The organism is Halopseudomonas sp. MFKK-1, from assembly GCF_027474385.1.
Lineage (GTDB): Bacteria > Pseudomonadota > Gammaproteobacteria > Pseudomonadales > Pseudomonadaceae > Halopseudomonas > Halopseudomonas aestusnigri.
Map to the genome: position 1 here is coordinate 57,672 of NZ_CP114836.1, position 57,377 is coordinate 115,048.

Here is a 57,377-nt window from a genome sequence, read left to right on the forward strand (position 1 = left end):
GGGCACGATACTGGCCAGACCGGCGAGCATCCCGATCAGCAGCGCCAGATCCAGACCGACCAGCCAGAGGCCAAGCCAGTAGATAACGCCCAGACAGGTCATAACCAGCAACTGGCCGCGAATGAACGCGCCGAGCACCTCGTCGCACTCTCCCAGCAGCTTGACGATCAGCGGCTCCTGACGACGGGGCAACATCTCCCGGCACCGGGCGACGATCACATCCCAGTCGCGCAGCAGGTAAAACCCGACGACCGGAATCATCACCAGATTGGCCGTCCAGGTGACCAGCGCCATGGTCGAACGGGTGGCCTGCGCAATTACCGTAGCCAGCACGCCACCGGTTTTGCCGAGATTGTCGGCAAGACTCTCGCGCACGCTATCGAGCCTGAAGTCAGAGACCTGCACACCAAGCCGTGCTTCAACCCAGGGCAAGGCGGCGCTGTGAAACCAGTCGATCATCGCTGGCACATTCGAGCGCAGGGTGGCGATCTGGTGCCCCAGCAGGGGAATCAGTATCAGCAGCGCCGCGATCAATATGCCCGTCACCACAGCAAAGACCACAACTACGCCGAGGGTGCGGGACAACCCGCGCGCTTCCAGTCGATCAACCAGCGGGTCACCCAGGTAAGCCAGCAGCATGCCAATCAGAAAAGGCGCCAGAATGGGCTGCAGAAAATAGATCAGTGCCAGCAGCGCCGCGAGGCCAGCGGCCCAGTACCAGCGATAGTCCGAGGTCATGGTGTCGTCCTTAAAAGCCTCTGGATAGGCCGCCCAAGCGCGACCTGCGCTCAGCGCCAGCGATAATACAGGGTATCGCCCTGCTCTGCCGCCTCCGCTGAAGACGGCGCCGTTTCAGCCAGCGACTCGGTCGGCGCCGTTTCGACCTCGGGAGCATCAACCTCGACAAGGCGCTGGTCCAGCATCAACATGCGCTCAAGCTGGGCACGGTCGCCGGCAAAGTCGACGCGGAAACGTACCTGATCGTCCTGCACCGACAACAGACTTGGCAGCGTCTCCATGCCCAACTGCTGCAAGGTGCGCTGCAGATCGGCAAAGGCATCAATACTGTTGATGCCGCTGACCTCCAGCACCCAGCCCGCTACCGGCGCAGCGCTGGATACGCCACCCACCGCATACTGCTGGTGTACCTCGGCGGCTACTGCCCGCATCAGCTCGTCGGCCACGGCCAGCGGATCCGGATTCTCAGCCTTGCCGGTCAGCTTGCGATCATTGAGCCAGAAGGTCCAGCTCAGCGCCCAGCTGTCGTCCTCCCGAGCGACTGTCAGCGCCAGCACGCCCTCGCTGGCGTAACGCTGGCTGGCCTCTGCCAGCACCGCCTGATCGGCATCAAGCACATCCTGTTCGCTGACACCGGCACGATCCTGCAGATCGGCCAGTGGTTGAGTCAGCACCACGCCCCGATACCGGGCCGCAGTCTGCAATGCCTGCCCCATTTCGCCTGAGGCAGCCAAAAAATCCTGACTGTAAGCGTCGCCTTCTACCGCCCAGACCAGTATGCCGGGCCGATTGCGACCCAGTACCGGCACCTTCGCCTTGCCCAGCGCGTCGCGCAGCAGAAGCGGGTCAAACTCGACACGCAGCGCCCCATCCTCACCCAGCGAGCCAATCTGTCTGGTCACCTGGCCAGGCTGCGCCAGAATCTCGGCCAGCGGGCCGCTGTCGACTTTGGCGTTTGCACCGGCAAGCCGCTCCAGCATCACCTGCGCGGCCACCTGCAATTGGGCAGCCTGATCAGCCTCTGCGCGCGGCGGCACATCAACCTGGTACAAGGATTCAACGACTGCAGCCTGCGACAGCAGGGGCAGACAGAGAGAGAAAAGGCCAATACAGGCGTTGCGCAACAGAGGCATGAACACTTCCGTCAGGGTAGCTGGGCGTTCTCACAGCCATGACGCTGCGAAGGTTTTGACCCGCTACATTAAACAAGCCTTGCAGGCGCGGCAACCGGCTTGCCGCAGGCCAGCGCCGCGCAAGGCACGCAGCACGTCGGCAGACCGCGTTCGGCATGGCTCTGCCGGGCATGACTTGGTAGACTATGCCGCTATTCGAAAGCGCCTGCCCGCACAGCAACCAAGGCGTGTCGAGACCTATCCTTTTTTTCACAGTTCGAGATCCGCTCATGAGCAGCCAGACGCCTTCCAAACCCTCGATCAGCTACAAAGACGCCGGTGTGGACATCGCCGCCGGTAACGCCCTGGTCGACCGTATCAAGCACGTTGCCAAGCGCACCGCGCGTCCGGAAGTAATGGGCGGCCTGGGTGGTTTCGGCGCCCTGTGTGAAATTCCCGAAGGCTACCGCCAGCCGGTACTGGTTTCCGGCACAGACGGCGTCGGCACCAAGCTGCGTCTGGCCATGGACCTGAACATGCATGACCAGATCGGCATCGACCTGGTTGCCATGTGCGTCAATGACCTGGTGGTCTGTGGCGCCGAGCCGCTGTTCTTCCTCGACTACTACGCCACCGGCAAGTTGAACGTGGACGTTGCCGCCCAGGTTGTAACCGGCATCGGCGCCGGCTGCGAACTCGCCGGCTGTGCTCTGGTTGGCGGCGAAACCGCCGAGATGCCCGGCATGTACGAAGGCGAAGACTACGATCTGGCCGGTTTCTGCGTTGGTGTGGTCGAAAAGGCCGACATCATCGACGGCAGCAAGGTCATCGACGGCGACACCCTGATCGCCCTGCCGTCTTCCGGCCCGCACTCCAACGGTTACTCGCTGATCCGCAAGATCATCGAAGTCGCCGGTATCGACATCCACAGCACCCAGCTCGACGGCAAGCCACTGAGCGAACTGCTGATGGCGCCGACCCGCATCTACGTCAAGGCCCTGCTGCAACTGATCAAGCAGACTGGCGCCGTGAAAGCCATGGCCCACATCACCGGTGGTGGCCTGCTGGAGAACATTCCGCGCGTTCTGCCGGAAGGCTCGCAAGCAATCATTGATCTGGCCAGCTGGCAGCGTCCGGCCGTGTTCAACTGGCTGCAGGAGCAGGGCAATGTTGACGAAACCGAAATGCACCGCGTGCTGAACTGCGGCGTGGGCATGGTCATCTGTGTGGCTGCGGAACAGGCCCAAGCCGCTCTGCAAAGCCTGCGCGACGCTGGCGAGCAGCCCTGGGTGATTGGCCGTATCGCCAGCGGCGCGGACGGCGCCGAAGCGGTTGTTCTGCAGCACGGCAACTAATATCGTGCGCAGCCGTATTGTTGTCCTGATCTCCGGGTCAGGCACCAACCTGCAGGCACTGATCGACGATCTCGCCGGCGCCGACGCGCCAGCCGAGATCGTTGCAGTCATTTCCAACAAGGCCGAGGCCTATGGACTGGTACGCGCCAGCAACGCCGGCATCCAGACCCGTGCCCTCGACCACCGCGAGTTTGCCGATCGGGCAGCCTTTGATCGGGCGCTGATCGCTGAAATTGACGCCTTTCAGCCGGATCTGGTGCTGCTCGCCGGCTTCATGCGCATTCTCACTGCCGACTTTGTGACACATTACCGTGGCAGGCTGCTCAACATTCACCCCTCGCTACTGCCCCGCCACAAGGGCCTGCAGACCCATCAGCGGGCACTGGATGCGGGTGATGAAGAGCACGGGGCCAGTATTCATTTCGTCACCGAAGAACTTGATGGCGGTCCGGTAGTCATACAGGGACGCGTAACCGTTCATCCTGACGACGATGCCGCCAGTCTGGCGTCCCGCGTACAGGTAAAGGAACACGCTTTGTACCCGCTCGCGGCGCGCTGGTTTGCAACCGGGCGCCTGCGCCTGGAAGGGGATCAGGCATGCCTCGATGGCACGCCCATTCCGCCCAGCGGGTTAAGACTGGAAGACATCGAATCCGGCAGATGAGAAAAGACCAGATGCATGCCAACACGACTATTAAAAAGATAACGCACAATCGATTCATCAAGCCCCTCGCGGCCCTGCTCCTCGGCTTGAGTGCCAGTGCCGCCGGCGCTATCGAGCTGCAGCCGTTCAGCGCCAGCTACGCCGCCGACATGAAAAACATTCCGGTCAACGGCGAAGCCATTCACAGCCTGCAAGCCAATGATGACGGCAGCTGGAACCTGTCTTTCAGTGCCAGCATGTTTGTTGCCCGGCTGACCGAGCAAAGCACGCTGCGGGTAGCCGACGACCGGATTCAACCACTGACGTATCACTACGAGCGTCGCGGCCTGGGCCGGGGCAAGGAAATCCTGCAGCACTTCGACTGGCCCCAGGCGCAGGTGACCGGCACCTACAAGGGTGAATCGTTCAGCCTGCCAACCGAACCCGGCCTGCTCGACAAGACTACCTACCAGCTTGCGCTGCAGGCGGATCTGGCCGCCGGCAAGACAGACATGACCTACCGCGTAGTCGACGGCGATGAAGTGGAAGAATACGCGTTCCGAGTGGTTGGCGAAGAACGGGTCACCACCAAAGCCGGACAGTTTGATGCGGTAGAGGTTGAACGGGTACGCGAGCCCGACGCCCGCCGCGAAACCACTCTGTGGTTTGCCAAGGACTGGAACTACCTGCTGGTGCGCCTGAGCCAGATCGAAACCGACGGCCAGCACTATCAGATCATGCTCAAGGAAGCGACCGTCAACGGCCAGACCGTGACCGGCATACCGGTGAGCCACAAGTAACAAGGCGACGCCTGATCGGCGGACACCTGTGTTGGCCTGATGCCGCTCTGATGGACACGCCTTCGGCTTAGTCCACCCTAAGCTAGGGCGCCAGCCCGCAGGGCGAACCAAGCGCAGCGTGTCCGCCGTTGTCCCGCCAGCCCGCTCGACCTCTGTGAAAAATCAAAAAAAACCGCGACAGCGCAAGCTGCCGCGGCTTTTTTAATCAGCTCGATCAGGCCTTGGTGAAGCGACCACCAGCTTCGGCCAGCTTGACCAGACCGGCAGCGGGCTTCCAGAACTCGCCACGCTCGGCTTCCAGCGCGCGGATTTCGGCCAGCACCTTGTCCAGACCCAGGCTGTCGGCGTACGCCATCGGACCTACGCGGTCAGCCGGGAAGCCGTAACCAAAGCGGTAAACGCGGTCGATGTCTTCAGCGGATTCGGCGAAGCCTTCGTCCAGAATGCGCGCACCTTCGTTGACCAGCGCCAGGATGCAACGGGTCACGATTTCCTCGGCAGATACGTCACGGGCGGTGTAGCCGGCTTCTTCAGCCACTTCACGGGCCATCATGTCGGTTTCCGGATCGTGGATCGCCTGACGGCTGCCTGCTTCGTACTTGTAGAAGCCGTGGCCGCTCTTCTGACCGAAACGCTCCATTTCACACAGCTTGTTGTCCAGCCACACGATCGGCTCGCCGCGACCGATGCCGGCCAGCTGACGGGAACGCCAGCCCAGGTCAACACCCACGACGTCGTACATGCGGTAGGGGCCCATCGCCATGCCGAAGCCCTGCAGCGCCTGGTCGACTTCCCACGGGGTGGAACCTTCCAGTACCACTTCGCGGGACTGGCGGGAGTATTTTTCCAGCATGCGGTTGCCGATAAAGCCGTGGCAGTTGCCGGCCAGGACTGCTTCCTTGCCGATCTTCTTGCCAACAGCCAGGCAGGCGTCCATGACGTCCTGGGCAGTAGCCTTGCCACGAACGACTTCCAGCAGCTTCATGATGTGCGCCGGGCTGAAGAAGTGCAGACCCAGAACCTGGGTCGGACGCTGGGTCGCGGACGCGATTTCGTCGATATCCAGATAGGAGGTGTTGGTGGCCAGAATCGCGGACGGCTTAACCGCCTTGTCCAGCTCGGCGAAGATCTTTTTCTTCAGATCCATGTTTTCATAGACGGCTTCAACCACCAGGTCCATGTCGGCCAGATCTGCGTAGTCCTGGGTGGTGCTGATACGGGCAACACGCGCCTGCGCTTCGGCATCGTCAAAACGCTCCTGGGCAACCGAGCGCTTGTAGACCGCGGCGATCTCGACCAGGCCCTTCTCCAGCATCTCGCCATTGACGTCCAGCCAGGTGACCGGGTAACCGGCGTTGACGAAGTTCATCACGATGCCGCGACCCATGGTGCCAGCGCCGATAACGCCAACTTTCTTGATATCTTCAAACGCAGCCATGTCAGCTACCTCCGGATAATGTGAGCAAGATGAAGTGCAAAGACTGTTCGGTGTGCAAAGGCGGCCCACCGGCCGTTCTGCGGGGACCGATACAGTACGCAAATTGCGTCCGGATTGGACCCCCGCCAAACTGATAAAACTTATTCACGGCATGAATAAGACAACGACAGTGCTCAGAGTGAGGGCAGCGCCTCACCGACCGTCCATTCGGCGGCAGCACGCCGGGCCGTCTTGAGCTGGCTGGCACTCAGTTCCTCGGCCATCACGTCACGCGCCTCCCGCGCTCCCTCAAGCCCCTGCCCGGCACTGAGTGCAAACAGCATGTAGGCCATCGCATTGTTGGTACGAATGCCCTCGCCGTTCATATACATGATGGCCAGATTGAACATGGCGCTTGCCTCACCCTGACTGGCGGCAGCGGTGTACCACTTGATCGCCTCGCCGTTATCCTCGCGGGTGCCTTCGCCTTCGTCGTACATGATCGCCAGGTTGTACTGGGCATTACGCTCGCCCTGCTCAGCCGCGGCCGTGTACCACTTGATCGCTGCCTGATTGTCCTCGGCGGTACCTTCCCCTTCGTCGTACATCAGCGCCAGGTTGTACTGGGCCTTGGCATGCCCCTGCTCGGCGGCAAAGGTATACCAGTTGATGGCCTCGGCATCGTCCACCTTGGTGCCTTCACCCTCGTCGTACATCAGCGCCAGGTTGTACTGGGCATCCGTGTGCCCCTGCTCGGCGGCCTTGCGGTACCACCCGATAGCACGCCGATCATCCACCGGCACGCCTTCGCCCTCGTCGTACATGATCGCCAGGTTGTATTGCGCGGCGGCATCACCCTGCTCGGCCGCAGCGGTGTACCAGCGAATGGCCTCGCGGTCATCCAGCGGCACACCCTCGCCCAGGTCGTACAGCAGCGCCAGGTTGTACTGGGCATCGGCGTGGCCCTGCTGAGCCGCCATCAGGTAATACTCGGCGGCCTTGCTGTCATTGACCGGCACACCTTCACCCTCGTCGTACATGAGTGCCAGATTGTATTGCGCGTCAGCGTGGCCCTGCTCTGCCGCGCGCAGGTACCACTCAATGGCGGCGAGGTCATCCACCGGCACACCCTCGCCCTCGTCGTACATCAGCGCCAGGTTGAACTGGGCAGCCGCGTTACCCTGCTCGGCGGCCAGGGTGTAGTACTCGATGGCCTTGAGGTCATCCAGTTCGACGCCCTCACCCATGTCGTACATGTAGGCTACGGAGAACTGGGCCTCGGCATCCCCCTGGGCAGCCGCTTCGCTGTAGAGCTCGAAGGCCTTGGCGTAGTCCTGCTCGACACCGTCACCATCGTAGAAACGCTGCGCCAGTTCCCGCTGGGCTTGGGCATCACCGTTGAGCGCCTGATTGATCCACTGGGTGATCTGGGTACGCAGGTCGCCCTTCTTGTCGTACTCGGTAACCGCCTGCAACGGCGCGGAGAGCAAGGCACCGGTCAGACCCAGCGCAAGCAGTGAGGTAGCTTTCATTGATTAACCATCCCTGTGACTGTGAGGGGGCCGCGCAGCACGCGGAGCGTCGGCAAATGATACCCAAGTAAGCGCCGATGCCCACCCCGAACAGGCGAAATCGTGCGCCAGTCAGGCCTCGCCGACCAACTGACGCACATAGTCATCAGCGCCGGGCCCGGCCTGCACTTCGACCTCCCAGGCCTTGAGCGGGCGACCATCGTCCGATAATACCTCCGCTCCCCGAATGGGCAGACCGCTCGCCTTTTCCAGCAGCAGCATGCGGTCACCCTTGCCGTTGGGGCGCCACTTCTCGCCCCACTGCATCAGGCCAATAATGATCGGATAGAGGTCCATGCCAGCGGGCGTCAGGCGGTACTCGAACGAGCGCCCGTCAGCCGCCGATGGCACTTTCTGCAGCACGCCCGCCTCGGTGAGCTTTTTCAACCGGGCGCTGAGCACGCTGCTGGAGATGTCCAGCTGGCGCTGGAAAGCATCGAAGGTACGCATGCCATGAAAGGCATTGCGTAGAATAAGCAGCGACCACCACTCGCCGATGATCTCGGCGGTTTTCACAACACTGCAGTCGATGTGGGTGGTCGGCATAGCAACGTCCTGACAGGGACGCCGCCCGGCACAATGCCAGGCGGCAATCCGATTACAGCATCGACACCAGACGGGCGCGAATGATGTCTTCGGCCTGCTTCATGATGCGTTCGATCAGGTCTTCACAGCTCGGAATGTCATGAATCAGGCCGGCCACCATACCGCAGGACCAGGCGCCCAGATCCATCTCACCGTTCTGCATGATGCGTGGATAGACACCGGCAACTTCATCGATGATATCGGCGAAGGTCAGCTTGTCGCCCAGTGCCTTCTCTTTCTCGACGATACGCTCAACAGCCGCGTTGTTGAGAACGCGCTCGGTGTTGCGCAGCGGGCGCATGACCAGACGGGTGTCCAGCTCGGAAGCCGCGACAATCGCCTGCTTGACGTTCTCGTGAACCGGCGCTTCCTTGGTGGCGATGAACCGGGTACCCATGTTCATGCCTTCAGCGCCCAGCGCCATGGCCGAAACCAGCGAGCGGCCGTCAGCCATACCGCCGGAAGCAACAAACGGGATTTCCAGCTCGTCGGCAGCGCGCGGCAGCAGGATCATGTTCGGGATATCGTCTTCACCCGGGTGACCGCCACACTCGAAGCCGTCAACCGAGACCGCATCGCAGCCGATGGACTGGGCTTTGAGCGAGTGGCGAACCGAGGTGCACTTGTGAATGACCTTGATGCCTGCGTCTTTCAGCAGCGGCATGTATTCCTGCGGGCTGCGGCCTGCGGTTTCAACGATCTTGACGCCGCCCTTGACGATGGCATCGATGTAGCCCGGGTAGTCCGGCGCATTGACGGTCGGCAGGAAGGTCAGGTTGACGGCGAACGGCTTGCTGGTCAGTTCCCGGCATTTGGCGATTTCGTTGGCCAGATCGGCCGGGGTCTTCTGGGTCAGACCAGTAATGGTACCCAGACCGCCAGCGTTGGAAACGGCAGCCGCCAGTTCGGCAAAACCTACCCAGTGCATGCCGCCCTGGAGGATCGGGTGCTGAATGCCGAACAGTTCTGTAATACGTGTTTTCACTTTATTCTCGCCTCTTGCTGGGACATGACGGGTCGGTCGCGCCGACCAGTGATTTAGCTTCGGATCCAGAAGCTAAATCCTTCACCAGCAAAAAGCAAGGCACCTCCTGCCCAACGGCAGACCTGAAATATCAGCCAACAAACCGGGTGAATAAAGCACCGCGATTACAGACCGAACCCGCTATGGGCATGGCAGTACATGCGCTGCCGCTCCCCTGCCACCCGGTTGCCGTTACCGCAACGCTCCCCCAGCCAGGCCTTCGCGCCCTTGCGACAGGTGCGGTAGTCAATCGAGCCGCGGCGATAGTTGCTGCAGAAGCTGGCCGTATCGATCAGGCTGTTGCGATAGCTGTAGGCGGTTTGCCAGCGGCTGCGCCGACCACGGGCATCCTCCCAGTAGAAGGTGGCAGTCCCCGTGCCGTTCAGACCACGCTGACGCGGCTGTTCAATGCGTCGCGGCTGTGATTGCGCATACTGGCGAACATGACTCGACTCCATCACATTCACCAGCGGCCGGGGCACATAGTTGTCGTCATTGAAGGACGTCTGGCGCCCGCCGGGTGCCTCGGCCCGGACGACCGGGGCAACCTGCTGCCCCGCAGCGGTCTGCGAGTCTGCCAGCGGCGGCGTCTCGGCGGGGGCCTGTTTGGCAGGAGCCTCCTCGGGAGTATGAGTTACCGACACCTGCGCAGGCACCAGCGAAAGCGCGGCGACAAGCTGGTCACGCGCAGCGGGCAGCCAGTCCGGGCGGCCAACATGCACCAGCAACAATACCACCCCAATCCAGAACAGCCGGCTCGCCACCCGGCCAATCGACGCGCCCGCCCCGCCCGAACGACGCGGACGATCCTCCTGATCTGCTCGCATGCAACGCTCCCTGTTCTCTCACTGCTCATCCCGAGCCGGCCTGTTTACCGTTTATTCATGCTAGCGCCCGAGTACAGTGCTGCAGGCACCAGCCATCGCAGACGTGATCCAGCGCAAACCTGCGGCGCCAATCAGCCATTAAACACCGGCCAGCGCTCGACGACCTGTCCGCCGCGCACCGCCAGCAGATCCCCAAATTGCAACAGTACCGCTTCGCTCTGGCGAGGACGCAGGAATACCAGCTCATCAAGCTGCGGCGCCGTATTGGTGGATGCCAGCAACAACTGCTGATTGGAGCTGCTGCCATAAAGTGCACTCGGCGCCAAACCGCCAGGCGAGACCGGGTCGGCCAGCCAGTTGCCACCGTAGACAAACATCGCCTCACGGCCCCGACCAGACAGACGAGACAGCAGCCGGGGCAAGCGACCAAGCCCGGGCAGGCTCAGCGAAGGCGCACGTTTGAGCACCGGCGTAGCGATAAACAGCGCCGGCAAGTGATCGGCCAGACTCGGCAGATCAAAATGCGCAGGCTTGAGCAGCCCGCTGCCGAGCGCCAGCTCGTTGCTGAGCTGCTCCTGATCGTGCAGTCGATAGGTAGGGCTGCCTGCGGTGTTCAACGTCAGCGGCGGCTGACCGTCCGCTGCCAACGCCTGAGCCCACAGATCCGGCGCCTCCCGCTGCACCTGCTCCACCCGCGCCTGATAGGTCGCCATCGCCTGCGCCAGCAACCGGGCCGGCGATCCGAACAGGCGCGGCACCATCGCCACATGTGGCTCGTACCCCATAAAACCGGTAAAGGCCAGGTGCTGCGGGTACTGTTCGATCGTCCGCAAAATCTCACGCAACATCCTTGCACCGGCCTCCCCTTCCGGAATGCCGCCACGATGCAGACCTACATCCAGCTCGAGATTCACGTTCAGACGAATCCCGCGCCGCTGCGCCAGCGCCAGATACTGCTGCAGCCGCTCAGACGAATCGATCAGCCATTGCAGTTGCCGCTGTGGATCAAACCCGCCCTGATGCAGCTGATAGAAACGTTCGGCCAGCGCCGCCGGCAGCGGCTTGCCAAGCAGGATGTCGGCATCCGGCCAGTGCCGGGCGTCGAGATTGAGAAAGGGTTGGTGAAACGACATTAACCGCCGGGTACCCGCTCGCCGGGCAATATAATCAAGCAGTTGGAACGACGGCAGCGACTTTTCCACCAGCCGCAACGCCTTGCCGGCCTGCGCGGCAAAGGCCACCGCCTGATCAATGTTATGATCCAGCCGATCCAGATCGACGATCAGCCGCGGCAGCAGCTCACCCTCCGCCTGCAGCGCCGCCTGCAGCCTGCTGAAATAGGCATCATGCGTACTCATGGCAGCACCAGCAGCTTGCGTAAATGGGCGTTGAGCATACGACCTTGCGGATCCAGACGCTCACGGACTCGCCTCGCGTCATCCCAACGCGGATACAGCTCGGCCAGTCGCACCGCATCCAGCGAATGCAGCTTGCCCCAGTGGGGACGCCCGCCGTACTTCCAGAAAATCGGCTCCACCAGGTTGAACAGTGGGCGGTAATCCGTGCAGACATGCTGGTGAATCGAGATGGACGCGCTGTCACGCCCGTAGAACGGCGAGAGCCAGGCCTCATCTGCCGCCACCGTGCGGTACTCCAGCGGAAACAACGTACGCAAGGATGAACGCTTGACCGTCGCCAGCACCTCTTCCACGCATTCCAGTCCGCGTGCCAACGGCAGCTCGTATTCCATTTCATTAAAGCGCGACGCCCGCGGGCTGGGGAAAATCTGGTAGGAGCGCCCGACTCGGCGCACCTCCGAGTGCAGCGCGGTCAACAGCCGCTGCATCAACGCATCTGCGCCTGCCACGCCATGGGCAATCCGTGAGGTGATATCGAGCACCCTGTCGACGGGCAGATTGAAACGGGGCTTTGCAGTCGGCGGCTCGGTTGACTCGTTCAGCACCTTCACGACAGCCCTGTCGGTGCGGAAAAACGCCCAAAACTCGGCGTGGCGGTTATCCCGCGCAAGCCCCTCAAAACAGCTCAGCACCTCAGTCAGCGGCAGCAGGTACTCACGCTCGGCCAGGTGATAACTGGAGCGGTTTTGCAGAGTAATCCGGGTGATCACGCCCAGCGCACCAAGCGAGGTTGCGCCCGCCTGCAGAATGTCCGCATTGTGCGAGGAGTCAGCGTCGATCACCTCACCGCTCGGCGTCACCAGCCGCAATCCACGCACCAGTGCAGAGAACGCCCCCAGGCCCAACCCGGTACCGTGGGTAGAGGTGCCGCACGCCCCTGCCAACGACTGCGCATCAATATCGCCCTGATTGATCAGCCCCTGCCCGAGCGGCCAGAGCAAAGAGCCCAATTCATGCAACGGCGTGCCCGCCATCGCGGTGGCGGTCAGACGTTCAGCGTTGTGGGAGACCAGCCCGTTCAGATGCTCAAGGGAAACCAGATTCCCTGCCGTTTTGCACAGCGCACTGAACGAATGCCCCGCCCCGGTCACCCGAACCTCACCGCTCGAGCTCTGCAACAGCGCAACCAGCTGGTCCTCGCTGCCCGGACGCCACCAGCGAGCAGGCACCGACTGCTGCGATCCGGACCAGTTGCGCCACGCTTGCGGCATCCCCGCAGACTCCGTCATACCGCCTCCTTATCATTGGCCCCGGCCTGGGACCGGGAGACGCAGTACACTGCTGCGTCAGCTCGATCATTACGCGAGATGGAGCCAGGAACAAGGGGGCAAGGAAGGCAGAAAAAGGCGGGCAGCGCGGTGAATTACGATCAGTGAAAAGGCTGGCAGGCTGTCACAAGCTGTTCACCGCTCAAGCCGGTTGTGGCCCCAAGCGAGCAAAAGTCCAACTGGTCTGCAGCATAAAGATGCCCAGCGGCACGAAACGGAGATACGCCAACAGCGCATTGTCAGGCAATTCAGTGGCGTCCTCCCGACATCAGGCGCTTTCAGCGTCCATACTCTTCACAAACCGGAACATGTCATCGACATCGCCTTGTTGATCAGCCGGGGGCGGAATCTGGTTTGGGTCTGGATTAAACTTGTTGAAAAACTCAACAATCTTGAAACCACACCTATTTACATAGAAATGAATGTTCCGCTTCTCAAAATATGGGGTGACAGTTTCCCAAGACTTGGTATTTGGATACGCTTTTTCGATTGCTTTCCAGGCTTGCAGCCCTAGCCCACGGCTCTGCCGGCTGGTGGAAATGAAAAAAAACGACAATGCGTTTTGATTGCTTATTTCATCTATCACCACCACTGCACCACCGACACGCTGATCGTCAGCCACGATCCAATATGTAGCAGCCCCGGTAGCAGCGATAGCCTGCTCTATGTCCGCATCAGAAGGGATCGGTTCTTCAAGTGGCTCACCTGAGTCTGCTTCAGCAGCGATTCGGAACGAATCCTGAAGCGCCGCTTTGAACTCGCTTACCGAACCTGCATCAGCCCTCTGGAGTTTGACCATCCCGGAATAATCTCGCTCGTTCAAATAGGTACGCTCCAGCAAAATCGCTCGGGCAGCCAAGCAGGCTCAGTTAGGCAGTGCCTGAACTGCTTGCGCGCCCACATACGCCTGGTATTCAGCCGCGCCAAGGGGCAGTGGACTAACACGACCGTTTATCGCTCGCCTATCCTGGTCCCCGCGCTGCCGCGCAAAATACCAGAGGCATCCTCCAGCCGGCCAATGGCGGCGATCTTGCCGGTGCCGGCAAACTGCGCGGCAGCCTTGGCCTTCGGCAACATCGAGCCCGCCGGCAGGCTGATGCCGTCGAGGTCAGCTACGCTCAGCGCACTCACCCGCCGGGCCTGCGGAGTACCAAAATCGCGATAGATCGCATCAACATCGGTCAGCAAAAGCAGTGCATCGGCGTCTATCTGCTCTGCAAGCAATGCACTGGCCGCGTCCTTGTCAATCACCGCCTCCACGCCAACAAGGCTGCCGTCGGGTCGGCGCACCACCGGAATACCACCGCCGCCCGCACAGATGACAATCACCTCGTTGCGCAGCAGGATTTTCAGCACCGACAGGTCGGGAATCTCAAGCGGCGCCGGCGACGGAACCACGCGGCGCCACTTGTCACCATCCTGCGCAATCGACCAGTTGGCAGCCGCCGCCCTGCGCTCGGCCTCGGCTTTGTCGTATACCGGCCCGACAAACTTGGTAGGCTTTTGAAATGCCGGGTCAGCCAGATCCACCACCACCTGGGTCAGCAGCGTCGCGACCGGCTTCTGATGGTCGATGGCATTTTCCAGCTCCTGCTCGATCATGTAGCCGATCATGCCTTCGGTCTCGGCGCCCAGCACATCCAGCGGGTCGGCACCATCGGGGCGGTAGGCTGCGCCCTGCAGGGCCAGCAGGCCAACCTGCGGCCCATTGCCATGGGTAATCACCAGTTGATGCCCCTCACTGACCAGTTCCGCCAGCGCGGCAGCAGCCGTGCTCACATTGGCCCGCTGAGTTTCGGCAGTCATGGCCTCCCCGCGCTTGAGCAGGGCATTGCCACCCAGGGCAACGACGATCAGCATGCTAGCCTCCGAGGGTGGCGACCAGCACCGCCTTGATGGTGTGCATTCGGTTTTCCGCCTGATCGAACACGATGGATGCCGGGCTCTCGAACACCTCCTCCGTCACCTCCATGCAATCGAGACCGAATTCGCGCTGGATCTCAGCCCCGACAGTGGTTTCCGCGTTATGAAAGGCGGGCAGGCAATGCATAAAGCAGGCGCGCGGATTACCGGTCTTCTCCATCACCTCGCGGGTGACCTGATAGGGCTTGAGCAGCTTGATACGTTCTGCCCACTTCTCCTTGGCCTCGCCCATGGAGACCCAGACATCGGTATAGACAAAATCCACACCCCGCACCGCCTCGTCCACACTTTCGGTCAGGGTCACCCGCGCGCCTGTCTGCTCCGCTATCTCCCGGGCCTCACGCTGAATACTCTCCTGCGGCCAGCAGGCACGCGGGGCGCAGAGACGCACATCCATGCCCATCTTGGCGCCACCGATCAGCAGGCTGTCGCCCATGTTGTTGCCCGCGTCACCGAGAAAGGCATAGGCAACCTGATGCAACGGCTTGTCGACATGCTCCTGCATGCTCAGAAAGTCAGCCAGAATCTGGGTCGGGTGAAACTCGTCAGTCAGCCCGTTATACACCGGCACGCCGGCATAGGCGGCCAGCGTCTCCACCACCTCCTGACCAAAACCCCGGTATTCGATGGCGTCGTAGACTCGACCGAGCACGCGCGCGGTGTCCTTGACCGTTTCCTTGTGGCCGATATGGTTCCCGGACGGCCCAAGGTAGGTCACTCTGGCGCCCTGATCGTAGGCGGCCACTTCAAAACCGACGCGGGTTCGGGTGGAGCTTTTCTCAAAGATAAGCGCAATATCCTTGCCCTGCAGAACCGGGCGCTCGGTGCCGGCATACTTTGCCGCCTTGAGATCGGCCGCCAGTTTGAGCAGAAAGGCGATTTCTTTCGGCGTGTAGTCGCGCAGCGTCAGAAAGCTGCGATTTTTCAGATTGAATGCCATGGTCTGTGGTCTCCTGTCCTGTTCAAACCGGGTCGCGCGCCGTTGGGCAGCTCATGCAGTGGCCGCCACCCCGGCCGCGCCCGAGTTCGGCCCCCGGAATCTCCAGCACCTCAATGCCGGCGGCCTTCAGTTCGGCGTTGGTATCGTCATTGCGGTCATAGGCGATGACGACGCCGGGGCGCAGCGCCACCACGTTATTACCATCGTTCCATTGCTCACGGGCCCGCTCCTCCTCGGTGTCACCGCCGGTGGGCACGACATGCAGCTTGCTGAAGCCAAGCACCTCGGCCACGATCTCGAAGATCGGCCGCGGATCCATACGAAAATCCAGCGCCCCCAGGGCGTCTCCCGGGCGAATGTCGTAACACACCAGCTCATCCGCGACTTCCTTGAAGGTGGTCACCACGTCGCCGCCGCACAGGGTGAATACCGTGTCCAGGTGCATGGCCGAGCGGGATTTGGGGATGCGGAACGCCAGCACGCGCTCGACCACCTCCCCGGCGAACAGGGCCTGCGCCAGCTGGCCGACAGCCTGGGGCGAGGAACGCTCACCCATGCCAACCAGCACGGTCTTGTTGCCAACCGGCATGATGTCGCCCCCTTCGAGGGTCGCCAGCCCGTGATCGACCGTCGGATCGCCCCAGTGAATTTTGGTACGGCCGGCAAAGTTCGGGTGGAACTTGTAAATGGCCGTATTCAGCAGCGTCTCAGGGCGGCGGGCATTCCAGAACATCGGGTTGACCACCACACCGTCGTAGATCCAGGCGCTGTTGTCCCGGGTAAAGAGCGCGTTCGGCAGCGGCGGCAACACAAATCCCTGATGGCCGATGTAACTGCCGAACAGCCCCGCGGGCTCAAAGGGCAGCTCCTCAACGGTCAGGCCGCCAAGCAGGTGCCTGGCCAGCAGCTCGCTCGGAATCTCTTTCATCCAGCTGACCAGCTCGGATTTTGCGCCCACCCCGACCTGATTGGCGGTAATCCGGTGATCCAGCACCCAACTGCGCGCCTCGGGGTTATCGAGGGTTTCGGCCAGCAGGGTATTGACGTCCAGCACCTCCACGCCCTCGTCGCGCATCACCCGGGTAAATACATCGTGATCCTTCTGCGCCTGCTTTACCCAAAAGACGTCATCAAACAGCAACTCCTGGCAATTGCCGGGGGTGAGACGCCGATGCGCCAGCCCCGGCCGGCAAACAACCACCTGACGCAAACGCCCTGTTTCGGAGTAAACGCCCAGCTCTTGAACAGACATATCCTTTCTCCCTATTGCATTGGCCAAGCGCTCACAGCAGAACGGAAATGCTCAGAACGGCAGTGATAAACAGCACCAGAATGACCAGCAGCGGCCAGACGAAAGCCAGCCAGCGGTCGTAGGACACCCGGCCGATGGCCAGCCCGCCAACCACCACCGCAAAGGTCGGGTTGATGAAGTTCACCAGGCCGTTGGCCGACTGATAGGCAGTGACCACAAGGTCACGTCCGACCCCGGCGAAATCAGCCAGAGGGGCGAGAATCGGCATGGAGAGCACAGCCAGCCCCGAGGACGACGGCACCAGAAAACTCATTGCCGCCTCGATCCAGAACATCAGATTGATAAAGGCCAAGCCGCCCACGCCGTCCAGCGCCTGTGCTGCGCTGTGCAGCATGGTGTCAGCGATCAGGCCGTTTTCCATGATCACCACAATCCCGCGCGCCAACCCGACAACCAGTGCCACACCCAGCAACTCTCTGGCACCGTCGACAAAGTGACTGGTCAGACCCTTCTCGCCCAGGCGCGCAATCACGCCGATCACGATTGCAGACCCGAGGAACAGCGCGCCCATCTGCGCCATCCACCAGCCCTGGGATGAAACGCCCCAGATCATCACCGCGAAGGTCAGCGCAAACAGCACCAGCACCACCGACTGAATGCCAGTCAGGTGATCACTATGCTCCTCCTCAGCCTGACGCTTGAGGAAAAAGGCCTTGTGCTCCTCAAGCTGCTTGGCCACCGCCGACCTGGACGGGTCCTGTTTGACGCGATGGGCATACACCATCACGTAGGCGATGCAGATCACCAGCCCGCCGAGCAGAATCACGAACCGGGGAATAATCCCGTCGGTAAACGGAATACCCGCCGCATTGGCCGCAATCACCGTCGCGAACGGGTTGATTGTCGAGCCAAGCACACCAATACCGGCCCCGATCAGAATGATCGCCACACCGGTAACCGAGTCATACCCCGCCGCCATCATCACGGGTATCAGCAAGGCATAGAACGCCAGCGTCTCCTCGGCCATGCCATAGGTCGTACCACCAATGGCAAACAGGCTCATGAGTATCGGGATCATCCAGATCTCGTGGCCCTTCAGATGCACCATCGCCGACCGGATGCCCGTATCAATGGCACCCGTAGCATTGACCACACCGAGAAACCCACCCAGAAACAGCACAAACAGCGCCACATCAATCGCGTTGGCCGCATAACTGTCCGGATCATAGAAACCCGCACCGGGCGCCAGCATCACCTCAACCAGACCCTGCGGGTTGGGCTCAACTTCATGGTAAGTCCCGGCAACCGCCACCTCGCGCCCCACCGCCTCGTTCATCTCGCGGTCAAACTTGCCCGCCGGCATGATCCAGGTGAGACCGGCCATCAGAATGATCAGCAGGAAAAGAATCGAATACGCGGTAGGGAAGCGGGAGGCCATATCCTGGCCCTTGTCTTTCTCACGATCAGGTGCGCTGTCCATTGGACACCTCCAGAGGAATGAAGCCTTATCCGTGTTCACCCCTGCAAAGACGCACAGGCAAGGGCAACTCCATCTACAAAACCTGTGAAACAGTCAGCCATCTGCATGGCGATGTGCTTGAACGTATCACCACCAAGACAAACCTTAGTTGATACAAATCATTTCGTGAGGAGTATTACAAATCCGGAGTTACAGGACATGCAGCGGTTTATGGCGCTCCGAGGCTCGGGAGTGGGAGCGGCAGCAGCGGGACGGGACGGAAAACAACATATTGATGCAGACATGCGTGCACTGCGACTCGCAACGAACTCGATGCAACGAAATCTGCGTTGACTGGATTGATTACCGAGTATGCAGGCGGGAATTTCGGCGCTGCGGAGGATGGCGGGTTTGAGATTGCTCGCCTCGCCTGTCAGGTGGTACCGGCGAACAAGCTGAGCTCTCAGGGTTGTAGGTCGTTGCTTGGCTGGCTGAGACAGATGGATTATTCAGCGCTTTGCGACTCGCCCCAAGGCCAGGCCAGTACTCGGGTCGTCGTCGCTGCGCTCCGACGTTCCTTCGCCAGCGTTGCTGGCTCCGGTCGAACCGTTAGGGTTCTCGTCCGTCTGTTCACCGCACAAACGAAAAAGCCCCAGCTTGCGCCAAGGTCCTTCGTTGTCTGGTAGGGGGGGATTACTCGGCGCTTTGCGCCTCGCCCTCGGCTGAACCAGCCTCGGGCCGTCGTCGCTGCGCTCCGACGTTCCTGCGCCAGCGGTGCTGGCTCCGGTCGAACCGTGAGGGTTCTCGTCCGTCTGTTCACCGCATAAACGAAAAAGCCCCAGCTTAGGCCAAGGTCCTTCGTTGTCTGGTAGGGGGGGGATTACTCGGCGCTTTGCGCCTCGCCCTCGGCTGGACCAGCCTCGGGCCGTCGTCGCTGCGCTCCGACGTTCCTTCGCCAGCGTTGCTGGCTCCGGTCGAACCGTGAGGGTTCTCGTCCGTCTGTTCACCGCACAAACAAAAAAGCCCCAGCTTGCGCTGGGGCTTTTTTGTTTGTCTGGCGGAGAGAGAGGGACCCTACGCCAAAGCTAGCTAACACATTGTTTTCCTTGATTTTCAATCACTTGAAATCTATGTTGGGTACAATTACTGGGTACAATGAGACCGAAAGATGGCAGGAAATCTAGTTCGCAAGGGAAACACTTGGCACGTTAGGCTAGCCATACCTGAAAATGTACAACACGCATTCGGCTTCAGGAAAGTTCTTACCAGAAGCCTCGGCACTAGCAACAAGGGGCAAGCGGAACTGCTTAAGGCAAAGTACCTGCTTGAGTGGAAAGCACTGATCAAGCAAGCCAAGCAAGGCGCTCCTTTACCCAATGACTGGGCAGAACAAATAACGGACGTTTGGCAGCAGCTTGACGATGACGTAGCAAGCCACGCTAAATCACTAATCGGCCTAGGAGAATATGAAGAACGAGACATAGAAGTCGATCCTGTTTGGTTTCAGCACCCTGAATTAGCAGAGTTTTCTAACTTATTAGCCGAGATGAATGATTACATCAACGGCGAGGACAGCTCTTTAGAAGAAGAGCTCGAATACAAAAGAGAGCTTGCAAACGCCTTCAAGGAAGCCACTCCTAAGCTGTTCGAAAGACGATTCAAGGACCGCTCTCCCGACGAGGAAGCACAGCTCCAAATGGCGATAGACTCCCCTCAAAACTTCACAGTCAAGCATCCTATAACAAACCGCCTAATATCCAGCTGGCGAGAATTTCTTCAAACACAGTTAGACAATGAAAGAACAATAGACAGCCACATCTCCAGAGCCAATAAAATTGCAAACTACTTAACAGAGAAGAAAATAGATTTGAGCTTCGACTCAGTTCACAGCTTCATAAACAACTCAGGGCTAAGCAAAAAAACCATAACCAATTACCTCTGGTCAGGCCGCGATTTATGGAACTGGGCCATGACTTACAACACGGCATTCAAGAAGCGGCAAAAAGGCAATCAAAACCCGTTCTCTGGCCATAAGCTACCAAGAAACAGGGCAGCCCAGGGAAAATCTTGGAAAGCCTTCAGCAGGAACGAGATTGAGCAGATATACGCAGCGACTTTAGAAAAAGGAAAAACAGAGCTTTCGAACTTGATAAAGATTGCCGCATACACTGGCATGCGAATAGAGGAGATAGGCCGAGTACAAGATAGCGACATCACCTACATTGACCAACAACCTTATTCAATCCATATACCTGAAGCAAAATCACAGGCTGGGATTAGAGACGTCCCCATACATCCAAAAATTGGAAAACTTATTGAATCCTTGCTTCAAAAATCTGAGGACTCGTATCTAATCAAAGGCAAGCCGAACAAGTACAATCAGCGCCTTAGCTATCTTTCCAAACAGTTTGGCAGAATCAAAAAGGAGCTAGGCTTCTCCGATGAGCATGTCTTCCACTCGATTAGGAAGACCACCGCAACCCAGCTTCAACAGGCTGGAGTAGACGCCCTAACGCTTCCCGCCATCTTGGGACATGAGGTTGGGCTAATCACCTATGACATATATTCCAACGGCCCATCTATGGAGCAAAAGCATGATGCAATTCGGAAGCTAGAGTTCACTTTCAAAGGATTATGAGAGCAAATCCCAACAGGAAACAACCGCACTAATAAATCACAGGACAGCTAGATTCACCACGCCAACGCACTCACACAAGCCATATACATAGGGACTAGCAGCTATCACGCACCGGGAAAAATATAGAAACTTCCGATGTGGTATAGGAAGAGATTGATTGATATTATATGATCTGCTTCAGCCTGAGAGAACAGGAAGGAAATTGTGTCAGAATCATCAGAAGAAAAGACAAAAAGAAAGCTATCTGCACTCATCCTCAACTATACATGGGTTCATCAGCATTCGATTTTTTATGAAAACATCGAGGACTGCCACCTCTTGGTGCGAGATGGAAACAAACTAAAAAGATCACTAAGGAAGCTATATCCAGACCTCCCCTTCCTTGTTTGCTATCGGACCTTATACAGAGCGGAGTATGGTGGACTGCAAGCCTATGCAATTATATTTAGCATGCAGAAAATAAAAGACATGGCCGAAATTGCCGAAAATGCATTCAGCGCCAGCACCATACATAGAAACAGAAGAGTTTCCCAAGAAAAGCTAGAGTCAACAGCAGACGCCATCAAGAGCCAGAGACCGCACGATTTAAACTTGTTCTTTAGCAAGCCAACGAAGCGCTATTCTGTAATAAACCAAAAAGCCTTGGTTATCACTAAAAAACATAGCAATGAATAATGTAGAAAACAACCCCTCACTCATGAAAGCAATGACTCATTAATCGCATGCAAATGTATGCCTTAACCCGTAAAGCAAAGCCACCTCTACCGGAACGTCAGACCCCAGATTTCTTATTTCAATATAGGAATCAAGTATCGATATATAGTTATCAGTATTAAGCGTCAAATCGCGTGGAGGGCAATATACAGGCTGCCCCCTCTCAGTTGACAGATAAGTATTTAGCCAAGAATAACCTTCCCCCACTCCAGTTATGTATACATCGACCAGACCGCGATTTGAAACCTTTTCCTTCTTGTAAGTCTCAATAGTCATTGCCGCCGACTGATTGGAAATCAACACACACAAAAAAGCCAGTTTTGCAAAGCAGGATTTTACACTCATAAAACTTACGTCCTTTTAAAGATTTGACACATGCCGCCTAACAAAACTAGAGCGCATGACGAATACCAAAATAAAAAACAAAGCTTCGCCCATCCTTTATACACCGCCACTCCAAGAGCGAGTCAGAAAATCGTAATCAAAAACGACCAATATTGCCACCAGGGAAAAAGCCCCTCTCAATTGGTGTCAAAAAATAGGGCTTGCATATTATTATCATGCGACCATAATGAACCCTAATTTATGACACCAGTCGGAGCCAACCTAATGAGTCGCACTTTTGCTTACTGTCGCGTATCGACCACAGACCAGACTACAGAGAACCAAGCCCAGGAAATCCGAGCAGCAGGATTCCAACTAGAGCCTCAAAGGGTTATCGAGGAGACCATTAGCGGCTCAGTACCAGCCAACGAAAGAAAGGGATTCACCAAGCTGCTAGAGCGCATGGAAGCCAGTGACATACTGGTAGTGACCAAGCTCGACCGGTTAGGTCGAAACGCAATGGACATTCGCAGCACCGTTGACCAGCTCTCAACACTAGGCATCAAGGTTCATTGCCTAGCTCTAGGCGGCGTTGACCTCACCAGCCCTGCAGGCAAGATGACAATGGGGGTTATTGCTGCTGTAGCGGAGTTTGAGCGTGACTTACTCGTAGAACGCACCCAGTCAGGCTTGGCCAGAGCGAAGAAAGAAGGCAAGACTCTAGGACGCCCTCAGAAAGCCTCAGCAGAACAGGTGCTGGCGCTGAAAGCACAGGGACTGAGCCAGTCTCAAGTAGCAGCAGAACTCAATATCTCATTGAGCACCACTAAAAGACTCTGGAACAAGGGTTAAAAACAAACGAGAAGGCACCTATAAGCTCGCTAGAGAGGCACTAGAGAGCGACCCAATACCTACCTACCGCATTGGAATAAAAACACCTGAAAACGGCTTATATCGGCATATAGGGCAAAGGTCGCCTCTAGGGGAATAGCTCTCGATATTTTGGAATTATCAAGCTATTACGCTGCCAGCTCAGGACTTTGCTTAACAGCCCTGCCGGATAACCCAGCGTTAAACCAGCAAGGCCACAATAAATAAGACCGCTACCGCAAGTACCCCTTCAATGTGTATAGAGCCTTACCACTAGGAGAAAGGAAGTTGGCGAAGTCATCATTTTCCTGAAAGACCGCCACCCTCATATTGCTACGCAACACAGTGCACTTTCCCTGACTAACCAGTCTAGTCGCCCCCGCCTCATCGCCATCCAATGCGAAGGCTGCAAAATCTTCCAAATTACCCTGACTAGTGCAGTAGACAGCGCCTGAAGGCAGGGTGGCCGTCTTGCTCACATCCTGCCAAGCAAAAGCAGAACTACTTACGGAGAGAAGCCCAATCAACGCCCAGCGTCCAATCATAAATCGTCCTCTGATTACTGAGAAAACCACCCCAATCCGGAGCGGACAGAGAAACTCTAGCGCAAGAGCTGGACCTTGACCAGCAGACACGAAAAAGCGCCAGCAACCGAAGAAGGAAGCTAGAGAGCAGGTTTGGGTACAATCGGTGGGTACAATTCCAAAAGAAAAGCCCCTTTAAATCATTGATCTAAAAGGGCTTTTTATATCTGGCGGAGAGAGAGGGATTCGAACCCTCGATACGCTATTAACGTATACACACTTTCCAGGCGTGCTCCTTCAGCCACTCGGACACCTCTCCGGATCTCGGCGTGCGGGTTACCCTGCTACCGAGGCGCGCTAATGTATCGAAACACGGGCGCTTTGGCAAACCCTTTTTCCATTGTTTTCAACCACTCGTGACTCCGGCTTTGGCGGACTCGCCAGTCATGAATTAGTTGGTAAACTGCCTGCTTTATGCTGCGGCGCTGATGCCGTATGACTTTCTATGTGAGGACTTTCTGATGAGCGAGCTGGTCTCCTATCGTTTCGCTGACGGCGTTGCCCACCTGAGCCTGGATAATGGCAAGGTCAACGCCCTGTCGCCCGACATGATCGCTGCGATTAACGCTGCGCTGGATCAGGCGGAAAAGGACCGCGCCGTGGTGGTGCTGAGCGGCAAGCCGGGCATTTTCTCCGGCGGCTACGATCTGAAAGTCATGACCTCTGGCCCGGATGCGGCCAAGGCGCTGGTGGCGTCCGGTTCAACCCTGTCACGCCGCATGCTGTCTCACCCCTTCCCGATTGTTGCCGTGTGCACCGGCCACGCAATTGCCAAGGGCGCGTTCCTGCTGCTGTCGTCCGATTACCGACTGGGCGTTGAGGGTCCGTTCAAGATTGGCCTGAACGAAACCGCCATCGGCATGACCATGCACCACGCCGGCATTGAACTGGCGCGTGCCCGCCTGACGCCAGCCGCCTTCGGCCGTGCGGTGATCAACGCCGAAATGTTCAGCCCGGAAGAAGCCGTTGTTGCCGGCTTCCTCGACAAGGTGGTCGCGGCCGAGGAGCTGGAAGCGGCAGCCATGGCCAAGGCCCGGGAGTTGGCTGCGCTGAACATGACTGCCTTCCGCCAGACCAAGGTCAAGAGCCGCAAGGCTTACCTGGAATTGCTGGATCAGTGCATCGAGCTGGATCGTCAGCACGACCTGAGCTGAAAAATCGGGAAACGTGGCAGGACTGCGCGGGGCAACGAGATGCAGTAGGCTATGCATCTCACCCTGCGGAGTCTTTCCATGGATTCAGTTACCCAGATCGTGCTCGGCGCCTCGATCCAGGGCGCAATGCTTGGCCGCTGGCAGGGCCGCAAGGCGCTGATCTACGGCGCTGCACTGGGTACGGTGCCCGATCTGGACGTGCTGATCGACTACGGCGATGCGGTCGCCGACATGACCTACCATCGCGGGTTCAGCCACTCCCTGTTCGTGCTGGCAACACTCGCCGCGCTGCTCACCTGGCTGATACGCAAACGCTGGCCGGACGCGGGCTACAGCAGCGGCAGGCTGTTCGCCACCCTGGCTCTGGTGCTCTGCACCCATCCGCTACTCGACAGTTTCACCACCTACGGTACCCAGCTGTTCTGGCCGCTGCCGATGCCGCCGGTGGCGATTTCCAGCATTTTCATCATTGACCCGCTCTACACCCTGCCCTTGCTGCTGGCGATGCTGGCAGGGCTGGTGATCGGGCTGGGCCGCAGCGGCCTGCGCTGGCAATACGCCGGGCTGCTGCTCAGTTCGCTGTATCTCGGCAGCACGCTGATCGGCAAGCAGATGGCCGACCATCACCTGCAAGCCGCACTGGCACAGCAGGGTATCCAGCCCCAGGCGACCTTCAGTACGCCGACCCCATTCAACACCCTGCTCTGGCGGGTTATGGCGGTCGACGGCGACAACTACTACGAAGGGCTGGTCGGCTGGCTGGACCATGAACCGCTGACCCTGATCAAGCTGCCGACCCGCGCCAGCGAGGCCCGACAGGCACTGCTCGAATCACCGCAGGACCAGCGTCTGCGCTGGTTTACCGGTGACCGCCTGCGCTACGACCTGATTGACGGGCAGTGGGTGGCGACCGATCTGCGCCTTGGCATGAGTGGCTACCATCCGTTCCGCTTTGCCCTGGCCACCGTGGACCCCGCCACCGGCGAGACTGCGTTGATCAGCGAGGTGGAGCAATGGCCGCAGCGGCGACCGGATGCGGCGGCGCTGCGCCTGATGGCAGAGCGGGCACTGGACGCCAAAACGCCGCTGTCGATTGCGGAGTTGTCGCGCTCACTCACCGAACCGGCACCCCATCAGCAACGGTGATGGCCGCACTGGCTGTCCGCTGGGGCGCTGAGTTTGCGATAATCTCGCTCTTTGTCCCCGGGGGAGCGTGAACATGTCAGGTCAATCGCCAGCCAGCAGCGCCGCGTCGAGTCGCCGTGTGGCGATGATCGCTGCCCTGATGGCGATTTTCACCACCATCTTCGCGAGCAACGTGCCCACCCCGCTGTACGCCGTCTGGCAGGCGAAGATGGGCTTTTCCTCCACGGCGCTGACCGCTGTCTTCTCGATCTATGTCCTCGGGGTGGTGACCACCCTGCTAACCCTGGGCTCACTGTCGGACAAGATTGGTCGTCGCCAGATGATGGTGCCGGGGCTGCTGTTCATTCTGGCCGGTGCGGTAATGTTTATCCTGGCGCGCGATATCTATGGGCTGGGTATCGCCCGGGTGCTGACCGGTATCGGCACCGGGATCGTGACCGGCGCCTCCTCGGCCGCACTGGTCGAACTGGAACCGGACGGCAACTGGACCCGCGCCGCCACCCTGTCGGCGCTGTTCTTTACCCTTGGCGCCTTTGCCGGCCCGACCGTCAGCTCGCTGATGCTCGGGCTGGGCGATGCAGCGCTGACCTGGCCGTTTGCGGTAACCCTGGCCCTTGGTGGCCTGACGGTCGCCCTGCTGCTGCTCGCCCCCTGGCCGGCCGATATCGGCCAGCGCCACCCGGACTTTCGCTGGCGCGCCTGGCGGCCGACCACTATCAAGGTGCCGCGGGAGATGCTCGGAGCGTTTATCTTCGCTGCCGCGGCGATCTGTCTGGCCTGGTCCACCGGCAGCCTGTATGCCTCGCTCGGCCCCTCACTGGCGACCAAGCTGGTCGGCATCGATGATCGCACCAAGGCCGGCCTGTTCGCCGCCGGCTGGCAGCTGATGGCCGGGGTAAGCCAGTTTGCCTGCAAGCGTCAGCCACTGGATCGCCTGCTGCTGGTTGGCCCGTCCACACTGATCATCGGTCTCGGCGTGATGGCTGCGGCCGTGGTCTACAGCTCGCCCTGGATGTTTACCCTCGCCACACTGGCAACGGCCAGCGGCGCGGGCGCGACCGGCGTGGTGGGTATTGCCTCGATCAGCAACAGCGCACCGGCCGATCAGCGCGGCGGGATCAACTCGGCGTTTTACCTGATGGCCTACCTGACCATGGCGTCGGTGGTGCTGGGCGTTGGCTTTGTCAGCGACATGATCGGCTTCGCGCCGACGGTGCTGGGCTTTGCCAGCATCATTTCCTGCGCCGCGCTGGCGCTGATGCTGGTCGCCCTCAGCAGCCGTCGCGCCTCGCTGTGGTAGTCAGCCCGCCAGCCACCAGCGCCAGAGGAAGAACACCAGCATGCTGCCGAAGATGGTCAGCAGCAGGTTGCGACTGAACGCAGCAATCAGCACGGCGACCACGCCACCGACCAGGTAGGCGTTGTCCAGCGTCAGCTGCAGGCTGTTGCCGTCGGGCATGACGACAGCCGGAACAATGATCGCCGTCAGGACCGCGACCGGCACATAGCCGAGCGCCTGCTGCACCAGCGGACTGAAGCGCACCCGATGACCCACCGCAAACAGGGTGTAGCGAATGGCGAAGGTGATCACGCCCATGCCCAGCAGCAGTACCGCTTCAAACTGACTCATTGCCCACCTCCCGTACGGAGGCTGCCGCGCTCCAGCGTTCGGCCAGCACGCCGGCGCTGACGCCGCAAAGCGCTGCCAGCATCAAGCCCAGCTTCCACGGCAGATCGTAGGCAACCAGCGCCACCAGCCCTGCCACGACGGCGGCCAGCAGCATGGGCCGGGTGCGCAGCAGCGGCACGACGATCCCGGTGAAGGTCGCGACCATGGCAAAGTCCAGGCCCCAGCCGGCCATACCGGGCAGCGCGTTGCCCAGCAAAGCCCCCACCAGCGTGCACAGGAACCAGTTGCCGTACATCGCCAGACACGAGCCGAGGTAGTACCAGTGCTTGTTCTCCAGCGGGATCTGCGGATCCAGATAGTGCCGCTGGACCACGGCAAAACTCTCGTCGGTCAACCAGAACGCCAGCGGAATCTTCCAGCGCTGGGACAGGTGACTGACATGGCTCATCAGGCTGGCGCTGTAGAGCGCATGCCGCAGATTGACGATAAAGGTCGTCAGCAGCAGCACAACCAGCCCGGCGCCGCTGGCGATCAGGCTCACGGCAATAAACTGGGCTGAGCCGGCGAAGACCAGCGCCGACATCAGCAGGGTGGCAGGCAGCGAGAGGCCGCTGGCAACAGCCAGCGTGCCGAAGATGACACCGAACGGCGTCGCGCCGATCAGCATGGGAACGGTATCGCGCGCGCCGCAGAGCAACGCGCTGGTTTTGGCAGACATGGGCGTAAAGACGGGCCGGGCAGTATCAGAATATATAGATGTGCAGCCTAGTCCGCCGCCGGGCGACAGGACAGATACAGCTAGAAAACAACATCCGGCAAACTGTTATGGTTGCCGCTAGGCGAGCGCAATATGCCTGCTGATCAGCGCCCGCAGCGCCGCCGGCTTGACCGGCTTGGGCAGATACGACAGGCCTGCCAGCGAGATTTCACTGAGCACATCCTGGCGGCCATCGGCACTGATCACTACGCCGGGCAGGTCGGCATCAAGCAGGTCGCGCAGCCACAGCATCAGCTGAGTGCCGGTATCGCCATCATCGAGGTGGTAATCAACCAGCACCAGCTCCGGGACGAAGCCCTGATCGAGCAATTGCCGAACTTCCTGCCGGTCGCGCGCGACTGCGACGCGGCACTGCCAGCGCCCGAGCAGGCTCTGCATGCCGGCCAGAATGCTGCTCTCATTGTCTATACACAGTACCGGCGCGCCGTCGAACTGCGGTGGCAGCTCGGGCTTGGCCGTCCGGCTGCGCACTGCCCGCGGCATGCTCGCCAGCGGCACGGTAACGCTGAACACACTGCCGTGCCCCGGCCAGGAACGCACGCTCAGCTCGTGCCCGAGTACCCGGCACAGACCGTCGGCAATGGCCAACCCCAGGCCCAGCCCCTTTTCGGCCTGGGTACGGTGACTGTCGAGTCGCTGAAACTCTTCAAAGATCAGCTGCAATTTGTCCTGCGGAATGCCCGGCCCCTGATCCCAGACCTCAATCCGTACCGCGCCGTGCAGATGGCGCACACCCAGCACCACCCGCGCAGCACTGGCATAGCGGAAGGCGTTGGTCAGGAAGTTCTGCAGCACCCGGCGCAGCAGGCGCATGTCGCTGCGCACCCGCAGCCGGCTGCTGTGAATGCGCAGATCAATACCCTGCTCGACTGCCAGCGCGCTGAACTCAATGCGCAGCGGGTCAAACAGCTCACTGAGGGCAAAATCACCCAGCTCCGGCACGATGCGCCCGGCTTCGAGACGGGAAATATCGAGCAGATCGGAAATCAGCTCCTCGGCAGACGCCAGCGAGCTGTCCAGATGGCGCACCAGCTCTTCCACCTCCGGCGGCATGTCGGACTGATGGGCCAGCGAGGCGGAGAACAGACGCGCGGCATTGAGCGGCTGCATCAGGTCATGGCTGACGGCAGTCAGGAATCGACTCTTGGACTGACTGGCCCGCTCGGTCTGGGCCTGCGCCTGCAGCAGTGCCTGGTTGAGCTGGGACAGCTCGCGGGTGCGCTCGTCCACCCGCCGCTCCAGACTCTCGTTCGCTTCCTGCAACGCCCGCTCGGCTTCGCGGAAGGCGGAGATGTCGGTGAAGCTCATGACGAAGCCGCCACCGGGCATCGGGTTGCCGATGATCTCGATGACGCTGCCGTCTGGGAACATGCGCTCGGAGCGATGCGGCGTACCCTGCTGCATCCAGGCGATGCGCTTGTCGACGTGCAGTTGCGGGTCACCGGGCCCGCACAACCCGCGCCGGGCGTTGTGCAGAATGATGTCGGCAATCGGACGACCGATGGCAATCAACCCTTCCGGGTACTGGAACATTTCCAGATAACGGCGATTCCAGGCCACCAGCCGCAGGGATTTATCAACCACGCTGATCCCCTGACTGATGTTCTCGATCGCACCCTGCAGCAGGCCCCGGTTGAATTGCAGCACCTCGGAGGCTTCATCGACGATGCGCACCACATCGTCAAACTGCATGTCGCGCCCTTCAATCGCTGCCTTCACCACCAGCCGCGCCGACGACGCACCCAGTACGCCGGCCAGCAGGCGCTCGGTCAGGGTAATCCAGCCGGAGTCTGCAGTCTGGCTGCCATGCAGGCTGCCACCCTGGCGCTGGGCATAATGATTGAACGCCGCCTCGGCGCGCTCCTCTCCAACAAAACGCGAGGCCAGCTCCAGCAGGTCGTCGACCCGCACCCGCAGCAGCACCTTGCCGGGCCCGTCAATCCAGGGCTCGCTGTCCTGGCTGACAAAGCGGCTGGCCTGCCAGTGTTCCAGCACACGCGTCCGGCTGAACAGCGAGCCGGCAACAAAGACCAGAAAGTTGCATACCAGTGACACCACGCTGGCCAGCGTCAGCGCATCCACGCCCCAGCTCGCGGCGGCGGTCCGCACCGCTTCGATCATCGGCAGCTGGCCGGTATGCCAATGCAAGCCGGCCCCTACCAGCGGCAACACCAGCAGATACAGCCACAGCACGATCCCGACCAGCAGCCCCGCCAGCACGCCGGTGCGGTTGGCCTGCTTCCAGAACAGCGCGCCAAACATCGCCGGCGCCAACTGGCCGATAGCGGCAAACGCGACCTGGCCGATGCTGGCCAGACTGGTCTCGCTGCCGATCAAGCGGTAAACCACATAGGCCAGCAGCAGAATAATCAGAATGCTGGTGCGCCGGACGTTCAGCAGCCAGCCACGAAAACGCTCGTAGGAATGCTCGGCGCCGACGCGGTTGCGCAGCAGGATCGGCAATACCACATCGTTCGACACCATGGTGCTGAGCGCGATCGCCGCCACGATCACCATGCCGGATGCCGCCGAGGCACCCCCCAGGAAGGCAGCCATGGCCAGCACCGGATTGCCCTGCAGCAACGGCAGACTGATGACGTAGGAATCGGGCGACATGCCGTCGCCGAGCAGCATCTGACCAGCCAAAGCGATGGGCACCACAAAGAGGCCGGCCAGCAGCAGGTAAACAGGGAAAACCCAGCGTGCCAGACGCAGATCACCCGGCTCGCTGTTTTCCACTACAGCAACCTGGAACTGCCGGGGCAGGCAGATGAAGGCGAAAATCGCAATGGAGGTTTGCAGCAGAATGCCGATGACCGGCGTATCGCGCTGCCAGTAGCTCTCCAGCACCGGCTCGGCGCGCGCCTGAGTAATCAGGTCTGCTGCGCCGCCGAACAGCCCAAACACCACAAACAGCCCGACCGCCAGAAACGCCAGCAGCTTGACCAGCGCCTCAAAGGCAATCGCCAGCATCATGCCTCGGTGGTGCTCCGTCACATCCAGGCTGCGGGTCCCGAACAGCACGGTAAACAATGCCAGAACCAGGGTGACGGCCAGCGCGGTATCTTCCGCGCCGAACGCATTCAATGGCGTTGCCGCTTCGGTTCCGCCGCCGGTAAGCAGGCTGTAGCCCAGCACGATACCCTTGAGTTGCAGCGCGATATACGGCAGCACGGCAACCAGGCACAGCAGCGAGACGACAACGCCCAGGCTTTGCGACTTGCCGTAGCGCGAGGCGATAAAGTCGGCGATGGAGGTAATATTTTCCTGCTTGCTGATCGCAATCATCCGCGCATAAAGGCGCCAGCCAAACAGAAACAGCAGCAACGGCCCCAGGTAGATAGGCAAAAAGCCCCAGAGCTGGTCGGTCGCCATGCCGACCGAACCGAAGAAGGTCCAACTGGTACACCAGACGGCCAGCGACAGGCTGTAGACCCAGACCCTCAGGCGCGGCTTGAGCACACTCGCGTTGCGATCACCCCAAAAGGCAATAACAAACAGCAAGGCCATGTACAGCAGAAATATGAAGGCTACCAGCCCACCGGAAAGCATCATGAGGCGCGCTCAACCCGCAACAGTGTCACAACCTTCAGTCTGACAGTGCCAAACGGCTTTGCCCAGCCGACTTCCGTCGTAGCCGGCATTCGGCGACGCTCTAGCTGGCCAGTTCCATCTGCTGCAGCACAAGCGCAGCCTGGGTGCGGGTACGGACGTTGAGTTTGCGGAAGATGGCGGTGACGTGCGCCTTGACGGTGGCCTCGGACACGTCCAGCTCGTAGGCGATCTGCTTGTTCAGCAGGCCATCACAGACCATGGTCAGCACGCGAAACTGTTGCGGGGTGAGGCTGGCGACCCGCTCGCTGATCTGCTGCTGCTCGTCGCTCATGCCGGGCGGATTGTCGATACCCGGCGGCCAGCACACGCTGCCATCGAGCACAGACTGCACCGCAGCCTGGATGGCTTCGAGACTGGCGGACTTGGGGATAAACCCGCTGGCACCGAAATCACGCGCACGGCGGGCAATGGTCGGTTCTTCCTGGGCTGAAATAAGGATCACGGGAATCTGCGGGTACTGACCACGCATCTGAGCCAGCCCGGAGAAGCCGTAGGCGCCGGGCATGTTGAGGTCCAGCAGTACAAGATCCCAGTCGGCTCGTTCGGCCAGACGCTGTTGCAGCTCGCTGATGCTGCCTACCTCGCTCAGGCTGATGGTGTCGCCCAAGCCATCGCGCAGGGCCTGGCGCAACGCACTGCGAAACAGGGGGTGATCATCGGCAATCAAGATGTCGTAGGTGAGACCCATGCTAAGCGTCCTGGCAGTCATTTTTGTTATTGGCTGAGTCAAGCACGCTGAGACTGCCAGCCAGCGGCGTTTCAGTCAATGCCATGTTGTACCGGTACAGTCTGCGCAGGCAGCTGTATCTGGCAGCAATACCGCCATAGTGAGGATAATGGCGGTTTTGCCTGCCGAGCTCGATAGCATGAACCTGCGCCATTACCGTGCCGATGTCCTGATGCTGATCACTGCCCTGATCTGGGGTAGTACCTTTGTGGCCCAGCGCCTGGGCATGGACCATATTGGCCCCTTTCTGTACACGGGCCTGCGTTTCCTGCTCGGCGCGGCCACCGTCATGCCGTTGATCTGGCTGCTGCGCAAGCCCGCCAAACCCGACACCCCCGCACGGCTGAGCAAGCCGATGCTGCTTGGCAGCATTGCGCTGGGCGCGGTGCTGACGCTGGGTATCAACCTGCAGCAAATTGGCCTGATGTTCACCACCGTGACCAACTCGGGATTCATCACCGGACTGTACGTTATTCTGGTGCCGGTGTTTGGTCTGTTTATCGGCATGCGTACCCATCGCGGTACCTGGGCCGGCGCCGTCATGGCCCTGATCGGCATGGTGCTGCTGAGCGTGACGGCGGAATTTACGGTCGCCCCCGGTGACTGGCTGCAGCTGGTCGGAGCCTGCTTCTGGGCAGTCCATGTGCTGCTGGTAGGCGCCCTGGCCAGCCGCTACGACCCGATCCTGGTGTCGTTTATTCAATTTATGGTGTGCGCGGTCGTCAGCCTCACCCTCGCCCTGATCTTTGAGCCCATCAGTCTTGCGGCTGTCCGTGACGCTTTGCCGGCCATTCTCTATGGCGGGATTCTGGCTGTTGGTGTGGCATTTACCCTGCAGGTCGTCGCGCAAAAGGATGCAATCACCTCACACGCGGCCATCATCCTCAGCCTGGAAGCGGTATTCGCCGCCCTGGCCGGCTGGCTGATCCTCGGTGAAACCCTGACTGCCCGCGGTCTGCTGGGTTGTGCATTGATGCTGGCGGGCATGCTGACCGCGCAGTTGGTGCCGATCTATCTGGATCGGCGCAAGCAGGCGACGGTTGCCGTGCAACAGGAACCCGCCGGCCATCACTGAGGCCGGCGGCGACAGGAATCCATATAGCCCCGGCTGAACAGATCGAAATAGTCATCGAGCTGCCGGGCGGCAACGTCCTCTGCGGCCAACGCCAGACAGGCGGCAGCGACTTCGACGGTGCATAGATGATCGTCGCGACTGGAACGACGCAACCGGTAGCGCGACAGCCGTTCAGTATGCAGACTCAAAATCGGCAGGTCGGCCAGATAGGGGCTCTTGCGAAACATCTTGCGCGCCTGGGTCCAGGTCGCATCCAGAATGATCAGCAGCGGGCGACGCCCGGGTTCAGGCTCAATCGCCGCACAGACCCGCTGGTCCGGCTGAGCATATTCGCCAGGGAATACCACATAGGGCTGATACTGCGGATCGGCCAGCAACGCCAGCAATGCCGGGTCAACGTCGGTACGCGCCCAGACAAAGGCGTGGGTATCGGGCACACAATCGGCAATCAGTCGCCCGGTGTTGGTCGGCTTGAGCGGCTCATAGGCATGCATGATCAGACAGAAGCTGATGGCGCAATCCAGCTGCGGACGCTCGGCACAGATACACGCCCAGCGCGCCAGCTGGCAGCCCGGGCACCGCTGCACCCGCGCCCCCCTCGCCTTGAACGGACGGGTGGATCGCGCCACGGCCTCCTCGCGCAGACGGTTGACCGCATGGGCGGGCTTCTCCGACATCCTCATTTCCTCAGGCTGGACAGCTGCTGCATCACAATGCCAGCATTCTACCCGATTCGCTGCCGGCGAAGGATGCACCTGCCGCGTGCTATTGACTGCGAACCAGTTGCCGGGGTCGTGGTCTGAAAGGGAAGTCGCAGCATCATGATGATCTGATCTGGAGAAATATAATGCGCTGGATACCTCTGCTTCTCGCCGCCAGTCTGGCGGCCCCCATTCAAGCAGCCTCCCTGCGTGATATTCGCCTGACGGAAACCCTGCAACAGGTTGCCGCCCAGAGCAGCGAAAACACCCCGCGAGAAATCAACAGCAACATCACCGACTTGGGCTTCAGCGCCAAGGGCGATGAACTGATCAACCGTCTGGCGGTAGACCCGGAATACGCCCAGCGCATGCAGGAGGACCCGCTGCTTATCCGTAGCCAGCTGCAATCGAGCGTCTGCACAGACCTGCGTTTTCGCCGTCTGCTCGACATGGGCGCAACGCTGACCTATCACTTCGTGCTCAAGGAGAGTGCCCAACCGGTGCTAACCCAGAGCTTTATTGCCGACCACTGCCAGACCCTGTGAGGCCCCGCCCGATGCAAGACAACGACCCGGCGGACTATCTCAGCCGTCACTGGCAAACCGGCAGCAGCGAGATCCCGGCCAAGGTCGACGAACTCATTCAACTCTGCGCCGCCGAAAGCGAAAACGCACCGCTCTACCGGGACATGCTGCTCGACGTGATTCGCATGGCCCAGGCGGATCGTAACCGCTGGGACGCGAAGATCATGCTGCACACCATTCGCGAAATGGAGCAGGCCTTTTCGCGCATGGAAATCTTCAAGCGTCGCCGCAAGGTAACCGTTTTCGGCTCGGCGCGAACCCCGATTGATCATCCCCTGTATGCGCTTGCCAGAGCCATGGGCGAAGAGCTAGCCGCCAACGATTACATGGCCATCACCGGTGCCGGCGGCGGCATCATGACCGCCACCCACGAGGGCGCCGGCCTGGATCACAGCCTGGGCTTCAATATCACCCTGCCCTTCGAGCAACGCTCCAATAACATAGTGCATGGCACCAGCCACGACCTGTCATTCGGGTTCTTTTTCCTGCGCAAGTTGTTCTTCGTCAAGGAAGCGGACGCGCTGATTCTCTGTCCCGGCGGATTCGGCACACTGGATGAAGCGCTTGAGGTGCTGACGCTGGTGCAGACCGGCAAGAGCCCGATGGTGCCCATCATCCTGCTGGACCAGCCTGACGGGCAGTACTGGCAGGCCTTTTTGCAGTTTGTTCGCAGCCAGCTGATCGACAATCACTACATCAAGCCTGACGACATCAACCTGCTGACACCGTGTTCATCCCCCGCACAGGCAATGCAGGTGGTGCTCGACTTCTACAGCAACTATCACTCGTCTCGACGTGTAGACGACCAGTACATGCTGCGCCTGAACCGACCACTGACCGCGCAGGCACTCGCCCAACTGGACGACCGGTTCGGCCATATCTGCAAATCAGGCGGTTTTGTGCAACAGGGTGTCTGCGATCAGGAGAGCGATGAGCCGGAGCTGGGCGAGCTTACCCGTCTGTGCTTTGACTTCAACGAACGAGACCAGGGTGGTCTGAGGACACTGATCGACTTCGTCAATCAGCCTGAAAACTACCAAAGCCCCGGTACTGCATAAACCGAAGCTGTTTGCTGCGCTCGGCCGGGTCTGACGCCCGGCCTTCCGGAAAGCGCTTGGCAAACACCCGCTGAGCCAGTGCCGTCCAGTCCTGATCGAACTCTGCAAGGGTCCGTTCAACCAGCGCCTCGGCCACACCGCGCTGGCGCAGCTCTTCTTTCAGACGAGCAGGCCCGTAGCCGCGCTGGCTGCGAGCATACAGATAGGCTTCACAGAAACGCGCATCGCTGAGCAGGCCATCTTCGACCAGACGGTCCAGCTCAATCTCTGCCGCATCGGTTGCCGCACCTCGCTGGCGCAGCTTGCGCAACAACTCGCTGTAGCTGTGCTCACGCCGCGCCAGCAGGTCCATCGCGGAGCGACGGATCGCTGCCGGACTGTCCAGCGCGGTACGCGGGCGCATCAAACCCGGCTCTTAGCCTTCCAGCTCGGCATCGGCTTCAGCCTCCGCCTTGGCCTTGCCCGGCTTGGCCAGCAACTGGTCACGGATGGCCTTCTCGATTTCATCCGCGATCTGCTGGTTATCCTGCAGGAACTTGGCTGCATTGGCCTTGCCCTGACCGATCTTGTTGCCCTGATAGCTGTACCAGGCGCCGGATTTCTCAACCAGACCAATCTGCACGCCCAGATCGATGATCTCGGCGTTGTGGTAGATGCCGGTACCGTACAGAATCTGGAATTCAGCCTGACGGAACGGCGGAGCCACCTTGTTTTTCACGACTTTGACGCGGGTCTCGCTGCCGACAACCTCGTCGCCTTCCTTGACCGCGCCGGTACGGCGAATGTCCAGACGCACAGAAGAGTAGAACTTGAGCGCGTTACCACCGGTGGTGGTTTCCGGGTTGCCGAACATGACGCCAATCTTCATGCGGATCTGGTTGATGAAGATCACCAGGCAGTTGGCGTTCTTGATGTTACCGGTGATCTTGCGCAGCGCCTGGGACATCAGACGGGCCTGCACACCGACGTGGTGATCACCCATCTCGCCTTCGATTTCGGCCTTGGGCACCAGCGCTGCCACCGAGTCGACGATGATCACGTCAACCGCATTGGAGCGCACCAGCATGTCGGTGATTTCCAGTGCCTGCTCACCGGTATCGGGCTGCGACACCAGCAGGTCATCCACGTTGACACCCAGCTTGCCGGCATACTCCGGGTCCAGCGCGTGCTCGGCATCAACGAAGGCGCAGGTTGCACCGTGCTTCTGCGCCTGGGCAATAACCGACAGGGTCAGCGTGGTTTTACCGGAGGACTCCGGCCCGTAGATTTCAACAATACGGCCCTTGGGCAGGCCGCCGATACCGAGGGCGATATCCAGACCGAGCGAGCCGGTGGAGATGGCCGGAATGGCCTGGCGCTCGTGATCACCCATGCGCATTACCGCGCCCTTGCCAAACTGACGTTCAATCTGGCTCAAGGCAGCCGACAGCGCCTTCTTTTTGTTCTCGTCCATTTCGCATCCTCTTGGCTTGGGGCGGGCACCGCGGCGACCGACCGATCAACTACTGTATATTTGGTCAGTATTATTCCACAGAAAAAATGGCCCGCCTACCCCCGATTTCACTCAGACTGACAACCGGTTCGCAGGCTGCTTGTGCGCCTCTTTGACCAGCCGTTCCAGAGCGTGCAGCACCGTCTGGGCGCGCACCTCTCGGCGTCCGCCCTGGAAACGCTTGCACTCGCTGACGACGCTGCCGTCGGCCAGGGCCCAGCCAAACCAGACGGTCCCGACCGGCTTCTCTGCACTGCCGCCATCAGGGCCGGCAATACCGCTGACCGCAACCGCCATCGCCGCCCCGGCAGCCTCCCTGGCTCCGGACGCCATCGCTCTGACCACCGGCTCGCTGACCGCGCCATGAGCCTCGATCACCTCTGCGTTCACCCCAAGCCAACGGCTTTTGCTGGCGTTGGCGTAGGTGACGAATCCGGTCTCGAACCAGCGCGAACTGCCAGCCACCCGGGTTATTGCCTCGGCAATCCCTCCGCCCGTGCAGGACTCAGCGGTGCTGACCTGCAGTCCCTGCTGTTCCAGCACTTTGCCAAGCCTCGCAGCGGCAGAGTCGATCAGCGGGTCATAATGCGACATGGTTCACTCCTGTACGAACGGATATCAGGCAACAGCATGCCAGTTGGCGCGCTGCCTGCGAATACCCTGCGACCACATTCAGCCGCCTCGGGTTCCTGCTGCCGGAGTCGCCGGCAGCACTGCAGCAGCCACCAGCGACGTGATACCCTTTGCGCCAACCTGAAACGGCGTCTCAGCCACCGCCCTCAGCGCATCCATCGCGCCCGGTGACACCGCCTTTGCCGCATATTTCGAGTCATTGATGAAAAAGAGCAAAACCGAATCCTCCGCCCACACGCCGATGATGCAGCAGTACTTCAGCATCAAGCAGCAGCATCCCGAACAGCTCCTGTTCTACCGCATGGGTGACTTTTACGAACTGTTCTACGACGACGCGAAAAAAGCCGCCCGTCTGCTCGATATCACCCTGACCGCAAGGGGCCAGTCCGGCGGCCAACCGATTCCGATGGCCGGCATCCCGTTCCATGCCGCCGAGGGCTATCTGGCCAAGCTGGTCAAGCTGGGCGAGTCGGTTGTCATCTGTGAGCAGGTTGGCGATCCGGCCACCAGCAAGGGCCCGGTCGAGCGCCAGGTTGCCCGCATCATTACCCCCGGCACGGTCAGCGATGAAGCGCTGCTCGATGAGCGTCGCGACAACCTGCTGGCCGCGCTAGTGGGCGCCGAGCGCGGCTTTGGCCTGGCTACGCTCGACATCAACAGTGGCCGCTTTGTGGTCATGGAACTGCGCGGCTGGGAAACTCTGCTCGGGGAGCTGGAACGTCTGGCACCGGCCGAGCTGTTGATTCCCGATGACTGGGAAAGCAACACGCCAATCGAGCGCCGCCGCGCCGTGCGTCGTCGCGCCCCCTGGGAGTTCGATCAGGACAGCGCCTTCAAGGCCCTCACCCAGCAATTCGGCACCAAGGATCTGGTCGGCTTCGACTGTCAGGACCTGACCCTCGGCCTCGGCGCTGCCGGTGCGCTGCTGAGCTATGCCAAGGAAACCCAGCGCACCGCCCTGCCGCACATCCGCAGCATCGCTCAGGAGCGTTTTGAAGACAGCGTGATTATCGACAGCGCCAGCCGCCGTAATCTGGAAATCGACCAGAACCTGTCCGGTGGCCGCGACAACACCCTGCTCGACGTACTCGACCATACTGCAACGGCCATGGGCAGCCGCCTGATGGCGCGGTGGCTGAATCGCCCCCTGCGGGACCTCAAGGTCCTGGGTGCGCGCCAGGACAGCATCAGCGCCCTGCTCGACCAGCAGTTCTACCTCGACCTTCAGCCGCAGCTCAAGGGCATCGGCGACATCGAGCGCATCCTTGCCCGGGTTGCCCTGCGCTCTGCGCGGCCGCGCGATCTGGCACGCCTGCGCGACGCGCTGGCCGCCCTGCCCGCACTGCAGGATTGCATGCAGGCGCTGGAAACACCGCATCTGCGCAATCTGGCCGAGCAGGTACGCACCTACCCGGAGCTGGCCGAGCTGCTGGAACGCGCCGTGATCGACAACCCGCCCGCGGTGCTGCGCGACGGCGGCGTGATCAAGCCCGGTTTCGACGCCGAGCTGGATGAGCTGCAGAACATCAGCGAGAACGCAGGCCAGTATCTGATTGATCTGGAAACCCGCGAGCGCGAGCGTACCGGGCTGAGCACCCTCAAGGTCGGCTACAACCGGGTACACGGCTACTTTATCGAACTGTCGCGCAGCCAGGCCGATCAGGCGCCGGCAGATTATATTCGCCGCCAGACCCTGAAGGGCGCCGAGCGCTTCATTACCCCGGAACTGAAAGCCTTTGAAGACAAGGCGCTGTCGGCCCGCAGCCGCGCCCTGGCTCGTGAAAAGCAACTGTACGACGAGCTGATCGACCGTCTCAACGAGGACCTTGCCGCACTGCAGACCACTGCCGCCAGCCTGGCCGAAATTGATGTGCTCTGCACCCTCGCCGAAAGGGCCGGCAGTCTCGATTACAGTCGCCCGCGCTTTATCGAGGGCAGCCAGTTGAAGATCAGTCAGGGCCGTCATCCGGTCGTCGAGCAGGTGCTGGAAACGCCCTTCGTGGCCAACGATCTGGACCTGGACATCGACACCCGCATGCTGGTGATTACCGGCCCCAACATGGGCGGTAAATCCACCTACATGCGCCAGACCGCGCTGATCGTGCTGCTGGCCCATATCGGCAGCTTTGTACCGGCGGCAGGCGTCGAGCTGTCCTGTGTCGACCGCATCTTCACCCGCATCGGTTCCAGTGACGATCTGGCCGGCGGCCGCTCAACCTTCATGGTCGAAATGAGCGAAACCGCCAACATCCTCAACAACGCCACCAGCGCCAGTCTGGTGCTGATGGACGAAGTCGGCCGCGGCACCAGCACCTTCGACGGCCTGTCACTGGCCTGGTCTGCTGCCGAGTATCTGGCCAAGGTTCGCGCCTTCACCCTGTTTGCCACGCACTACTTCGAGCTGACCGGCATGGCCGACACCGACGAAGGCGTGGCCAACGTGCACCTGAACGCCACCGAACATAATGAACGCATCGTATTCCTGCATAACGTCCAGCCCGGCCCTGCCAGCCAGAGCTACGGCCTGCAAGTCGCCCAGCTTGCCGGTGTACCGCGTCCGGTCATCCTGCGCGCCCGCGAACACCTCGCCCAACTGGAGCAGCAGAGCCTGGAGCAGCACGGCAGCAAGCCCGCAGGCAACACTGAGCAACCGTTCCAGACTGATCTGTTCGCCAGCGCACCTCACCCTCTGATCGAACAGATCCAGGCACTGGATCCGGACGATCTCAGCCCGCGCCAGGCGCTGGACCTGCTGTACAAGCTCAAACGCGAGTGGGCGTAAATTCAGCAAATGATATTCATTTGCATCAAACGCGTTGGAACTACGCTTTAATCTGCGCAAAACCCGGCGGTGCTCTGTACCGCCGGAAAAAAACTGCTAGACTACGCGCCAGATTTTGCCAGCCTGATTCAATGGAGACCTCACCATGACCTTTGTTGTTACCGACAACTGCATCAAGTGCAAATACACCGATTGCGTTGAGGTCTGCCCGGTCGATTGCTTCTACGAAGGCCCGAACTTCCTGGTCATTCACCCGGACGAGTGCATCGACTGCGCCCTCTGCGAGCCCGAATGCCCGGCCAATGCCATCTTCTCCGAAGACGAAGTACCGGAGGATATGCAGGAGTTCACCGAACTGAACGCCGATCTGGCAGAAGTGTGGCCGAACATCACCGAGAAGAAAGACGCACTGCCCGACGCCGAAGAGTGGGATGGCGTACCGGACAAGCTGCAATATCTGGAGCGCTAAGCAGCTAGCTGCTATGCAAAAAAAACCGGCCATGTGCCGGTTTTTTTATTGCTGCAAGCCTGAAGCTACAAGCTACAAGCTACAAGCTACAAGCTACAAGGGCACCAGTGTGGGCCTGTTCTTTCGGCTTTGGTTTTGGTTTTGGTTTTGGTTTTGGTTTTGGTTTTGGCTTGAGGCTTGAGGCTTGAGGCTTGCGGCTTGCGGCTTGCGGCTTGTGAGGCTGAGAGTTTGGAGTCAAATTTCAGGCAAAAAAAGGGGCGGGATAGCCCGCCCACTCTTTATTCCATATGTGCTTTCCGTGTCCAGCCATCCTGGCTTCATCATCCTGAAAATCCCTGACTCAGCTCCCTGCCGAGTAGCACCATCCTTTGCGCTTGGGTGAAGTTTAACGAATGCGGCATCGCCCGCAACCCCCCCTCCAGCAAGCACAACAGGCATATCGCCAACAATAAAATCCTTAAATTTCATACATTTACTGTTTTTAGCACGGATAAAAACTCGTACCACCCACACCCAGTAGCGGCGAAGTCTCACACGTCTTGTAGGAAATCTCTTACAAGGCAAGCGCGCCTGCCCAGCCGGGTAACGGAGTAAAAGGCTGCTGCAACGCGGTGAAGTAAGCCTGCGGCGTCTCCACCCCATCGGCGCCAGGCCCGGAGCAGGCGGAAGCAAAGGTGTTCGTGAGCACAACGGCGGATACGCTGCGCCTGATCCGCACTACTCATGGCGCTGCGCTGAGACATAAAAAAACCCGGCTCTCTCGAGCCGGGTTTCGGATTAGCCGGGAGGCTGATTACATCATGCCGCCCATACCACCCATGCCACCCATGCCGCTCATGTCGGGCATGGCCGGCTTCTCTTCCGGCAGCTCGGCAATCATGGCCTCGGTGGTGATCATCAGACTGGCGACCGAGGAAGCAGCCTGCAGCGCGCTGCGGGTTACCTTGGCCGGGTCCAGGATGCCCATGTCGATCATGTCGCCGTACTCGCCAGTCGCAGCGTTGTAACCGAAGTTACCTTCGCCGGCCTTGACGCGCTCCAGAACAACAGCAGCTTCTTCACCAGCGTTGGTGACGATCTGGCGCAGCGGTGCTTCAACAGCGCGGCGCAGCAGCTTGATACCGACGTTCTGGTCTTCGTTGTCGCCAGCCAGACCTTCGATAGCCGCCAGGGTGCGAACCAGGGCAACGCCGCCGCCAGGTACCACACCTTCTTCAACAGCAGCGCGGGTAGCGTGCAGCGCGTCTTCAACGCGGTGCTTCTTCTCTTTCATTTCCACTTCGGTCGCAGCACCAACCTTGATCACTGCTACGCCGCCAGCCAGCTTGGCCAGACGCTCCTGCAGCTTCTCGCGATCGTACTCGGAGGTAGTTTCCTCGACCTGCTTGCGGATCTGGTTAACGCGGGCTTCGATATCAGCCTTGGCGCCAGCGCCATCAACGATGGTGGAGTTGTCCTTGTTGATCTGAACGCTCTTGGCTTGACCCAGGTGCTCCAGAGTAGCGGTTTCCAGGCTCAGGCCAACTTCTTCGCTGATCACGGTGCCACCGGTCAGGATAGCGATATCCTGCAGCATGGCCTTGCGACGATCGCCGAAGCCCGGTGCCTTGACCGCAGCAACCTTGACGATCCCGCGCATGTTGTTGACAACCAGAGTCGCCAGCGCTTCGCCTTCAACGTCCTCGGCAACGATCATCAGCGGACGACCAGCCTTGGCAACGGCTTCCAGAACCGGCAGCAGCTCGCGGATGTTGGAGATTTTCTTGTCAACCAGCAGGATGTACGGGTTGTCCAGATCAGCGGACATGGTTTCCGGCTTGTTGACGAAATAGGGAGACAGGTAGCCGCGGTCAAACTGCATGCCTTCAACAACAGACAGTTCGTTTTCCAGACCGGAACCTTCCTCAACGGTGATGACGCCTTCTTTACCAACGCGGTCCATGGCTTCGGCAATGATGTTGCCGACGGACTCGTCAGAGTTGGCGGAGATGGTGCCTACCTGGGCGATGGCCTTGGAGTCGGCACAGGGCTTGGCCAGATTCTTCAGCTCGGCAACGATGGCAGCAGTAGCCTTGTCGATACCACGCTTCAGATCCATCGGGTTCATGCCGGCAGCAACAGCCTTCAGACCTTCGGTAACGATGGCTTGAGCCAGTACGGTAGCAGTGGTGGTACCGTCACCAGCGTCATCGTTGGCACGGGAAGCAACGTCTTTGACCAGTTGCGCGCCCATGTTTTCAAACTTGTCTTTCAGCTCGATTTCCTTGGCAACGGAAACGCCGTCCTTGGTGATCAGCGGCGCGCCGAAGCTGCGCTCGATCAGCACGTTACGGCCCTTCGGACCCAGGGTAGCTTTAACCGCATTGGCCAGCGTGTTTACGCCGTCCAGCATCTTGTTGCGACCGGAAATACCGAATTTAACTTCTTTTGCAGCCATGTTTGCTTTCCTTCAAATGAATTCGTTAAGGGGTGTGAGGGTGGCTGATCAGCCTTCCAGTACACCGTAGATTTCGGATTCGCTCATGATCAGCAGGTCTTCACCATCGATCTTAATGGTGTTGTTGCCGGAGTAAGGACCGAAAACAACCTTGTCGCCTTCTTTGACGGCCAGCGGACGCACTTCGCCGTTGTCCTGCAGACGCCCGGTACCTACAGCAACGATAACCCCGGTGTTCGGCTTCTCGGCAGCCGAGCCGGGCAGAACGATACCACCAGCGGTCTTGGTTTCTTCTTCGCTGCGACGAACGACTACGCGATCGTGTAACGGACGAATTTTCATCGTTGTGTGTCTCCCAATAATTGATCTTCAATGCCGGAAACCCGGCGCTTTCACGTTGTAATCCGGACCCGCAATGCGAATCCGAAGGACGAGCCTGACGGCTCGTCGCTGTTCGAGGCTCCGCGCTTGCGCGGAGCCTGCCAAACCGGTGTCACCTAGATGGGGCTTGGTATTGCCATTTCAAGAGGCAAGTACACAATTTTTTTACTCGCGGTCGATGCGGCGATCCGGTGAAACCTGATCTGGATCGTCCGGACGCCATTCCCCTTCGATAATGGTGGTGCTGCCGCGCCGCCACACGTTCGGGCCGCCCGGTTCGCCCGGACCCGGCTTGCCGCGTGATACCAGTGCCAGCACCAGGCAAGGCAGCGCCAGCGCATCGGTGATCAGGCCAGGGATCATCAACAGTACCCCCGCAAGCAACCACCACATGCCGGTCTTCAACACGGCAAAGGGCGAGCGGTTTTCGGCCATGCGGATCTGCAGCTGCTGCAGCATGGACCAGCCCTGGCGCTGGATCAGCACCAGACCCAGCACACCGGAGCCAAGCACCCAAAGCAGGGTGTAGCCGACACCGATGCGCTGGCCCAGCAGGATCAGGGTGGCCAGTTCAAGCAACGGCAGCAGCAGGAGAAAGAATCGAAACAGGGGCATACGCACCTCGTATTGAGCAGGTCAGGGATATATGGGTACGACAACAGCAGCTTTCAACCGGGATGGCGACTAACGGCAACAACATGTCGCCAGGAAGGTCAGAAAGTGACTGAAGAGCCATGCAGGGTATTCAAAATATCGGTAATCTGGTGCATGCTTGCGCACCTCAAATCTATCACCCCTTTTGCGAGGAGAGCCCGATGCAATTGCAAGACAGCGTTATCATCATCACCGGCGGCGGACAGGGCCTGGGCCGTGCCATGGGCGAGTTCCTGGCAGCCAAGGGCGCCAAACTGGCACTGGTTGATCTCAACCAGGAAGCGCTGGACGCTGCCGTTGCCGCGTGCAAGGCAGCCGGCGGCGATGCCCGCTCGTACATCTGCAACGTGGCCAACGAAGAACAAGTCAGCCACATGGTCAACCAGGTAGCGGACGACTTCGGTGCCATCCACGGCCTGATCAACAACGCCGGCATTCTGCGCGACGGTCTGCTGCTGAAAGCCAAAGACGGTCAGATTCAGAAAATGAGTCTGGCGCAGTGGCAGTCGGTTATCGACGTCAACCTGACCGGCGTGTTCCTGGGTACCCGCGAAGTGGCCGCCAAGATGATCGAACTGGGCACCAAGGGCCTGATCATCAATATCTCGTCCATCTCCCGCGCCGGCAACATTGGTCAGTCCAACTACTCGGCCGCCAAGGCCGGTGTGGCTGCCATGACCGTTACCTGGGCGAAAGAGCTGTCCCGTTACGGTATCCGCGTTGCCGGTATTGCTCCGGGCTTTATCGAAACCGAGATGACCGGCAGCATGAAACCGGAAGCGCTGGAGAAAATGACTTCCGGCATTCCACTCAAGCGCATGGGCAAGCCGGCGGAAATCGCTCACTCGGCGGCCTACCTGTTCGAGAACGACTACTTCACCGGTCGCATCCTCGAACTGGACGGTGGTCTGCGCATCTAACCGTCACCTGCGAACTGGCGGCCACGCACCGCCAGTTCATGCTTGAACCGCCCTCCTGCGCTACCAACCCACACCCAGCCCCAAGGTATAGCGGGTATCCCGATAGCCGCTGTCGTCGGTTGTATTGAGATAGTCCAACTCGCCCTTCAGGCTCAGTGACGCCCAGCTGGTCAGCCGATAGCGTATGCCTAGATCAGCATCCATCAGGTAACGCACCTTGGGGTCGTCCGGAACCTGCGTTTCCGCCGAATGGAACAGCTCAAACCGCTTGCCCAGCAGAAACCGCCGATAATCCCACTGCAGACCAAGAGCGTCATAGCGTGCACGACTGCCATCGCGCTCCTTGAGCCACGCCCGGTCCAGGCGCACGGACGTTTCAAACCGCCCCAGCGCCGTGTTCCACCACTCATAACCAGGGCCCATACCGAACTGGCGCTGCCTGGCGATCTCGTTGATATGGTCGCGCTTGTACTGCACGCTGCTGGCCCAGAACCATTGATCGGTAATAAAGCGGTTGAGATCGTAGGAGGCGTCAAGGGTGTGACTGGTTTTGACGTCGTTGCTGTAATCGCGGTCGTAGTCCAGCGCCCAGTCATGACGCCAGCGTCCATGGCGCAGGCGGGAGGTGACATCAATATCGATGTCTCGTTTCTCGTTACCCGACGTATCCTTGATGTCGAGCGCAGCGCTGGCGTCGCCTTCCCATACCGAATCCTGCACCAGAGGCCGGGGCACCAGGAGCTGACGAATGGCACGGATATCGGTCGCGATGGGCCGCCGATTCGGCACCCGCAACAGCACCTGACCGTCGCGCTCAGACTCTGCCAGCTGCACGGTGTGCTGAATGCCGTCGCGCAGTTTGACCAGCACCGGCTCGTCACTGTTGAAGGTAGTGATACGCGCTACATCGATCGACAGCGTGCCGGCAAAATCAGTCTCCAGCACCAGCTTGCCGCCCTCCAGAAAGGCGACCTTGCCAGTCAGACGATCACCATTGTCGAGCCACAAAGTATCGGCGACACTGCGCCAGGACAGCACGCTAAGACAGCACAACAGGACAACACGGGACAACGGCATCGATCAGCATCCGGCAGACATCAGGTTAAACGGGCAATTATCCATGAAAGACCGGCGAATAGCGCCAGCGTTCAACACGCCAGCCGACGACGAGCGCAAGGCCGCCTTTTTTCAGGTACTGGCCAGTATTCCGCCTGGCCGCGTTACCAGCTACGGCCGTATTGCCGAGCTGGCCGGACTCGGCCGAGGCGCGCGCCTGGTCGGGCGCTGGCTTGGCCAGCTGCCAGAAGGCACCCACCTGCCCTGGCACCGCGCTCTCAACAGCCAGGGAAAGCTGTCACTCGGAGCGGACACTCCAAGCGGCCGGGAACAACGCGAACGGCTGGCTGCCGAAGGCATACTGGTACGCAATGGTCGCGTGAATCTGCGACACTACGGCTGGCCAGAGCCCCCCGCGCCATCACAAGGACAAGCATGAGTTCCAGCCCCTCCGACTCCAGTACCACTCCCCTGCCAGCCGAAGGCCTGCGCGTTTACCTCAAGCCACGTGTCATCGGCATGCTGTTTCTGGGGTTTTCTGCCGGCCTTCCCCTGCTGCTGGTGGGTGGTACGTTCAGCGCCTGGCTGCGCGATATCGGCGTCGAACTGGCGTCCATTGGCTTTCTCAGCTGGGTAGGTATGGCGCACTCGATCAAGGTCCTGTGGGCGCCACTGATCGACCGATTGCCGGTCCCGATACTCACCCGACTGCTCGGACGCAGGCGCAGCTGGATGCTGCTCGCTCAACTGGTGATTGCCGGCGCATTGCTTGGCATGTCGATGAGTAATCCGCTGGAGCATCTGGAATGGGTCGCGCTCTGGGCGGTACTGGCCGCTTTTGGTTCGGCCACCCAGGATGTCGCCATCGACGCCTACCGGGTCGAAGCCGAAGCCAAGCACCGCCAGGCCGCCATGGCTGCCACCTACGTCACCGGTTACCGGGTAGCCATCCTCGCCGCCGGCGCCGGAGCCCTGCACATCGCTGCCCTGCAGGACTGGAGCCTGGCCTACGGCCTGATGGCCGGCATGATGCTGATTGGCGTAGTGACCACGCTTGTCATTGCCGAACCAAGCGTAGAAATAACCGATGCGACCCGAGCGCAGGAAGCCCGCCTGACCCAGCACCTGAGCCAGTCGGTGCACAGTGGCTGGCGACTGCAGCTGTCCGGCTGGGTCTTCAACGCCTTTATTGCCCCATTCACCGAGTTCTTTGAGCGTTACGGCCGGGTTGCCTTCATCATTCTGCTGTTTATCGCAACCTTCCGGATCAGCGATATTTTCATGGGCACCATGGCCAATCCTTTCTATCTCGACATCGGCTTCAGCAAGGAGCAGATCGCCAATATCGCCGCCGCCTTCGGATTGGCCATGACCTTGGCCGGGGCTGCGCTGGGCGGCCTGATGGTGGCCCGTTTCGGCATTGCTCCGATCCTCATTCTGACCGCGTTCATGGCGCCAGCGACCAACCTGATCTTTGCCTGGCTGGCCTTCATGGGGCCGCAGCCCGATGGGCTAATCGTCGCCATTATTGCCGACAACATCACCGGCGGGCTCGCCATCTCGGTGTTTATTGCCTATCTGTCGAGCCTGACCAACACCGCCTACACCGCGACCCAGTATGCCCTGTTCAGCTCTCTGATGACCCTGCCGGGCCAGTTTGCCGCCGGCTTCACCGGCGTTCTGGCTACCCAACTGGGCTGGGTCCACTTTTTTATGGCTACCGCACTGACCGGGCTGCCCGCCATCATCTTGGCCATTGCGCTGCTGCGGTTTGCCCACCCGGACCGTCTGCGCCGCCCCGGTATCGATTGACGGGCACAAAAAACCCGGCTTGCGCCGGGTTTGATGCACTCACATAAACCTGCAGCCGTTCAGGTTGACTGCTGCACCAGATGCACCGTCCGCTGCGGGAACGGGATGCTGATACCTGCGGCGTCGAATTCCAGCTTGGCCTTTTCCTGCAACTCGAAGAAAACGCCCCAGTAGTCCTCGGTCTTGGTCCACATGCGCAGTGACAGATTCACCGAGTTGTCACCCAACGATACCAGCCAAACCACCGGCTCCGGGTCCTTGAGTACACGGCTGTCACCCTGGGCCAGGCCCATCAGGATGTCCTTGGCCAACTTGAGGTCATCGCTGTAATCAATACCGATATTCAGATCGACACGGCGGGTCGCCTGACGGGAATAGTTGATGATATTGCCGTTGGACAGGCTGCCATTGGGCACGATCACGGTCTTGTTGTCGGGCGTTTTCAGCACCGTATTGAAGATCTGGATGCTATCAACCGTGCCCGAGACGCCCTGCGCCTCAATGTATTCACCGGCACGGAACGGGCGCAGAAACAGAATAAGGGCACCGCCGGCGAAATTGGCCAGACTGCCCTGCAGGGCCAGACCTACCGCCAGGCCGGCTGCACCCAGCACCGCGATAAACGACGTTGTCTCGATACCCACCATGCCGGCGACGCTGATCAGCAGCAGTACCTTGAGCGCGATAGAGGCCAGCGAGCCGATGAACCCGTGCAGTGTTGGCTCGACGTTGCGCTTGCTCATGACCCCGTTCATCGCCTTCATCAGACGACCAATCAGCCACCAGCCAACCAGCAGCGTCAACAGCGCCAGCGCTAGCTTGCTGCCGTATTCGATCAACAGCGGTAACCAGGCCTCCTCAAGCCCTCGCAGCGTGTTCATGACCTCATCCATTCCTGCCTCCTTTTCTCGGCGATAAATTCACGACCTCGGTCAGTCGCGGAAGTTGTTGTACTGCAGCGGCATCTCCAGTTCAGCCCCGCGCAACAGCGCCATGACATCCTGCAAATCGTCACGCTTCTTGCCTGTTACCCGTACCTGATCGCCCTGAATCGCGGCCTGCACCTTGAGCTTGGAATCCTTGATCAGGGCAACAATTTTTTTGGCAAGTTCCTTGTCGATACCCTCTTTGAAGGTGACATCCTGCTTGACCAGCTTGCCGGACGCAAATGGCTCACCCGCATCCAGACAGCGAATATCGATCTTGCGCTTGGTCAGACTGAGCTCGAGAATGCCGATCACCTGCTCCAGCTGGAACTCGGAATCGGCACTCAGGGCGATCGTCTTCTGCTTGTCGTTGAAATCGATCTCGCACTTGCCGCGAAGATCGTAACGCCGCTCCAGCTCTTTCTTGGCGTTATCGACCGCATTGGTTACTTCATGCTTGTCCAGTTCGGACACGACATCAAAAGATGGCATTGTGCTACCTCACAGAAAAACCCAAAATTATGATGTTCATTACAAAACGACGGTATAACCTCATGGCATTATACCCAGACCGGCCCACGTCCAGCAGGGAGCACCTACATGCCGAATCCGCAACTCAGCATTCTGGTAGTCGATGACACCAAGTTCAGCAGTGCTGTCATCGGTCACACACTGAGTCAGGCCGGCTACTCCAATATTCGCTTTGCCAGCTCCGCGATGGATGCCCTGCGCATGCACGAGGAACAGCCAGCCAGCGTGATGGTCGCCGACTGGCTGATGCCGGAAATGGACGGCCTTGAGCTGACCACCCGCATTCGTCAGACAGACGAGCAATCCGATCACTACACCTATGTGGTACTGCTGACAGCACGCGAGGGCGATAATGTGCTGGGGGAGGCCTTCGATCGCGGTGTCGATGACTTCATCAGCAAATCATCCATGAACGAACAGCTGCTGCCACGCATCTACGCTGCCGATCGCACATCGCAGCTGATCAACCGCCTGCTGGACGAGAACCGACTGCTGGCTACCAACAACGCCCAGCTCGAGGAACACAACCTGGTAGACCGGCTGACCGCGATCGGCAACCGTCGCTACCTGATCCAGCGCCTGGCCGACGTATTGCGCAACGTGGATTCGCGCGGTGGTGCCTGCTGCCTGGTTCTGCTCGGTGTCCAGAACCTGCCAACCCTTACCGAGCGCTTCGGCCCTGCCGTACAACAGGAAGTGCTGCGTGGAACCGCGCGCCGCCTGCAGCAACTGGTGCGGCCTACGGACGTCGTTGCACGGGTTGATGAAAACGCCTTCGCCATTGTCACCATTGCCGATGAGGCCGCAGACCTCAAGCCGGCCAGTTTCCGCCGTCTGCACGACGGCCTGAATCTGAAGGCGTTCAAAACCAGCGAGGGTTACCTGTCGATCCGTGCCGGGATGGTGCTATGTACGCTCACCAACCGTCAGGCGCTGCCGGACGCCGAGGCGCTGCTTGAGCAGGTGGAAAGCCATCTGGGCGAAGCCTACGAAACCAATCTGATCACCGAAGCCAAACTCGGCTGACGTACTCGGATGCTGCATATTCTCGGCGCCGGAAGCCTGGGGTTGCTGTGGGCGGCCCGCCTGCAGCAGGCAGGTATCGACTACCGCCTGATTGTGCGGAACGAAAGCCAGCTAAGACAGTGGAACAGCAACGGTAACCGGCTGGTGTTTGATGATGGCGCTGCAAAACATACCCTTTCGCTTGCCACCGAGACGCCCGACACCCCGGCACCGATCGAGAATCTGATTGTGGCAACCAAGGCGCATGCCGCTTTGGCTGCAGTCGAATCGCTGCGCCCGCGCCTGCAGCCGGGTGCCGCGCTTTTTCTGCTGCAAAACGGCCTGGGCTCCCAACAGGCAATCGCCGATGCCTTTACGGACTGCCGAATTTACTGTGTCAGCGTCACAGATGGCGCCTGGCGACCAAGTGAGCATGAGTTGATCTGGGCCGGTCGCGGCCATAACACCGTCGGCCCGCTTCGCCCTGGAACAGCTCCCCCTGACTGGCTGAACGACCTCCCATCCAGCATCTCGACCACCTGGCAGCATGACATTCTACCGGTGCTGTGGCGCAAGCTGGCGGTGAACTGCGCCATCAATCCCTTTACCCTGATTTACGACTGCCGCAATGGCGAAGTGCCCGAGCGCGCAGGCGAGTGGCTTGGGCAATGCATCGCCGAATTGCAGCAGGTGCTTGCCTCTCACGGCGTCGACGCCAACCTCGCCGAGCAGGTGCATGCGGTCATTCTGGCCACGGCCAACAACAGCTCGTCCACACGCCAGGACCTGCACGCACGTCGACGCACGGAGCTGAGTTACTTCCTCGGTTATGCATGCCGCGCCGCGCAGAGTGCCGGGCTGTCGACGCCCGCCCTCGACCGGTTGCTGCTGAGCGCTCAGGACGCCCTGCGCCGGCATCAACTGCCGGCTGACTGAAACGCCGTCTGCCGCTAGACTAGGCGCCAGCTTTCAAAGGAGACAGCACCTCATGGGCTACCGCCTGAGCAAACTCTATACCCGCACTGGTGATGCCGGCGATACCGGACTTGCCAACGGTCAACGTATCCGCAAGGATCACCCACGCGTTGAGGCAATGGGTGACGTAGACGAGCTGAACAGCCAGCTTGGACTGCTGCTCTGCCAGATGGACAGCGACCGCCTCGCGCCACTGAAACAGGCCCTGAGCCCGATCCAGCATCGTCTGTTTGACCTCGGCGGGGAGCTGGCCATCCCCGGACATGACCTGATCGAAGCCGCCGACGTAACCGCGCTGGAGCAATTGATCGATCAATTCAATGCTGAGCTGGAGCCACTGAAAAACTTCATTTTGCCGGGTGGCTCGGTGCTGGTTGCCCAGGCTCACCTGACACGCAGCGTTTGCCGGCGTGCCGAGCGTCACTATCTGACACTGGCCATGGAAGAAGAGGTCAACAACCAGTCGGCGATCTACCTCAATCGTCTGTCCGATCTGCTGTTTGTGGCTGCACGAACCATCGCGCTGCTTGAAGGAATCGCAGAGGTGCTTTGGGCTGCCAAACCCAAGCCGGAGGCTTGATCGGCGGCGCCGGACGATTGAGCAGGCGCACTGCTCAATCGCCCAGACTCATCACACCTTGAAGGCGCTGATAATGCTCTGCAGCGACTGCACCAGGTGACCGAGGCGGCCACTGGCTTCCTCGGCTCGCTGTGCACCCTGCGCTGTCCGCTCACCCGCCTGATTGATCTGCACGATGTTCTGGTCAATATCATGGCTGACCACTGTCTGCTGCTCGGCGGCGGCGGCGATCTGCTGGCTTTGATCGACGATCTGGGTCACCGCCTTGAGGATGCTGTCAAGCCCCTGCTGCACCTGCAGCGAAGATTCCACAGTGGCAGCCGTCATGCCATGACTGCTGCCCATGGCCTTGACCGCGGCTGCGACCCCTTCCTGCAATCGGGCGATCATCTGCTCGATCTCTTCGGTGGACTGCTGGGTCCGGCGGGCCAGGGTCCGCACCTCATCAGCTACGACCGCAAAACCGCGACCCTGCTCACCGGCCCTGGCCGCCTCGATAGCCGCGTTCAGCGCCAGCAGGTTGGTCTGTTCGGCGACGCCCTTGATCACGTCGAGCACCCGGCTGATCGAGGAACTGTCGTCTGCCAGTTGATTGATGACCCGTACCGAGTTTTCGATTTCCCCTGCCAGCTTTTCAATACCGTCGACCGATGATTCGACCATGCGGCGCCCATTGAGGGTTTCCGTATTGACCTGCTCGGCATTGTTGACCGCCAGAGCGGCACTGCGCGCCACCTCCTGCGAAGTCGCCGCCATCTCATTCATGGCCGTGGCGACCTGCTCGATCTGGCTACGCTGCGATGCCACCGCCTGACTGCTTTCGCTGGCGATGTGCTCAACCTGACTGGATTGTTCCTGCACCTGACCGGAGGTATCGCTGACCTGCCGGATAAGCTCGCGCACGCGCTGCACGGTGTTGTTGAAGTCGGCAGCCAGGGCACCGAGCTCATCCTTGCTGTCGACCTCAACCTGCACTGTCATGTCGCCGCCGGCCACCTGCCCCATCTGCTGCGACAGGCGTTTGAGGGTTCGGCGGGTAGCGAAATAGAACCCGGCGTACAGGTAAATGATCAGCAACCCAACCAGCGATAGGGACACCACCAGCAACCACATTGTCTGCTGATTGCTGGCCAGGCGGCCGTCAAGCTGAGTGTCCAGATAATCGAAGATAGCCTCGTCAAGCAGGTAAGTGGACTCGATCTCGCGGGTAATACGATCAAAGAAGGCATCCCAGGTACTGTCGAGCGAGGCAGCAATGATGACATCCTCTTCAAAGATCACACCGGCACTCTCGATGCTCTTGAGACTCTGCTCTGCAGCAGTCTGCAAGGCGGCGTTGCCGGTCCCGGCAACCGCCTGCTCCAGAACCTGCGAATAATCGGCGCCGAGCTTCTGCAGCCCGGTGACCAGATCATCCATTTCCCGGCTGGCGTCCGAGTCCAGAAAGCCCAGTCCCATCGAATAAGCCCCAGTCGCGCGGCCATGGCCCAACAAAGAGGTCACCTCAACGGTGGAACCGATAAGCAACTCCGTCAACTGACGGACATTGCGGTCAAAATCCTGCGGCAGGCCCGCGTAAGCGGCTGTCATGATCAGCAGGGTTGCCGTTTCATCCTTGGCACGCACCGACATCGGACCGCGCGAGATGATCGACTCGGCGGCAATCTCGTTATAGCTCTGTACCAGTTTGTCGCGCATGGCAATCAGGTCGGCGGCCGCCGGATCATCGGCCTCCAGCGGCAAACTGTTCAGTTGCTCGATCAGCCGCGCACGAGTCTGGGTCAGGCGCTCCTCAATACTGTCTGCCTGACCGCCCTGACCCAGGCGCGTGTTGACCGCATCCAGGTCACGCACCAGTTCGGCGCTGCGCAGCGCATCAGAGGTCGCACGCACCAATGCAAGACTGTCCAGCGCGTGCGACGTCACCTCGACACGCTCGTAGGCCTGCTGCACTAGCATACTGCTGACGATACCCAAGGGAACAAAAAACAGGACACTGATCAGGCAAAACTTCATGCCGTAGGTCAGCCGGTTCATTAACGCGATGGCAGGGGAAAGCAGACTGTTCACCCGAGATCTCTCCTAATAATAAGCTGCCCGGCGGCGAGGGCTCTGCGCAGGCTGAACCTGCGCTGTTCTTGTATAACAACCACCACAACGAGGCGCTGTCGCCCCAACACTGACTGTCTCACAGAAAGGCTATCGGCTCCAGCCAGCGCAACTTTAAGTCAAAGCCGGCAAATCTAGCCGAGCACGGCAAGCAGAGCCAGCGCCACTGCCCAAACGACCAGTGCCCGCACCAGCAGGGTTCGGGTATCGGCCAGCACCCCCTCAGTCTCAGCCCCGGCAAGCGATCCGGAGCTGCTATTGAGAGCGGCCTCTGCCGCCCGATGAACCAGCACATCCGATGGCAGCTCCCAGTGCAGCATGACATCGGCCAGCTCGGCACGCACATGATCAAAATGTCCGACCAGCGCAAAGCTGGCAGCAAGCAGGCGTGCGGGAATCCATTCCAGCGCATGGGCCAGCGCCGATGCGGGCGACGCGGCGGAGCTATTCTCCTGATCGGCCAGCAACCGCAGCAGCCGATAACCCAGAGCGCCGGCAGGACCCAGCAGGGCGAACCAGAAAACCGTCACCATGTAGCCATGCAATACCTCACGCACCAGAGCCGATCTGACCTCGCTCAGCACGGAGTCCTGACCCTCGGCGACCACCCCAAGATCGCGCTCGGCCACTAGCGCGGCGGCAGCCCTGTCGCCCCTGTCCCAGGCCTGCTCGAAGCCGGTCGCCATCGCGCCCAACGGGTCGCGCCTGCCAACACAGGCGAGCAGCACCAGGGCAAACAGCAACAGGCCGATCAAGCCAAGTCCGTTACGTTGCAACCACCATTGAAGCAATACCAGAATCAGTAAAGGCAGCAGCACCAGCAGCAGGCCAGCAAGCGGCTGCCGCACGGGATAACGACGCACCACGCGGATGACCCAGGCTTTCGGCAGGTCCAGCGGCAAGCCGGTGCGCAGCGGGGTAAACCACATCAGTGCAACGACCAGCAACAAGGCAAGAAAATGCATCAATGCTCTCCCTGAACACGATGAGAACAAACCAGCGCCTGCAGATAGCGGCGCCAGTCAAAGGCAGGACCAGGATCCGTCTTGCGCCCCGGAGCAATAAACTCATGCCCGGTTATACGGTGATTGGTAATTGCCGGATAGGCCGTCTGCAACACCCGGGTCAAGCTTACCAGAGCATCGTACTGGGCGTCCGCGTAGGGAATTTCGTCAGTCCCTTCCAGCTCGATACCAATGGCGAAGTCGTTGCAGTTTTCCCGACCGCTGTAGCACGATGCACCCGCATGCCAGGCTCGCCGGTCACAGGAGACAAACTGGGTAACGGTACCGTCACGCTCGATCAGAAAGTGCGCAGACACGCGCAAACCCGCTATCTCGGCAAAGTAGGGATGAAGGGAAGGATCAAGCTGCCCGGTAAAAAAGGGCTGGACGAAGCCGCCGCCGAAACAGGCCGGCGGCAAACTGATGTTGTGAATCACCAGCAGCGAAACGTCACACCCGGCGGGTCGCTCGTTGCAGTGCTCGGAAGGGCAACGAACTGCGCCCTCCAGCCAACCCTCGCTGATCCGCATACAGGCTCCCCGACAGCAAAAGCCTCATGCTAGCAGGTGCCGACGCCAGCCGCATCCACCTCAGGTGCGCGCCTGAAGCTGACGCAGGTTGCCGATGACCGATTCCAGCGCACGATCAAACAACTGATTTTCGTCCAGCAGACTGACCTGCCCACGATCAAAGCACTGCGCCAGCTCATGGCCCGACAGTTCAGCAACCTTGACGCCGTTGCGGTTTACGAAGATGTATTTACCACTGAAGCTGATAATGGCGGCCAGTTTACAACGCTGGGGCGCCTTGCCTTCCGCTACGACCAGCTGCAGCCAGCAACCGGTGCCCAGACTCTCTACCCAACGCTGCGCACCTACGCTGGGCAGGTCATCGATGGTTTCAGGCGGTGGCTCGACCGGCTCCTGTTCCAGTACCGGCTGCTCTACCCGCACCGCCTCGACCGGCGGCTCCTCAACGACCTCGGGTTCCGCGGATTCGACGGGCAGGTCAGGCTCAACCGGGGAGCCTACCGCCTTGACGGCTGCCAGCACAGCCCGCTGCGGAGCAACGATGGCCAGCACATGACGCTCGGTAGAGGCAGCGTCCAGCCCCAGCAACTCAAGACCACCACGCACTGCCGCCTCAATCTGACGATTCTGCGCCAGTCGCTGCGGCACGCCCGCGCTATCAACCGGCTGCACACTGTGCACCACTGCCTTTGCCGTACCCAGCGCGTGCTTCCAGGCCCTGGACTCTCCCCCTTCACGCAGGAAGATCATCTGCATGACCTGGCTCCAGGTATCACGCAGCAAATCAACTACCGTCACCGGCAAGGTGCGGCCCAGCAACATCTTGTTGATTTCCTTTGCCACTTCGGCGCGCGCTGCCTTGATGCGCGCCCGACCTTCCTCGGCATCGCGGGTACGCTGCTCGACCCGCTCGGCGCGGCGCTGCTCGGCACGCAGGAAATCGGTCAGGCGCTGATACAGGGCGTCGAACAGCTCCGCATTCGGCTCGGTCTCGACCAGCAACTGCTCAACAATCTCCTCCAGCAAAGCATGCAACTGATCGCGCCGGAGATCATCGTGATCGTTCCAGCCCATGGTCGCACGGGACAGTTCGTTCAACAGACGACGAGCCGGATGCGATGCCCGACTGAAGAAGCTCTTGTCGCTGATAG

At 60.2% G+C, this 57,377-nt stretch carries 53 protein-coding genes and 1 tRNA gene (2 of these 54 cut by a window edge); 20 read left to right on the top strand and 34 right to left on the bottom strand.

Annotated elements, in window-relative coordinates; translation table 11 throughout:
• Together O5O48_RS00315 and O5O48_RS00320 are read right to left on the bottom strand one after the other, a co-directional pair.
• Positions 1–738, bottom strand: partial view of an AI-2E family transporter gene (locus tag O5O48_RS00315; RefSeq protein ID WP_269687801.1) — the 5' portion only. The gene continues 378 nt to the left of window position 1, outside the view; 738 of the gene's 1,116 nt are visible here — the first part of the coding sequence; its start codon is at positions 736–738; its stop codon lies off the left edge, out of view.
• Between the two features lie 50 nt (positions 739–788).
• Positions 789–1,871, bottom strand: a complete 1,083-nt coding sequence (locus O5O48_RS00320; protein ID WP_269687802.1) for a DUF2066 domain-containing protein — start codon at positions 1,869–1,871, stop codon at positions 789–791.
• A 269-nt stretch (positions 1,872–2,140) separates the two neighbouring features.
• Between O5O48_RS00320 and purM the strand changes: the two genes are divergently transcribed.
• From purM to O5O48_RS00335, 3 genes are read left to right on the top strand one after another with little or no spacing between them, the layout of a single operon-like run.
• Positions 2,141–3,205 carry a phosphoribosylformylglycinamidine cyclo-ligase gene (gene purM, locus O5O48_RS00325; protein ID WP_088275585.1) on the top strand — a complete coding sequence of 355 codons (1,065 nt, stop codon included), beginning with the start codon at positions 2,141–2,143 and terminating at the stop codon, positions 3,203–3,205.
• A gap of 4 nt (positions 3,206–3,209) precedes the next feature.
• A complete protein-coding gene (gene purN, locus O5O48_RS00330; protein ID WP_269687803.1) occupies positions 3,210–3,869 on the top strand; it encodes a phosphoribosylglycinamide formyltransferase in 660 nt (219 codons plus the stop codon).
• An 11-nt stretch (positions 3,870–3,880) separates the two neighbouring features.
• Positions 3,881–4,648, top strand: coding sequence for a DUF3108 domain-containing protein (locus O5O48_RS00335; RefSeq protein WP_088275589.1), 768 nt, complete (start codon positions 3,881–3,883; stop codon positions 4,646–4,648).
• Positions 4,649–4,862: 214 nt separating this feature from the next.
• On the opposite strand, the gene O5O48_RS00340 is transcribed toward O5O48_RS00335, so the two are convergent.
• The 12 genes from O5O48_RS00340 to O5O48_RS00395 form a co-directional block, all read right to left on the bottom strand.
• Positions 4,863–6,086 (bottom strand): 3-hydroxyacyl-CoA dehydrogenase, encoded by a 1,224-nt coding sequence (locus O5O48_RS00340; RefSeq protein WP_088275591.1) that lies wholly within the window; start codon positions 6,084–6,086, stop codon positions 4,863–4,865.
• A gap of 173 nt (positions 6,087–6,259) precedes the next feature.
• Positions 6,260–7,597, bottom strand: a complete 1,338-nt coding sequence (locus O5O48_RS00345) for a tetratricopeptide repeat protein (protein WP_269687804.1) — start codon at positions 7,595–7,597, stop codon at positions 6,260–6,262.
• Between the two features lie 111 nt (positions 7,598–7,708).
• The gene (locus O5O48_RS00350; protein WP_269687805.1) at positions 7,709–8,182 is read right to left on the bottom strand and encodes a winged helix-turn-helix transcriptional regulator; all 474 of its coding nucleotides are present in this window, start codon (positions 8,180–8,182) and stop codon (positions 7,709–7,711) included.
• 52 nt (positions 8,183–8,234) lie between these two features.
• Complete coding sequence (locus O5O48_RS00355) at positions 8,235–9,206, bottom strand: NAD(P)H-dependent flavin oxidoreductase (RefSeq protein ID WP_088275597.1); 972 nt, start codon at positions 9,204–9,206, stop codon at positions 8,235–8,237.
• 164 nt (positions 9,207–9,370) lie between these two features.
• On the bottom strand, positions 9,371–10,072 hold the full coding sequence (locus O5O48_RS00360) for a hypothetical protein (protein WP_269687806.1): 702 nt from the start codon (positions 10,070–10,072) through the stop codon (positions 9,371–9,373).
• Between the two features lie 131 nt (positions 10,073–10,203).
• Positions 10,204–11,430, bottom strand: a complete 1,227-nt coding sequence (locus tag O5O48_RS00365) for an alanine racemase (protein WP_269687807.1) — start codon at positions 11,428–11,430, stop codon at positions 10,204–10,206.
• A complete protein-coding gene (locus tag O5O48_RS00370; protein WP_269687808.1) occupies positions 11,427–12,719 on the bottom strand; it encodes a D-arabinono-1,4-lactone oxidase in 1,293 nt (430 codons plus the stop codon). Before O5O48_RS00370 ends, O5O48_RS00365 begins: the two co-directional genes overlap by 4 nt.
• Before the next feature lie 307 nt (positions 12,720–13,026).
• Positions 13,027–13,581 carry a GNAT family N-acetyltransferase gene (locus tag O5O48_RS00375; protein ID WP_269687809.1) on the bottom strand — a complete coding sequence of 185 codons (555 nt, stop codon included), beginning with the start codon at positions 13,579–13,581 and terminating at the stop codon, positions 13,027–13,029.
• A gap of 128 nt (positions 13,582–13,709) precedes the next feature.
• Positions 13,710–14,618, bottom strand: a complete 909-nt coding sequence (arcC, locus tag O5O48_RS00380) for a carbamate kinase (protein WP_269687810.1) — start codon at positions 14,616–14,618, stop codon at positions 13,710–13,712.
• Position 14,619: 1 nt separating this feature from the next.
• Positions 14,620–15,621, bottom strand: coding sequence for an ornithine carbamoyltransferase (gene argF, locus O5O48_RS00385; protein ID WP_269687811.1), 1,002 nt, complete (start codon positions 15,619–15,621; stop codon positions 14,620–14,622).
• A 22-nt stretch (positions 15,622–15,643) separates the two neighbouring features.
• Positions 15,644–16,873 carry an arginine deiminase gene (locus O5O48_RS00390; RefSeq protein ID WP_269687812.1) on the bottom strand — a complete coding sequence of 410 codons (1,230 nt, stop codon included), beginning with the start codon at positions 16,871–16,873 and terminating at the stop codon, positions 15,644–15,646.
• 31 nt (positions 16,874–16,904) lie between these two features.
• The gene (locus tag O5O48_RS00395; RefSeq protein ID WP_269687813.1) at positions 16,905–18,353 is read right to left on the bottom strand and encodes a YfcC family protein; all 1,449 of its coding nucleotides are present in this window, start codon (positions 18,351–18,353) and stop codon (positions 16,905–16,907) included.
• 1,147 nt (positions 18,354–19,500) lie between these two features.
• Between O5O48_RS00395 and O5O48_RS00400 the strand changes: the two genes are divergently transcribed.
• From O5O48_RS00400 to O5O48_RS00410, 3 genes are all read left to right on the top strand, one after another.
• A complete protein-coding gene (locus O5O48_RS00400; protein ID WP_269687814.1) occupies positions 19,501–20,970 on the top strand; it encodes a tyrosine-type recombinase/integrase in 1,470 nt (489 codons plus the stop codon).
• 204 nt (positions 20,971–21,174) lie between these two features.
• A complete protein-coding gene (locus O5O48_RS00405; RefSeq protein ID WP_269687815.1) occupies positions 21,175–21,645 on the top strand; it encodes a hypothetical protein in 471 nt (156 codons plus the stop codon).
• Between the two features lie 648 nt (positions 21,646–22,293).
• Positions 22,294–22,860: a recombinase family protein gene (locus tag O5O48_RS00410; RefSeq protein WP_269687816.1), complete on the top strand. Its 567-nt coding sequence runs from the start codon at positions 22,294–22,296 to the stop codon at positions 22,858–22,860.
• Positions 22,861–23,630: 770 nt separating this feature from the next.
• Here the strand turns inward: O5O48_RS00410 and O5O48_RS00415 are convergent.
• Positions 23,631–23,721: transfer RNA gene (locus O5O48_RS00415), tRNA-Ser, on the bottom strand.
• Between the two features lie 202 nt (positions 23,722–23,923).
• Between O5O48_RS00415 and O5O48_RS00420 the strand changes: the two genes are divergently transcribed.
• The 3 genes from O5O48_RS00420 to O5O48_RS00430 all read left to right on the top strand — a co-directional run bounded on the left by O5O48_RS00420 (position 23,924) and on the right by O5O48_RS00430 (position 27,062).
• Positions 23,924–24,616 carry a crotonase/enoyl-CoA hydratase family protein gene (locus O5O48_RS00420; protein ID WP_088275734.1) on the top strand — a complete coding sequence of 231 codons (693 nt, stop codon included), beginning with the start codon at positions 23,924–23,926 and terminating at the stop codon, positions 24,614–24,616.
• 78 nt (positions 24,617–24,694) lie between these two features.
• On the top strand, positions 24,695–25,762 hold the full coding sequence (locus O5O48_RS00425; protein WP_233049206.1) for a metal-dependent hydrolase: 1,068 nt from the start codon (positions 24,695–24,697) through the stop codon (positions 25,760–25,762).
• A 73-nt stretch (positions 25,763–25,835) separates the two neighbouring features.
• Positions 25,836–27,062: an MFS transporter gene (locus tag O5O48_RS00430; protein WP_088275613.1), complete on the top strand. Its 1,227-nt coding sequence runs from the start codon at positions 25,836–25,838 to the stop codon at positions 27,060–27,062.
• On the opposite strand, the gene O5O48_RS00435 is transcribed toward O5O48_RS00430, so the two are convergent.
• The 4 genes from O5O48_RS00435 to O5O48_RS00450 all read right to left on the bottom strand — a co-directional run bounded on the left by O5O48_RS00435 (position 27,063) and on the right by O5O48_RS00450 (position 32,473).
• Positions 27,063–27,392: an AzlD domain-containing protein gene (locus tag O5O48_RS00435; RefSeq protein WP_228247337.1), complete on the bottom strand. Its 330-nt coding sequence runs from the start codon at positions 27,390–27,392 to the stop codon at positions 27,063–27,065.
• Complete coding sequence (locus O5O48_RS00440) at positions 27,379–28,110, bottom strand: AzlC family ABC transporter permease (RefSeq protein WP_233049205.1); 732 nt, start codon at positions 28,108–28,110, stop codon at positions 27,379–27,381. Before O5O48_RS00440 ends, O5O48_RS00435 begins: the two co-directional genes overlap by 14 nt.
• 117 nt (positions 28,111–28,227) lie before the next feature.
• Entirely contained in the window at positions 28,228–31,725 is a 3,498-nt protein-coding gene (locus O5O48_RS00445) for a hybrid sensor histidine kinase/response regulator (protein WP_269687817.1), read from the bottom strand.
• A 100-nt stretch (positions 31,726–31,825) separates the two neighbouring features.
• Positions 31,826–32,473: a response regulator gene (locus tag O5O48_RS00450; RefSeq protein WP_269687818.1), complete on the bottom strand. Its 648-nt coding sequence runs from the start codon at positions 32,471–32,473 to the stop codon at positions 31,826–31,828.
• A 178-nt stretch (positions 32,474–32,651) separates the two neighbouring features.
• Here O5O48_RS00450 and O5O48_RS00455 point away from each other — a divergent pair, with 178 nt between their 5' ends.
• Positions 32,652–33,587: a DMT family transporter gene (locus O5O48_RS00455; protein WP_434006968.1), complete on the top strand. Its 936-nt coding sequence runs from the start codon at positions 32,652–32,654 to the stop codon at positions 33,585–33,587.
• Here the strand turns inward: O5O48_RS00455 and O5O48_RS00460 are convergent.
• Positions 33,581–34,264 carry a tRNA-uridine aminocarboxypropyltransferase gene (locus O5O48_RS00460; RefSeq protein ID WP_269687820.1) on the bottom strand — a complete coding sequence of 228 codons (684 nt, stop codon included), beginning with the start codon at positions 34,262–34,264 and terminating at the stop codon, positions 33,581–33,583. The two genes, O5O48_RS00455 and O5O48_RS00460, sit on opposite strands and share 7 nt — an antisense overlap.
• A 170-nt stretch (positions 34,265–34,434) precedes the next feature.
• Here O5O48_RS00460 and O5O48_RS00465 point away from each other — a divergent pair, with 170 nt between their 5' ends.
• Positions 34,435–34,833 (top strand): PA3611 family quorum-sensing-regulated virulence factor, encoded by a 399-nt coding sequence (locus O5O48_RS00465; protein ID WP_269687821.1) that lies wholly within the window; start codon positions 34,435–34,437, stop codon positions 34,831–34,833.
• Between the two features lie 11 nt (positions 34,834–34,844).
• Positions 34,845–35,930, top strand: a complete 1,086-nt coding sequence (locus tag O5O48_RS00470) for an LOG family protein (RefSeq protein ID WP_228247331.1) — start codon at positions 34,845–34,847, stop codon at positions 35,928–35,930.
• On the opposite strand, the gene O5O48_RS00475 is transcribed toward O5O48_RS00470, so the two are convergent.
• From O5O48_RS00475 to O5O48_RS00490, 4 genes are all read right to left on the bottom strand, one after another.
• On the bottom strand, positions 35,890–36,333 hold the full coding sequence (locus O5O48_RS00475; RefSeq protein ID WP_088275622.1) for a regulatory protein RecX: 444 nt from the start codon (positions 36,331–36,333) through the stop codon (positions 35,890–35,892). The genes O5O48_RS00470 and O5O48_RS00475 overlap by 41 nt on opposite strands.
• A gap of 12 nt (positions 36,334–36,345) precedes the next feature.
• A complete protein-coding gene (gene recA / locus O5O48_RS00480; protein WP_088275623.1) occupies positions 36,346–37,383 on the bottom strand; it encodes a recombinase RecA in 1,038 nt (345 codons plus the stop codon).
• A 111-nt stretch (positions 37,384–37,494) separates the two neighbouring features.
• Positions 37,495–38,016, bottom strand: a complete 522-nt coding sequence (locus O5O48_RS00485) for a CinA family protein (RefSeq protein WP_269687822.1) — start codon at positions 38,014–38,016, stop codon at positions 37,495–37,497.
• Between the two features lie 78 nt (positions 38,017–38,094).
• The gene (locus O5O48_RS00490) at positions 38,095–38,271 is read right to left on the bottom strand and encodes a hypothetical protein (protein ID WP_228247329.1); all 177 of its coding nucleotides are present in this window, start codon (positions 38,269–38,271) and stop codon (positions 38,095–38,097) included.
• Between O5O48_RS00490 and mutS the strand changes: the two genes are divergently transcribed.
• Both mutS and fdxA read left to right on the top strand, forming a co-directional pair.
• Positions 38,258–40,837, top strand: coding sequence for a DNA mismatch repair protein MutS (gene mutS / locus O5O48_RS00495; protein ID WP_269687823.1), 2,580 nt, complete (start codon positions 38,258–38,260; stop codon positions 40,835–40,837). The two genes, O5O48_RS00490 and mutS, sit on opposite strands and share 14 nt — an antisense overlap.
• 145 nt (positions 40,838–40,982) lie before the next feature.
• Positions 40,983–41,306, top strand: a complete 324-nt coding sequence (gene fdxA, locus O5O48_RS00500; protein ID WP_088275627.1) for a ferredoxin FdxA — start codon at positions 40,983–40,985, stop codon at positions 41,304–41,306.
• Positions 41,307–42,099: 793 nt separating this feature from the next.
• On the opposite strand, the gene groL is transcribed toward fdxA, so the two are convergent.
• The 3 genes from groL to O5O48_RS00515 form a co-directional block, all read right to left on the bottom strand.
• Positions 42,100–43,743, bottom strand: coding sequence for a chaperonin GroEL (gene groL, locus O5O48_RS00505; protein ID WP_269687824.1), 1,644 nt, complete (start codon positions 43,741–43,743; stop codon positions 42,100–42,102).
• Positions 43,744–43,791: 48 nt separating this feature from the next.
• Positions 43,792–44,085, bottom strand: a complete 294-nt coding sequence (locus tag O5O48_RS00510; RefSeq protein WP_088275629.1) for a co-chaperone GroES — start codon at positions 44,083–44,085, stop codon at positions 43,792–43,794.
• 204 nt (positions 44,086–44,289) lie between these two features.
• Complete coding sequence (locus O5O48_RS00515; protein WP_088275630.1) at positions 44,290–44,739, bottom strand: FxsA family protein; 450 nt, start codon at positions 44,737–44,739, stop codon at positions 44,290–44,292.
• 200 nt (positions 44,740–44,939) lie between these two features.
• Between O5O48_RS00515 and O5O48_RS00520 the strand changes: the two genes are divergently transcribed.
• Positions 44,940–45,698, top strand: coding sequence for an SDR family oxidoreductase (locus O5O48_RS00520; protein ID WP_088275736.1), 759 nt, complete (start codon positions 44,940–44,942; stop codon positions 45,696–45,698).
• A 60-nt stretch (positions 45,699–45,758) separates the two neighbouring features.
• Here the strand turns inward: O5O48_RS00520 and O5O48_RS00525 are convergent, their stop codons facing one another.
• Positions 45,759–46,775: a DUF481 domain-containing protein gene (locus O5O48_RS00525; RefSeq protein WP_269687825.1), complete on the bottom strand. Its 1,017-nt coding sequence runs from the start codon at positions 46,773–46,775 to the stop codon at positions 45,759–45,761.
• 43 nt (positions 46,776–46,818) lie between these two features.
• Between O5O48_RS00525 and O5O48_RS00530 the strand changes: the two genes are divergently transcribed.
• Both O5O48_RS00530 and O5O48_RS00535 read left to right on the top strand, forming a co-directional pair.
• Complete coding sequence (locus tag O5O48_RS00530) at positions 46,819–47,193, top strand: MGMT family protein (RefSeq protein WP_269687826.1); 375 nt, start codon at positions 46,819–46,821, stop codon at positions 47,191–47,193.
• Entirely contained in the window at positions 47,190–48,566 is a 1,377-nt protein-coding gene (locus O5O48_RS00535; RefSeq protein ID WP_269687827.1) for an AmpG family muropeptide MFS transporter, read from the top strand. The genes O5O48_RS00530 and O5O48_RS00535 overlap by 4 nt, the downstream gene beginning before the upstream one ends.
• Positions 48,567–48,625: 59 nt before the next feature.
• Here the strand turns inward: O5O48_RS00535 and O5O48_RS00540 are convergent, their stop codons facing one another.
• Together O5O48_RS00540 and O5O48_RS00545 are read right to left on the bottom strand one after the other, a co-directional pair.
• Positions 48,626–49,459, bottom strand: coding sequence for a mechanosensitive ion channel family protein (locus O5O48_RS00540; RefSeq protein ID WP_228245913.1), 834 nt, complete (start codon positions 49,457–49,459; stop codon positions 48,626–48,628).
• Between the two features lie 39 nt (positions 49,460–49,498).
• Entirely contained in the window at positions 49,499–49,984 is a 486-nt protein-coding gene (locus tag O5O48_RS00545; RefSeq protein WP_088275636.1) for a YajQ family cyclic di-GMP-binding protein, read from the bottom strand.
• Positions 49,985–50,092: 108 nt separating this feature from the next.
• On the opposite strand from O5O48_RS00545, the gene O5O48_RS00550 reads away from it, so the two are divergent.
• Genes O5O48_RS00550 through O5O48_RS00560 form a run of 3 tightly spaced genes read left to right on the top strand, consistent with a single transcriptional unit; the run spans position 50,093 to position 52,583 of the window.
• The gene (locus O5O48_RS00550; RefSeq protein WP_228245912.1) at positions 50,093–51,049 is read left to right on the top strand and encodes a GGDEF domain-containing response regulator; all 957 of its coding nucleotides are present in this window, start codon (positions 50,093–50,095) and stop codon (positions 51,047–51,049) included.
• Positions 51,050–51,058: 9 nt separating this feature from the next.
• Positions 51,059–51,964: a 2-dehydropantoate 2-reductase gene (locus O5O48_RS00555; RefSeq protein ID WP_269687828.1), complete on the top strand. Its 906-nt coding sequence runs from the start codon at positions 51,059–51,061 to the stop codon at positions 51,962–51,964.
• A 52-nt stretch (positions 51,965–52,016) separates the two neighbouring features.
• Positions 52,017–52,583 carry a cob(I)yrinic acid a,c-diamide adenosyltransferase gene (locus O5O48_RS00560; protein ID WP_228245910.1) on the top strand — a complete coding sequence of 189 codons (567 nt, stop codon included), beginning with the start codon at positions 52,017–52,019 and terminating at the stop codon, positions 52,581–52,583.
• 51 nt (positions 52,584–52,634) lie between these two features.
• Here O5O48_RS00560 and O5O48_RS00565 read toward each other — a convergent pair whose 3' ends face one another.
• The 4 genes from O5O48_RS00565 to O5O48_RS00580 all read right to left on the bottom strand — a co-directional run.
• On the bottom strand, positions 52,635–54,653 hold the full coding sequence (locus tag O5O48_RS00565; RefSeq protein ID WP_269687829.1) for a methyl-accepting chemotaxis protein: 2,019 nt from the start codon (positions 54,651–54,653) through the stop codon (positions 52,635–52,637).
• Positions 54,654–54,826: 173 nt separating this feature from the next.
• The gene (gene ampE, locus O5O48_RS00570; protein ID WP_269687830.1) at positions 54,827–55,657 is read right to left on the bottom strand and encodes a regulatory signaling modulator protein AmpE; all 831 of its coding nucleotides are present in this window, start codon (positions 55,655–55,657) and stop codon (positions 54,827–54,829) included.
• The gene (ampD, locus tag O5O48_RS00575; protein WP_269687831.1) at positions 55,657–56,226 is read right to left on the bottom strand and encodes a 1,6-anhydro-N-acetylmuramyl-L-alanine amidase AmpD; all 570 of its coding nucleotides are present in this window, start codon (positions 56,224–56,226) and stop codon (positions 55,657–55,659) included. The genes ampE and ampD overlap by 1 nt, the downstream gene beginning before the upstream one ends.
• Positions 56,227–56,286: 60 nt before the next feature.
• Positions 56,287–57,377, bottom strand: the 3' end of a protein-coding gene (locus O5O48_RS00580; protein ID WP_269687832.1) for a DUF1631 domain-containing protein. Its footprint extends 1,159 nt past the window's final position; only the last 1,091 of its 2,250 coding nucleotides appear in the window; the start codon falls outside the window, past its right edge — the gene reads right to left on this strand; the stop codon is at positions 56,287–56,289.

Coding starts and splice junctions, on each gene's coding strand:
- O5O48_RS00555 (WP_269687828.1), top strand. CDS start 51,059: ATGCTGCATATTCTCGGCGCCGGAAGCCTGGGGTTGCTGTGGGCGGCC.
- O5O48_RS00340 (WP_088275591.1), bottom strand. CDS start 6,086: ATGGCTGCGTTTGAAGATATCAAGAAAGTTGGCGTTATCGGCGCTGGC.
- ampD (WP_269687831.1), bottom strand. CDS start 56,226: ATGCGGATCAGCGAGGGTTGGCTGGAGGGCGCAGTTCGTTGCCCTTCC.
- O5O48_RS00345 (WP_269687804.1), bottom strand. CDS start 7,597: ATGAAAGCTACCTCACTGCTTGCGCTGGGTCTGACCGGTGCCTTGCTC.
- O5O48_RS00350 (WP_269687805.1), bottom strand. CDS start 8,182: ATGCCGACCACCCACATCGACTGCAGTGTTGTGAAAACCGCCGAGATC.
- recA (WP_088275623.1), bottom strand. CDS start 37,383: ATGGACGAGAACAAAAAGAAGGCGCTGTCGGCTGCCTTGAGCCAGATT.
- purM (WP_088275585.1), top strand. CDS start 2,141: ATGAGCAGCCAGACGCCTTCCAAACCCTCGATCAGCTACAAAGACGCC.
- O5O48_RS00360 (WP_269687806.1), bottom strand. CDS start 10,072: ATGCGAGCAGATCAGGAGGATCGTCCGCGTCGTTCGGGCGGGGCGGGC.
- O5O48_RS00560 (WP_228245910.1), top strand. CDS start 52,017: ATGGGCTACCGCCTGAGCAAACTCTATACCCGCACTGGTGATGCCGGC.
- O5O48_RS00435 (WP_228247337.1), bottom strand. CDS start 27,392: ATGAGTCAGTTTGAAGCGGTACTGCTGCTGGGCATGGGCGTGATCACC.
- O5O48_RS00335 (WP_088275589.1), top strand. CDS start 3,881: ATGCATGCCAACACGACTATTAAAAAGATAACGCACAATCGATTCATC.
- O5O48_RS00320 (WP_269687802.1), bottom strand. CDS start 1,871: ATGCCTCTGTTGCGCAACGCCTGTATTGGCCTTTTCTCTCTCTGTCTG.
- O5O48_RS00485 (WP_269687822.1), bottom strand. CDS start 38,016: ATGTCGCATTATGACCCGCTGATCGACTCTGCCGCTGCGAGGCTTGGC.
- O5O48_RS00550 (WP_228245912.1), top strand. CDS start 50,093: ATGCCGAATCCGCAACTCAGCATTCTGGTAGTCGATGACACCAAGTTC.
- argF (WP_269687811.1), bottom strand. CDS start 15,621: ATGGCATTCAATCTGAAAAATCGCAGCTTTCTGACGCTGCGCGACTAC.
- groL (WP_269687824.1), bottom strand. CDS start 43,743: ATGGCTGCAAAAGAAGTTAAATTCGGTATTTCCGGTCGCAACAAGATG.
- ampE (WP_269687830.1), bottom strand. CDS start 55,657: ATGCATTTTCTTGCCTTGTTGCTGGTCGTTGCACTGATGTGGTTTACC.
- O5O48_RS00455 (WP_434006968.1), top strand. CDS start 32,652: ATGAACCTGCGCCATTACCGTGCCGATGTCCTGATGCTGATCACTGCC.
- O5O48_RS00475 (WP_088275622.1), bottom strand. CDS start 36,333: ATGCGCCCGCGTACCGCGCTGGACAGTCCGGCAGCGATCCGTCGCTCC.
- O5O48_RS00395 (WP_269687813.1), bottom strand. CDS start 18,353: ATGGACAGCGCACCTGATCGTGAGAAAGACAAGGGCCAGGATATGGCC.
- O5O48_RS00460 (WP_269687820.1), bottom strand. CDS start 34,264: ATGTCGGAGAAGCCCGCCCATGCGGTCAACCGTCTGCGCGAGGAGGCC.
- O5O48_RS00450 (WP_269687818.1), bottom strand. CDS start 32,473: ATGGGTCTCACCTACGACATCTTGATTGCCGATGATCACCCCCTGTTT.
- O5O48_RS00445 (WP_269687817.1), bottom strand. CDS start 31,725: ATGATGCTTTCCGGTGGGCTGGTAGCCTTCATATTTCTGCTGTACATG.
- O5O48_RS00510 (WP_088275629.1), bottom strand. CDS start 44,085: ATGAAAATTCGTCCGTTACACGATCGCGTAGTCGTTCGTCGCAGCGAA.
- O5O48_RS00530 (WP_269687826.1), top strand. CDS start 46,819: ATGAAAGACCGGCGAATAGCGCCAGCGTTCAACACGCCAGCCGACGAC.
- O5O48_RS00545 (WP_088275636.1), bottom strand. CDS start 49,984: ATGCCATCTTTTGATGTCGTGTCCGAACTGGACAAGCATGAAGTAACC.
- arcC (WP_269687810.1), bottom strand. CDS start 14,618: ATGCTGATCGTCGTTGCCCTGGGTGGCAATGCCCTGCTCAAGCGCGGG.
- O5O48_RS00400 (WP_269687814.1), top strand. CDS start 19,501: ATGGCAGGAAATCTAGTTCGCAAGGGAAACACTTGGCACGTTAGGCTA.
- O5O48_RS00420 (WP_088275734.1), top strand. CDS start 23,924: ATGAGCGAGCTGGTCTCCTATCGTTTCGCTGACGGCGTTGCCCACCTG.
- O5O48_RS00430 (WP_088275613.1), top strand. CDS start 25,836: ATGTCAGGTCAATCGCCAGCCAGCAGCGCCGCGTCGAGTCGCCGTGTG.
- O5O48_RS00535 (WP_269687827.1), top strand. CDS start 47,190: ATGAGTTCCAGCCCCTCCGACTCCAGTACCACTCCCCTGCCAGCCGAA.
- O5O48_RS00440 (WP_233049205.1), bottom strand. CDS start 28,110: ATGTCTGCCAAAACCAGCGCGTTGCTCTGCGGCGCGCGCGATACCGTT.
- O5O48_RS00365 (WP_269687807.1), bottom strand. CDS start 11,430: ATGAGTACGCATGATGCCTATTTCAGCAGGCTGCAGGCGGCGCTGCAG.
- fdxA (WP_088275627.1), top strand. CDS start 40,983: ATGACCTTTGTTGTTACCGACAACTGCATCAAGTGCAAATACACCGAT.
- mutS (WP_269687823.1), top strand. CDS start 38,258: ATGAAAAAGAGCAAAACCGAATCCTCCGCCCACACGCCGATGATGCAG.
- O5O48_RS00465 (WP_269687821.1), top strand. CDS start 34,435: ATGCGCTGGATACCTCTGCTTCTCGCCGCCAGTCTGGCGGCCCCCATT.
- O5O48_RS00540 (WP_228245913.1), bottom strand. CDS start 49,459: ATGGATGAGGTCATGAACACGCTGCGAGGGCTTGAGGAGGCCTGGTTA.
- O5O48_RS00410 (WP_269687816.1), top strand. CDS start 22,294: ATGAGTCGCACTTTTGCTTACTGTCGCGTATCGACCACAGACCAGACT.
- O5O48_RS00425 (WP_233049206.1), top strand. CDS start 24,695: ATGGATTCAGTTACCCAGATCGTGCTCGGCGCCTCGATCCAGGGCGCA.
- O5O48_RS00390 (WP_269687812.1), bottom strand. CDS start 16,873: ATGTCTGTTCAAGAGCTGGGCGTTTACTCCGAAACAGGGCGTTTGCGT.
- O5O48_RS00370 (WP_269687808.1), bottom strand. CDS start 12,719: ATGACGGAGTCTGCGGGGATGCCGCAAGCGTGGCGCAACTGGTCCGGA.
- O5O48_RS00515 (WP_088275630.1), bottom strand. CDS start 44,739: ATGCCCCTGTTTCGATTCTTTCTCCTGCTGCTGCCGTTGCTTGAACTG.
- O5O48_RS00525 (WP_269687825.1), bottom strand. CDS start 46,775: ATGCCGTTGTCCCGTGTTGTCCTGTTGTGCTGTCTTAGCGTGCTGTCC.
- O5O48_RS00470 (WP_228247331.1), top strand. CDS start 34,845: ATGCAAGACAACGACCCGGCGGACTATCTCAGCCGTCACTGGCAAACC.
- O5O48_RS00520 (WP_088275736.1), top strand. CDS start 44,940: ATGCAATTGCAAGACAGCGTTATCATCATCACCGGCGGCGGACAGGGC.